Source organism: Zavarzinella formosa DSM 19928 (genome assembly GCF_000255705.1).
GTDB classification, from domain to species: domain Bacteria; phylum Planctomycetota; class Planctomycetia; order Gemmatales; family Gemmataceae; genus Zavarzinella; species Zavarzinella formosa.
The window spans coordinates 367,344-425,014 of sequence record NZ_JH636441.1 but is presented as its reverse complement, the minus strand read 5'-3'; the positions used below and the strand labels follow the sequence as shown (position 1 = coordinate 425,014).

Here is a 57,671-nt window from a genome sequence, read left to right as displayed (position 1 = left end):
TGTGGGAGATCCGGGTGGCGGAGACATCCGGGCCGATGACCACGTTCACCCGATAATTGTTTCCCCACAACGGCATCACGGCCATGCGAAACAAATTCTTCGGATAACCGAGGGATTTGATGACATTCGCCCGGATCATGGCCTCGGGGCTTACCCGCTCGCCGGACGGAGATTCGTCCGACGGCATTTTGGATCGTTTGGCGGCAGGCATCGGTCGTTCCCCCTTGGAGTTTCAAGACGACAGGATATCGTCGGCGAAAATCCCCGGTCTTGATTACCACAGTATAGGGCGGGGCGAAAGCCGAAGTGATCCCCTTTGCCGGATTGAGTGTCGTTTTCGTGATTGAATGAAAATTTTTCAGGCCCGCAACGCAATCGCCGTGGCGGTGGCGACGTGACGGGTGAAGGCCGTCGTCAGCAACACTTGGCCGATGCCGACGGTCGTGAGATGATCCTTGACCGTGCCCCGTGGAATCACCTTGGGGACGCCTTGTTTGAATTCCACTTCCACTTGCGTCCAGATGGCTCCGGGCCGGCCGTGCAGGCCAACCGCCTTGAACACTGCTTCCTTGGCGGCCCATAACGCCGCGAATTGTTCCGTCGAATTTTTCCGGGACTGGCACCAGCGAATCTCGGCGGACGTGTACACACGGGTGAGGAATCGCTCCCCGTGCTGTTCGATCAGCGTCCGCACGCGGGCGCATTCGACAATTTCGGTACCCAAGGCGACAATGGACATCTGCTCCTCGTGTCTCTCGACTGGCGTTGGAGCGACTGCTTTTTGGAAGGATGAAGGATGAAGGATGAAGGATGAAAGGAAAACCGCTCACCTGATTGAAAGCACCTGATTGAAACAAGTCCGGGCTTTGTTCTGAAATCTTCGGGTGCGGTTAAATGGTTTTCCCTTCATCCTTCATCCTTCATCCTTCATCCTTTCAACTAACACATCCCCCGCGACACCATAAACTGTCAGTTGCTCATGGTATCCGAAACCCAAGGACGCGGGCATGTCGCAGGGTAAGCCGTTCGATCTGTTGGATGGTCTCACATGGCCGCAACAGGAAGCCGTCACCCACAAGGACGGGCCGTTGCTCATCCTCGCCGCCGCCGGGTCCGGGAAGACGCGCGTCATCACCCGGCGGGTGGCTTGGCTGCTCAACAACGGCGTCCGGGCGAGCAATATTCTCGCGATCACATTCACCAACAAGGCCGCCAAGGAGATGAAGAGCCGGGTGGACACGCTCGTTCCCGAGCATCGCGTTCTTATCAGCACGTTCCACGCCCTCGGGGCCAGATTGTTGCGGTTCTACGGGGATCGCATCGGGTTGGACAAAAATTTCACCATCTACGACACGGACGACCGTAACAAGATTGTGAAAATGGCCCTCGACATCGCCGGGCTGGACAACAAGAACTTCACCCCGGAGCGAATCGGTTCGGCCATCAGCAAGGCCAAGAACCAACTCCAGACGCCGGAGAAATACGCCGCCACCAGCGGGGATTTCTTCACGCAAACGGTGTCAACGGTCTACGGGATTTATCAACGGAAGTTGCGTGAAGCCAATGCGATGGACTTCGACGATCTGTTGTACATCCCCGCCCTGATGATGAAACATCACGAAGAATTACGGGCCGAACTGGATGCCCGGTACAAGTATGTGATGGTCGATGAGTATCAGGACACCAACAGCGCGCAATACGAAATTGCCCGCAATATGTGCAAGGATTTTCGGAACCTGTGCGTTGTCGGCGATCCCGATCAGGCGATCTACCGCTGGCGGGGATCGGACATCCGGAACATTCTCGATTTCGAGCGGGATTTTCCGGATGCCCGCGTCATCACCTTGGAAAAGAATTACCGCAGCACCCCCGCGATTTTGCGGGCGGCGGCCGCGTTGATCGAGAACAACAAACTCCGCAAAAAGAAACCCCTGACGACGGACAACGCCGAGGGGGAACCGGTGCGGATTCTGACGTTCGACAACGGGCTAGACGAGGCCAATCTGATCGTCGCCCAGATCAAACAACATGTCGCACAGAAAAGATACGCCTACAAGGATGTGGCCATTTTCGTGCGGATGAACGCCCTCACGCGGTCCTTGGAAGCAGCCTTCGTGAAACACGCGGTCCCGTTCCAGATCGTGAAAGGGCTGGCGTTCTTCGACCGGAAAGAAAACAAGGACGTGCTGGCCTATCTGCGATTGTTGGTCAATCCGCAGGACAATCTCTCATTCCTGCGGGCCGTCAATGAACCCGCTCGAGGCATCGGCAAAGTCTCCCTCGACCGTCTTCAAATGTTCGCGGACGAGCATGAAATCAACCTCATGGAAGCGGCCGGGAAGATTCATCAGATCACCGAAATCAAGGGAAAAGCCCGCGACGGCATCCGACAATTCCACACGTTGATTCACACGTTGCGGGAGCAACTGGAACAACCGCCGGAGGAGTTGATCCGCGAAGTGCTGGACAAGTCCGGCTATCGCAAAATGCTGCAAGATGGCGGGACCGACGAGGATGAGGAACGACTGGCGAACATTGAGGAACTCATCACATCCGCGAAACAATTCAACGGCGAAGAGGGGACCCGCAGCACCCGTGATTTTCTGGAGCAAATCACGCTGGCGAGCGACGTGGATTCCTTCGATGAAACCCAAGACCGCGTGTCCGTGATGACGCTTCACGCCTCAAAAGGCCTGGAATTCCCCATTGTGTACATCGTGGCGATGGAGCAGGGAATTTTGCCGGGGGAGCGCAGCCTGGCCCCGGACAAAAAGGAAGACTTGGAAGAAGAACGCCGGGTGGCCTTCGTCGGCATCACGCGGGCGATGCGAGAAGTGTATCTTTGCCATTCCCGCCTGCGGGATTTCCGGGGGCAAACGCTCTACGCCATCCCGAGCATGTTCTTGGAAGAACTCCCCGACGAGGTGCAAACCATCGACATGCGGGCGCACGGCGGCCGAGTTCCCGGCCACGACCAATGGCGGGGGGGCACTAAGGCGGCCGCCGCCGCGTGGGAGGAAACCGGCGTGCGGGCGCCGATTCCCCCGGCCGGGCAATACGGTGTGGAGATCAAAGGCGACGGCGATGGCTACGAAAAGGGACAACTCGTCCAGCACGAACAATACGGCATCGGCACCGTGACGGACGTGAGCGGCTACGGAGCCTTGCGTAAAATCCGCATCCGCTTCGCCACCGCCGGGGAAAAGACCTTTATCGCGGACAAAGTGAAGCTAAAGGTGGTCAAGAAGAAGTAAGCAGGAGAAATCATCTCATGGCCTACACGGACTTCTCGTTTGATCGAATTGAAGAAGAACTGGGCGTGCGTGTTCATTCGGCCGACTTGTTCCCCGGCCTCGCGGGCGCCGTCCCGCCCGGCTGGCTTGCGGACACACTTCAACGGGGACTCGGCTTCTCTCTTCTGACAGAGAAAGCCCGAAGCGAATTTATCGTCGCCCCGATCCTGCTGGCCCTGCGGGAACTGACCGGGAATCGGCTTTCCATTCTGTCCGGTCCCCGGTTGGATGTTGATGCAGATCGTCGGCTGACAGGCGAGTGCGATTTTCTGCTGTCGTTTGCGGAAAACGTCCCGCGCGTTCGCGGACCGCTGTTTGCGGTTGTGGAAGCCAAGCGGAATGACATTGAAGGAGGGTTGGGCCAGTGCATCGCCCAGATGGTCGGCGCCCGGCTCTTCAACGAACGCAACGGCCATCCGACACCGGAGGTGGCGGGTTGTGTGACCACCGGTGAAAGCTGGCAGTTTCTGCGTCTCACGGGGGATGAAGCGAGCCTGCATACCCGTCGCTTTTTCATCAACGGTGTGGAAATGATTCTGGCCGCGTTTCTGAACCTGTTAAGCCGGGCGGCCCCTGTTTGAGACGCATGGGAAAGAGCAGTCGTCTCCAAGAGCCCCTTTTCGTGAACACGTTACAGGCTCCTGACTTTTACGATTTTCAAACCGGTCAAAATCCGACCCAAAAGTGACCTGAAAAGGTGAAAAACAGCCGTCCGGCGACCATTTTTGGACAGTTTCACACCCCAAAAGTGGTCAAAAACAGTGGGCCAACTGAACACTATTTTTCAAAACCCCCGGGAAAACGGAGGGGTCGCCTGATGATTTTGGGCAAATGCGCAGCGATTTTGAGCCTTTGAAAATGGCCCATTATGGTGAAGCCTGATGTCGGCTTGTGGGCGGCGAGAGGAACGATCCAATGTCACACCCACAACATCAGCAAATGTTCCAACGCGGCCGCCCAGGCTTCCACCGGGTCTTCCGAGGGAGGCATTTCAACCGTTTTGGTTTCCGTCCACAACACGGGGCGGGGTTCGCTCACGGTCATTTGCGTCGTCAGGGCGTGTTGGGTTGATTCCGGGCCGCCTTCCATGCTGACGACCAACAGATGGCACATGCTTCGGGCGGCTCGTTCGTCCGCGAACTGGCAGGGGTTGCCGTTTAGGTGGGTGATCGACGCGAGGCCGTTGGCGATTTCCTCCCGGAAAAGCGTCTCGCACAGTTCGCTCTCGTGGCCGAGTGTTTTCCCTTCCTTTTCCTCCACAAACACGATCTCGAACTTCAACGCCTCGGAACTCAGCCAGTCGGCGATGCGGCGAACCAGCGTGACGAGCGACGCCAGCACCAGCACAATTCGCTGGGCCGGAAGTTCCGGGTCTTTGAACCGGCTTTTCACCAAGTCCGGCATCAAGGCGAACACAAACGTGCGGCGACGGCGCAAAAACTGGTTCTCGTCCCGCGAGTAATAGTAAAGTTCGTCCCGCACATATTTGACATCGAAGAGATCGGGCCTCATCGCCGGGTCCGGCTCGATGTAAGCCAGTTGTGAATGCAACAGGCTTTCCACTGTTCCTTTGTTCGAGATCGACGTGAACCCGCCCACCGGATACGTGTCCTCGTCGAGCACGCGGGTGGGCACTTCCCGGCGATTCGGCAGCGGCTTTACCTTTCGGCGGGGAAGCAATTCCTCCAATCGGTGGGCAAGTTGGACGACCTGCCGATGGGCGACGTACTGCCCCATCTCCGCAAGGGCGGTCCGCTTTTCCAAGGCGTCAATATCGGCAGGCGACAGCACTTCGGCCATGCGGCGACTGGCGGCGATAGTTTGTTCGTACAGCGCCACCAGTTCCGGCAACGGTCCCTTGGTATTCAGCGATTCCCATCCCCGGCGAAGCAGTTCCTCGGGGCTTCCTTCGAGCATCGTTCGCACGAGGCCGGGGGAAAGTTCGATGCCACCAATCCCGGCTCGTTCGCGGAATTGTTTGATGAAATAGGCCAGCCCCCTGGCCCGGTCGCGCCCTTGAAAGCGGCGCATGGCGTCCGAGGCCCGCTCAACGGTCCAGTCCGCGTAGAACTTGCCAAGAACGTGGTCTTCGTAAGTTCGCAAAAGCCCCGGAGCCACGCCGGGGACCGCGACCGCGTCCTTTTGGTATTTGAACTCGGTTTGGGAGCCATAGGCAATGTGGCCAAGGTCCGCGATCATGCCGGTGGGAAGCAACGGCTGTCCCCCGGCGGCGATTTCCAGCGTCCACTCCAGCACGGTCCGGATCGCCGATCCGTGCGGCGGCATGGCCCGTTGAAACCAAAGCCCCTGCAACAGAAAATCGGTCGCCGTTTCGGCCTCACGAAGCAGAACAACGCTCATTCCGAGGCCCCTCATCCCGGCGGTTCACACAAGACACGCATTCTAGCAGAGCGGCGGGGGCGTTTCCCGGTTCACCGGGCGGCCGCACGATCAAATTTTTCGGCACAACCGGTAAAGTTTGACATTCCGCCGGCCGATAACTTTTGAGGACGCGGTTCGGCGCGTCGCAGTTGGAACACCACGGACGAAGAGGGGCCCATGAGCCGATTTAAGAAGTTCCTGGCCGCGGCAGGCGGAGTGATGCTGGCGGCGTCGGTGGCCCCGGCTCAATCGCCGGTGTTCGGGGAACCTTCGCTTGGCTTCCCGAATGGCAAGGTGGTGAGCGCCGGCCCCTCGTTGGGCGGCAACCCGCCCGCCGCTCTGACACCTCCGGTGTCGGCCACCACCCTGCCGGTGATGAGCGCGATGCCGGTTCCCGGCCAGCCGACTTACACAACCGGGCCGACTCCCGGAACAGCGATGATGTCCGGGCCGATCAGCGAGTCGCAATTGACGGTTCCCCCCTCGACGACGGGACTCGTTCCGGGGGCGGTGCCAGGCACATGGGTGCAAAGCCCGTTGATGGCCAATGCGACGGATTGTTGCGGGCCGGTCGGCGCCCACGGACCGATTGGCTGGGAAACCTACATCCGCAGCGGGCCGAGCATTCCGTTTGGCCGGGGCTTGCTGGCGGATGCCATGAACACCGGCTGGATGACCAGCATTGGCTCGAAGTCGTTGTTCTTTGACCGGGACGGCACGGCCGCCTGGGTGCTCGATCCGCATCTCACGATGACCTACAACAATGGCGGACCGGACAAGCTTGGTTTCCTCCGTCGGGTCGGCACTTCGGGTCGAAACGGAGTCGAGGATATCGTGACCGTGCGGAATGTGCTCCGGTACTCGGTCGGCTTGGGCGGGGGCCGGGATTGGTATTCCAATCTCCCCGGCTTTGTCGGCGGCCGATGGGATGCCTTTTACAGCTATGGGGTGGATGGCGGCGGCCGCTGGGGAACCGGGCACGTGGATTATCAACCCATCACCGACCCGGATGGATATCGCCGGGTGCATGATGTCTTCGGCCAGACTTATGTGGGGGCGCACTACAACCTCAACATTCCCATGGGCGGCTGGACATTCGTGACCGGCGGCCGGGTTGAAGTGGGCTATACCTTCTCCGACCTGTACCCGACGGGGGGAAGTTTCTGGGAAGTCAACTTCTTGTTCAACGTCGGCGTGCGTTACTGAAAAATGGGGTGACCCGCCCCGCTGTATCTGTTATCGTGAACCGTGGAAGCACACAAACTCTCCACGGGCGACACGCGACATGTGGGAATTTCTCAAGCAACAAACCCGCCGGCAATTCTTTGGCCGCTCGGCCGCCGGCATCGGCACGACGGCCCTGGCCTCCCTGCTGAACGATCAACTCTTCGCCGCAGAGCCCAACCCCGGTGCGTTGCCGAATCTCCACTTTGCCCCCAAGGCGAAGCGGGTGATTTATCTCGTCATGTCCGGCGGACCAAGTCATCTCGACTTGCTTGACCACAAACCCAAGCTTAAAGACCATTTCGGGGAAGATCTCCCCGCGACCATCCGCATGGGTCAGCGCATCACCGGGATGACCAGCGGGCAGAAGACGCTTCCCGTGGCGCCCTCCATGTTCAAGTTCACCCGGCAGGGCAAGGCCGGAACATGGATGAGCGAACTGTTGCCAAACATCGCCACGGTGGCCGACGACATCGCCGTCGTGAACTCCCTGCACACGGAGGCCATCAATCACGACCCGGCGATCACCTTCGTCCAGACCGGCAGCCAACAACCCGGCCGGCCGAGCCTCGGGGGCTGGCTTTCCTACGGTATCGGCAGCATGAACAAAAACCTGCCGGCCTTCATCGTGATGATCTCGCAGGGAAGCGGCAACAAGACGGACCAGCCGATCTTCTCCCGCCTGTGGGGCAGCGGTTTCCTGCCGAGCCAGCATCAGGGGGTGCGGTTCCGCTCCGGCAAAGACCCGGTTCTGTATCTCTCCAACCCGGACGGTGTGGATGCCGAATCGCGGCGGGACATGCTGGACGCCGTCGGCGAATTGAACCGGATGGCGAAGGAAAACTTTGGCGATCCCGAGATCAACACCCGCATCGAACAATATGAAATGGCCTTCCGGATGCAGACAAGCGTGCCGGAACTCACCGATTTGTCGAAGGAACCGAAGAAGGTCATTGAGGAATATGGCATCGACGAAAAAGGCGAGGACGGTGGTTTCGCCCGCAATTGTCTGCTCGCCCGCCGGATGGTGGAGCGAGGCGTCCGCTTTGTGCAACTGATGCACCGGGGTTGGGACCAGCACGGCGGCTTGCCGGGCCAGATTCGCGGCCAGTGCAAGGACGTGGACCGCCCGTCGGCCGCTTTGGTGAAGGATCTGAAACGCCTCGGAATGCTGGACGACACGCTTGTGATCTGGGGCGGCGAATTCGGCCGGACGGTCTACAGTCAGGGGGCGTTGACCGCCACCAATTACGGCCGGGACCATCACGGCCGCTGCTTCAGCATGTGGATGGCCGGCGGCGGCGTGAAGCCGGGCATCACCTACGGCGAGACGGACGATTACGGTTACAACGTCATCAAAGACCCGGTCCACATCCACGACTGGAACGCCACCATCCTGCGCCTCCTCGGCATCGACCACACCCGGCTGACATTCAAGTTCCAAGGCCGCGACTTCCGGCTGACCGATGTTCACGGCGAAGTGGTGAAGGGGTTGTTGGCTTAAACGGAGGCGGCAAATGAGCCTGGCCATCGGTCCGGTGTCGTGGGAAAGGATGGTCGGCGCCGTGGAAAAAGTCCGGGACCGGCTGACACGGACAACGGCGGCTCTTGACCGGCAAACGGTTCCCTATGCCGTGATCGGAGAAAATGCGGTTGCGGCGTGGGTGTCCCGTGTTGATGAGACCGCCGTGCGAAACACGCAGGATGTGGATATCCTAATCCGACGAGTTGACCTTCCCGCCGCCACCGTCGCGATGACTGCCGCCGGGTTCCGGCATCAGGAAGTGGCTGGCGCGGATATGTTCTTCGATGGGGAAACTGCCGGTCCGCGAGATGCTGTCCATGTGGTGTTCGCCGGTGAATTTGTTCAGACCAATTACCTTCATCCGACGCCGCAAGTGACGGAAAGCGAAGACGGCGGCCCCTTTCGCGTTCTCTCCCTTGACGCCCTTGTGAGGATGAAACTCACCTCATACCGCCGCAAAGATCAGATGCACTTGCTCGATTTGATGGCCGTGGGGTTGATCGACACCGACTGGCCTGCCCGCCTCCCCACCGATTTGGCCGTCCGGTTGCAAGAGCTGTTGGAAGACCCGAATGGGTGAGACTGGTTGGCTGGGAAAAGCGGCCGGGTTTCTGTCCAGACCGGCGTGCTGATGAGTTGTGGTTCGCCATTCGCCAATCAGGAGGGCAGGCGAGTTTGGTCGTTCGGCAAACAGAGGGCGAGGCGAACAGATGAGCGTGCTTGAAAACCTGCTGGGTTCCGCAGGGCTGGGACTGCTCCAAGCAGCCTTGGGTGCCTATTGCCTGTTTTTCGGGCTTGGGTTCTTTGGCAAGCCTCCCCGTCCAGGCGCAAGGCGGGAACCCGTCCGGGTGCGGCCATTGATGGTTGTCGGAGGAGTTTTCCTGATCGCGTTCGGGCTATGGCTGGCGATGCGTGAACCCGCCCGATAAGCTAGCTCGCGAGTAAATGCCTGACAAAGCAACCTGAGTGCGGTTCGTAAAAAATCAGAGCCCCGTGGAAAACCACGGGGCTCTTGCTGTTTCACCAATTCATCTCAACCGATCAGTGGTTCAGCATGAACTCGCTGGTGTTGAGCAGCGACCAGAAGACGTCTTCAAAGAACGCCTTGTAGTGGGCCGGGGTGGCCCCGCTCTTCTTCATTTCGACCAGCTTGGCTTGCAGGAAGGCCGTTTCGCTCATGCGGCTTTGAACCACCGGCTTGCCCTTGGCGTCCACGACATCTTTGCCCGTCTTGGCGTTCTTGACATAGGTTTCGATGGTCGGGGTCGTGCCCGGCTTGCGGGTCAGGGTCATCAGGTAGAGTTCGTTGAGGACGCCCATTTCGTTGTAAGAGCTGCCGTTCTTGTACTTGTTCATGGCCTTGTCCACGGCGCTTGTGCCGTCCTTGCGGCTCACTTCAAAGTTGAGTTCGTCGCCGTTCATCATCAACAGGGCCTGGATGATCGTCCCGTTGAAGTTCACTTCGTTTCCTTCGTCGTCGCCGAAGCTGTTCACAAGCTTGTTGATCCACTGGTCCTTCTTGGTCTTCTTGGTCGCCTCGTCCTTGATCGAATCGATCCGGGTGGCGGTTTCCAAGGACTCAAACAGGACTTCCGGAGACATGGACTTCAAGGCCATCCGCGTGAAGTACGGGGCGGCTTCGTCCTTGGCGTTGCCACCCTTGCCGTCGGCGAGGCCGTTGGTTTGGTAGCTGAGGGCGTAGGCGTCCGAATTGCAGATCCACTCGATCAGCTTCTTCGTGTCGTAGCCGTATTTGACAAATTCTTCGCCCAGTTTGTTGAGCATGTCAACGTGGACGACCTTGTTGTGGCCGCCGAAGTCATCGGCGGCGGGGAGTTCGTTCATCCCGCGGCCAAAGAAGTGGGCCCACATCCGGTTCACGTAAGCCTTGGCGAAGTTGTCGTGAGCCAGCACGTATTCAGCCAAGTGTTCCCGGCGGCTCTTCGGGCTGCCCGAGGAAATGCTCTTCCGGGGGGGCGTGCCTTCTTTTTCGAGGTCGGCGAGGTTCGGCAGGAAGTTCGGCTTGGTGGCGAACATGATGCCGGTGCGGCGTTCAAAGAAAATCCGGCCGGTGCTGTTGATGCTCGGGTCGTCGGTCAGGGTGACCGGCAGGGCGTCCCGCTTCTTCTTGCCTGTGTTCTGTTCCTTCGTGACCGGCGTGCCTTCCCGAACGGTCTGCCGGAGGAAGGCGTTCACGCCCCAGAAGTTGTCCTGCTTCCACTCCGGGTTGAACGGGTGGTCGTGGCATTGCAGGCAGTTGGTCTGCACGCCGAGGAACATCTTGGTGATCCGCGAGGTGAGCGGAATCATGTCAAAGTTGCCGTCTTCCTTCCGCTTTTCCGGCGGGTTGACCGCTTCGCCGAAGTGGGACACCATGAAGGCACTGGCGCCGTTTTCGTTCGTCTTGCCCTTGGCCGTCAACAGTTCGCGGACGATTTCGTTCCACGGCCGGTTCTTGGTGAATTGCTCTTCGAGCCACACTTCGAGATTTTCGTGGTAAGCCTCGGCGACGCCGCCGCGGGTCATCAGCCACACGCCCCAGATGTTCTTAAAGTTCTGGGCATATTCGAGGGCGTAATCGTTCGACTTGTTTTCCTTGGCGGAACCGCTCTTCGGCTTGTAATCCTTGGCGTACAGGAGCCGGCGAACCAGTTCGGCCTTCTTGTTCGGCCGGGTGTCGACTTCGGCGTAATCACGGGCTTCTTCGGCCGAGGGAATCCGGCCGACGATGTCAATGAACACCCGTCGGACAAACTCGTAGTCACTGGCTTTTTTGGAGGGCTTCAACTCGGCGGCGGCCCAAGCCTTGCCGAGTTCCTCGTTGATGATCGTGGTTTGCGGCTGGACGGCCGCCGGGCCGGGGGGAAGGTCGGCGGCCTTGATCTGGCCGCTCCCCGCCAAGGCGATGGCAAAAGCCGCCGCCGCACCGAGGAACCGCCAGGTTCCCCTGAATCGGAAAGTCATCATTCGGTTCTCCCGAGGCAACATAAAGATTGTCTTATCGTTCTATGGAACAGCCCGGCGTTGCAAGTGTCACGCCCGGCCCCTGATTCTGGCCTGCGATTCTCGTTGGGCGGGAGAAATCTTATTTCATTCTCAATGCCCGGTCGGGCGTTGTCAATTCGTTTCGACGGGCATACGTTTCGACGAGCCAACCAAGAGGGTGGATGTTCTTAGGACGAATTTCCGGTTCGGAGAGTTCCCGTCCGATCAGAAACCCCGAAAATGACCGTCTGCACTGGAAGCCCAAGCGAGTGAGTTTGTGATGGAATTCGACCCGGACCGCGTGCGGGACAACATTCGTCGGGCTGAAACGTCCGACCTGCTGGACCGGGTGACGGTCTACCGGGCCGATCTCGAACCCGAAGCGTTAACGCTGATGATGGAAGAACTTCGGGCGAGAAAGATCACCCCGGAGCAGATCGTTCTGCACGAACAATCCCGTCAGGAGGCACTGACGGACGATTCGGGCTTGGTGCGGGCCTGCTCGTTTTGCCGGAACCCCGCCATCGCCGAGGGAAAAGGCTGGTTCCGACTGTTTCGACTGGTTCCGTTGGTTCCCCGCACCCTGTATTTCTGTTCCGAACACGTCCCGGCGGAAAAGACCTGAAAGCGACTGCCTGCTACTCTCTGGCCAACATCGTCCGCACGTATTGTTCCTCGCCAATCATGGCATAAAGTTTGTTCCCGGCGAAAATCAGCTTGGTCACCTGACCGCTGCCGGGACTGGTGATTAGTCCGCACGGCCGTCCCGTGGGGTCAAACACCATGATCCCGGCCTTGTATGCGGCGTAAACCCGATTCGAGCCGTCCACGCACAGGGCCGACACTTCGCTTTCCGTCTCCCCCGGCCGCAACCGCAACGGGCAATACTTTTCCCCGCCGCTAAGTGTCCCTTCCTTGTCGATCCGGAACGTCCACACGTGCTTGCCCCCGGCATCGCCCACCAACAGCGAAGCGCCATTGTGCCAGACAGTCGTGCAACTCGGTTTGGCCAATGGAATTTGAATGATCCGGCTTTCGCCCTTGGCCGGGTCCGTCGGGCCTTTCACTGCCTTTTCCGTCGGCATCGCTTCATAAAGGGCTTTAGGTCCTTCGGGTTCTTTGCCTGCCGACTTCCACGTTTCCCCCGCCTTGATAATCTCATGCAGCGGCATGTCTTGGGCGGTGGCCAACACTGGCAGGGCCAGCAGGGCGAACGCCATCAGAAGTTTGTTCATTTTTGGCTCCCGGTCGTCGCCGTCGTGGCGGTCGTCAGAGCCGGGGGAGTGTCCTGCCACAGCCATTTCAGGGAGGCGGGCATCTCGGCGCCGCCGTGTCGGCCGCCGTGGGGGCCGTCGCCGAATTCAAAGCGATAGTCGTATTTCATGAACTTCAACGCGGCCGCCATTTGCAGGTTGGCGAGCGGCCAGTGGCCATGCAGATTGTCGAGGTCGTTCGAGCCGTCTTGCAGCCACACTTTGATCGGCTTCCGCTCCGTCTTGCGGATGATCCCCGGATAAACGTCCCCGCCGCGAATGTTGGTGAAACTTCCCACATGGCTCAGCACTTTGCTGAACAGATCCGGCCGTTCCCAAGCGGCCGCGAAGGCGCAGATGCCGCCGGAACTGATGCCGCCGATGCCCCGGCCGGCCGCGTCTGTCCGCAGGTTGTAGGACTTGGCGACTTGCGGGAGGATTTCTTTCTCCAAGAACGTCGCGTATTGCGGGGATGGCGTGTCATATTCAAAGCTTCGGTTGGATCGGCCACCCTTGCCATCGGGATTCGGGACGGTGCCCGGATCGATGAAGATGCCGATCATCACCGGGATGGCTTTTTGATGGATGAGGTTGTCCATCACGATGGTCGCGCGAAACGCCTGGGTTTCGCTGGCGTAGCCGCTGCCGTCTTGAAAAATCATCACGCAGGCGGGGGTTTTGCCGTCATACTGGGCCGGGACATACACGGAATAATTCCGCACGGTGTCCGGGAAGACTTTGCTGGTCCAGGTGTCCTTGATGACCTTGCCAACCGGCACGCCTTCGTGGCGAATCGAATCCGGTCCGAACTTGTAATCATCGGCGGCCTGACCGCCCGCTGTCAACCCGAGGCCGAGGCCCAGAGCCAGTAGAAACCCGCGCATGGAGAGTTGTCCTTTGTGATGCTTTTTCGGAGGGAAGATCACGGTAACAGACGTGAACGCGCGAGGCAAGAATTGTTTCGGCCGGATGACAGAAATGAAACGTCGACATGGGAACCACCACGGGGGTATCCGTGGTGGTTGAAAGCGATTAAGAAGCGACGGCCTCTTCTTGGGGCTGTTCCATTTCCATGCGTCGCTTGGGTTTGACGACATTCGAGGCCAGCCCTACCATTTGAAACAGTCGGATGCTCGTATAAGTGTGGTCAAACTCCCACCAACGCTGGCCGTGCGAGGCGGCTCGCGGCTCGGCATGGTGGTTGTTGTGCCAGCCTTCCCCGCCGCTGACCAAGGCCACCACCCAGTTGTTCCGGCTCTGGTCTCGGGTGACGTAATTTCGATAACCCCAAATGTGGGTGATCGAATTCACCGACCAAGTGACGTGCCACACGGTGACCGTCCGGAGAATCACGCCCCAAACGAGGAAGCTGAGCGACATCTGCAAAATGCCCTCGGCACTGCCGTCGGTCAGCAGGCCGACCAAGGCACCCAAGACCAGATAAACAAGCCATTGAATGATGTAAATCCGGCGGCTCGCCCACGGTTTTTCCATCCGCTTGTAGAAGCGGTCTTGGAACAAATCGCGGATGTATCGTTCGTAAGTGGAAACCTTGTAAAGATTTGGGTTCAAAAACATGAACCAACCCATGTGGCTCCAGAGGAAGCCCTTGAGCCGCGGGCTGTGGGGGTCGGCCACTTGGTCCGAATGTTGATGGTGCATGCGATGGACGGCCACCCAGCTCATGGGTGTTCCCTCCAGGCAGCAGACTCCCAGCACGGCCAAGGCATGCTCAAACCAACGGGGGCAGGTAAACCCGCGATGGGTGAGCAACCGGTGATAGCCCATCGTCATGCCGAGGGTGCCGTACAGGTAGTGGCCGCCGAGCCACAGCCCGACCCCCCACCAACTGAACAGCCACGGGATGCAGGCCAGCAGAGCCAGTGAGTGAAATAAAAACACCAACACGATCATTCGTTGATTGGCAACCAAGGGGCTTTCCCGATCGAGTATGCCGATCCGTCGGCACATACGATCGGTGAAGTTTGCAGAAGGTTTGATCATTAGGGAGCCTTGTGGTTGCCGTCCGAACCGTCCTGGTTTGTTATCGGCACGATGAATTTATATTGTTCAGTCACCGACTCAAAGGATGAAATTCACTGTTTCAGCCGGGAGGCGCATGCGGATTATCCGAAGGAGTTCCCGAAGATACCAACAAGGATTAATCAATTGTTGAAATATTTGCAATCCTGATCGGCCGAGCGCGACAATCAGAGATTCTACTTTTGCAGTCAATATTGCCGTCAATGGCTTTCAGGCAATGAATCGAAATTAAAACCGCGATTTGTCCCTTGGGGTAACCACGCCACCAAACGGGGTTGTTTGCCGCAGAGAAGGCCTGAACTGTCTGACATTTTAACGATTATTACTTCAGATAACCAGCATCCAACCAGTGATCTGGCCACTTTCAAGTAGGTAATCCCGTCCGTTCTGGCTGGAAAACCGGCCTTTCCCTGCCCGGTTTGAGACCGGGAAACTGCCTTGAAGTGGGGGCAAAAACATCTTTCTGCTCACGCCGGGACCGCTACTTTAATCGGTTGCTCATTTGCTCTTGAATCTTACGAAACAGACAGATTTATTAATCACTGTCGGATTTTGGTGTCCGCGCGGCGCCACCAATGACAGGCTCTCTCTCCCTCGATTCGGAGCATTCTTCCATGTTTCTCTCCATTCACCGGCGGGGCCATCCCCGCCGAGGTTTTACCCTCATTGAGTTGCTGGTGGTGATTGCGATCATCGCCATTCTGATCGGCCTGCTCTTGCCCGCCGTGCAGAAGATCCGCGAAGCCGCGAATCGCATGAAGTGTTCCAACAACCTCAAGCAACTCGGGCTGGCTTGCCACGGCTATCACGATGTCGCGGGGTATCTCCCGTCCGGGGCGGTGGGGACCAACAAGTATGGATGGGGCGTGTATCTCCTGCCCTACATCGAACAAGGCTCGCTGTACGCCAAGATCAATCCGGGCGACAGCTACGACACCGCCCAGACCGACATGCCAGCCGCGACCGCCAACGGCAATTTGCTTCAGACGAAAATCTCCACCTATCTTTGTCCGTCCGATCCGCAGGATAACAGCCCCAACGCCAATTTCAGCAACTATGGCAAAACCAATTACGTCGCCAGTGTCGGCGTGATGGACGGGGTCGGCAGCGGCCGGGACCGGACGAAGATTGCCTCCATCATGGACGGCAGCAGCAACACGATGCTCTTCGGCGAGCGCGACAGCCTCCTTGGCCTGGCCGGCATTTGGCCGGGCAACTCATCCCAGACGGGCGGGTCTAATCGCTTCATCGCCAACTGGCGGCCAAACACCAAGTATCTGGGCACCAGAGGCTCCGGTTGCTGCAACGAAGCCGGGACCACCTCCCAGATGCCGGGTGAAATCGCCGGACGCGATCCGTGTCTTCGGCTTGGCTCGTCGAGCGGCCACACCGGCGGGATGAACATCGGCTTGTGCGACGGTTCGGTTCGGTTCCTGAAAAACACCGTCGAAACCTCGCCGACCGCCAAGGGCCAGCCGGCCCTCGACGCCGCCTCCACCGGGGCCACCGGCTGTCTGCCGGGCAAGACCAACTTTGTGTTCCAGAAACTCATGTTCCCGGACGACGGCCTGCCGTTGGGCGACTTCTAATCCGCATCCCGTTCGGAAGGGGAATCACATGAGAAAGACATCAATGGCCGGCCTGGCCGTGGCGCTGGCGATGCTGGCGGGTTGCGGCGATCAGGCGACCGATTTGGAGGGGACGGTCACCTATGACGGAAAACCCGTCGACGCGGGCGCCATCTCTTTGGTGGCCACAGGCGAAGGGGGCCGAAGCGGCGGAGGGAGCATCGTGGACGGCAAGATCGTGTTGAACCCGGAGAACCGCCCGCCGCCGGGCAAGTATCGCGTCGAGATTCGCTGGTCGAAACTGACCGGCAAAAAATTCAAGACCGACTCCGGCGAACTGCTGGACGACCGGGCCGAGGGTTTGCCGGAGAAGTATCACTCCAAGTCCGAACTGACGGCCGAGCTAAAACCCGGCAAAAACGTCATCAACTTTGACCTGAAAAAGTAAGCTCTCCGACAACAACAAACAAACGCCTGGACCGTTGCCGGTTCGGGCGTTTTTGTTTGATCCATGCGATTCGGCATCAGCCACGAAGGATGTTTGACACCCGCTTATCGGTGTGCAACCAAGATGACGGCTCCGTTTCGATCTGGGTGATCTGGCTTGTTGGGTCTGGCCGGTTCTTCCGGTCGAATGACCTGTCCCGCTTTTTTTCTTCCCAAGTGATGCGGAACGTCGTCCACTGATCGCCGGAAAGAAAGTCGTACTCCCAATGTTCCGACGTGCGATGAATCTCCCCTTCCTGACGCCATACGGATTGGATGTGGTCCGGTGATCCGAGCAATTGCAGGACTTGTTCTGCCGTCATCTCCGGCCGGACTTGGGCTGTCTTGGCTTGCCGGTTAGGAACATGTTCCGGCATTGGGAATCGGCGCTCAAAGTCCGGGGTGAAGTGATAGGTCGCGTAGCCAAGGGGTTCTTGTCCGAGCAGACGCAGTGAATGATGAAGGATCGGGCGAAAGCATTGCACTTCCAGCCACCAGCTTCCGGGCATGGCGTCCGAACCCGTGCACCTGCTTCGGCAATCAATTTCTTCCCATTTCCGCAAGAGCGGGATCGCACTTGTCAGGCGATGAACCCCCGCCAGATGAAAGGCGGCGGTCAGGAATCGGACTTGCGGGTCCATTTCTTCCCGGCCGGTATTTTCACTGGTTCCCCGTCGGAACCAGTTGCGGACTTCATTCATTCTTTCCGTGAAGGATGACAGCAGATCGATTACCCCCTGCTTTTCACCCTCAATCATGGCTTGCGACAGAGGATCGGATGAATCGGGGGTTGGCAGGAGGGTGGATGCCGAGAGATTGAGCAGGAGGCACTGTCCGCAAGAGGTTCGCCAAGCGAAATAGAAACTTCCCTGATGCGGAAAAAAGAATCGCCAGGAATGCTCCGTCCAATACAGCCCGGCCGACGAGAATTCCAGATAATCTGGACTCCATGAATAGACGGGAATGCTTCCTGATCGAATCGCATGTTCCGATCCGGCGCCATCGATTCTCACCCGCAGCGTGTCTTCGCCGACGGGGGAAACCGCGATGAGTTCGGGCCGAAAGCCGTGAGTCCTCAGAATCGACCAGCCATCATCCGAAACCACCAACTCATGCGGCGAGTCCTCGTCGTCCTCTTGCCATCGCTCCCAAACAATAAAACCGCCATCGCTCCCGTTCATCTGTCCGGAAGACGGTTGCCGGGTGTTGTCAATGAGCCGGTAGCGGAAGTTGCTTTGATGTTCACGATACTTGAACCCGAACTCATTTTCTGCCGGCGGCTGCCCGTCCCGATGGTTGATCGTCCCGTTATGAGGGGAGCGGGCTTCCAAGGTGAACTTGCCCTTGGGAGACGTGGCCTTGCAATCCGAATAGAAGATGGCGGTCATGGATTTTTCTCCGGTGACATCTCGCCTTGATCAAATTGGCACGAGCCCGGCCAGTCAAGCTATTCTTTGAGGCAATCTGGCTCACCGGTCAATCTCCCCCATCACAATGTCAATGCTTCCGATGATGGCCGGGACATCGGCGATCAGGCAGCCTTTGCAGAGTTCGTTGGCCACGCTCAGGTTACAGAAACTTGATGATCTGGCCCGCACGCGCAGGGGGACGTTTTCCTTGCTCGGGCGGCCGACGACGTAGAAGCCCATCTGGCCTCGGGGGCATTCGGTTTCCACGTAGCATTCGCCGGGGGGCAAGGCCCGAGGGGGTTCCACCCGGTGCGAACCGGCAGCGGTTGGGTATCGTTCGACCGCTTGTTCGATGATCTTCAGGCTTTCGACCACTTCCAGCATGCGCACGTAGAATCGGTGCCAGCAGTCGCCGATGACCGTGCCGGGCGGGGCTTTGTCGAACGGGGGAAGCGGCACGTCAAACTGATAGGTTTCATAGCCGGAATAGGGTTCGATTTTGCGGAGATCCCAATCGGGATCGCCCTTGGATCGGTCAAGCGAAGCCCGCAACATCGGGCCGGTGCATCCATAGGCCAGGGCACGGTCTTTGGACAATACGCCGATGTTGGCGGTGCGTTTCACGAAGATGTGATTGTTCGTCAGCATCGCGTGATATTCGGCGATGCGAGGTCGGAAGTAGGCGATGAAGTTTTTCACCCGGTCGAGGAAGCCCGGCGGGAGGTCGTCGTGGGCGCCGCCGATGGTGAGGTAGCTGTAGGTGAGTCTGGCGCCGCAGACTTCCTCGAAGAGATCGAGAATGTGTTCGCGTTCGCGGAAGGCATACAGGAACGGGCTGAACGAGCCGAGGTCAAGACCGTAGGCCCCCATGCCGACAAGATGGCTGGCGACCCGGTTTAACTCCCCGATCAACACGCGAATGACTTGGGCTTTCTCGGGGATCTTCAGCCCGGCGAGTTTTTCAATCGCCAGCGAGTAGCCGAGATTCATGTTCATCCCGGCCAGATAATCCATCCGGTCCGTGTACGGGATGTACTGAATCGGGGTGACGTTCTCGCCGACCTTTTCGGCACAGCGGTGCAGATAACCCAAGTGAGGGACGACTTCAGAGATGATTTCGCCGTCCGTGCGGAGAACGAGCCGCAAAACCCCGTGGGTGCTGGGGTGCTGCGGCCCCATGTTGACAAGCATTTCGTCCGTGCGAACATCGAACTCAATGATCGTCTGGTCCGCGATTTCGACCGGCATAGTGACCCGCCCCGGCCGGGGAAGCGGCCGTCAGCCCAAGAGTTTCTTGTCGATGTAAATTGTATTGGCGGGGGCGGGGGATCATCTTCTTGAAAAGAACATCCCGTCAAACGAGTCCATGGCATCAGCGGAAATGCGGTCCAAAGCGGCTCTAATTTTGCGGAGTGGACACGAAAAGCCCGATCACGAATCGGATCAAGAAGAAGAGAACAATCACCTTGGTGATTTCAAACGCCACCGCACCGGCCACGACGGCCGAATCGTCCCCCTGAAGGGTGGCCAGGGAAGGAGGGCAAAAAAGGAGGGTGAAACCCAAGGCGATGACGGCAGAAAAAATGGTCCGAATCATGGCAGCCCTCGACCGCTTTTGTTGGACTGCTCATGTATTTGAAGAGGACATGACGACCCGATTGGCTCGAATTCAGCCCAAGAGTTTCTTGTCGATGTAAATTGTATTGGCGAGAGTCATGCCCCGGACGACGTAATCCTTGGAGGCCAGGAATTCCGTGATGGCGGGAATCATGCGGATGCCTTCATCTCCCATCGTTTCGGCACAGATCAACTTTGGCCGGTGTTTGGCGTAGTCCATTGTTTTGAGGATGATCAGGTCAAGGCCCTCGGTGTCGATCGACAGAAAATCTGGGGAGCCTTCGGGAAAATGCTCGACGATGACTTTGTTGATGTTCACCAACGGCATCTTCACGATCTGCTTGATGACCGTCTTGCCGCCGGAGTCTCGTTCCCGGCGCTTGGCCTCGTCGGCGTCGAAGGTGTTGAGTTGGGGATAGTTCATCACGTAGTAATCGGTTTCCGGCGTGTCATCGAGGCCGATGCCGATGTTCAACACGGTGTCCCCCGGCCGCTTTCCCTTCAAATCGGGGATCATGTCCACGTTTGGTTCGATCAACACGCCGCGCCCGCCGAGGCGGTACATGAGATAGGTGTTGCTGCCGATGGTCGGGTGGAATGCCCCGACATCCATGTAGCTGGGCTTTTCGATCTTCAGGTACTTGAGCAAACCGAGAACCACCATGTCCTCGCCGGCTTGGGAGAAGGAAAGTTGCGCTCCCTCGGGCATCGTCTTGAGTTTCCATTCCAACGGCGCCAAATACTCCCCGGCGGCGCTGCCGACCACCCCGGCCAATGTCCCCACAAGGAAATCGCGGCGAAACAATTGAAAGCCTGGCCGGACAGGTGTCGGCGTGTCCATATGGAAGTCCTTCAACGGGCGAGACTTAAGCGGGAACGGGCGGTCAAACGAATGTAGAACAAGAAAATTGAGGCCGGGAAAAAACGAGAGATGATTTTCGACACGAACATTTCCATTGGAATGTTTCGCGGTTTGAGGATAAACTGACGGTGGGTTTGGGAATGCGCCGATTTGAATTCCCGACCTCCCGCCGACCATAACCTTCTCGCCTGACAGGTTCCCGCCAGATGACATCTTCCCACACGCACCGGATTGGGCTGAATCGCCGCGAAGTGATGCAGGTTGGCTATTCGATGTTGCTGGGGGCGTCGGCCGCCGGAATCACGCGGGCCGCTTCCACCACGACAGCTTCGGGATCACCCCGCAAGCCGAAGTCGATGATCTTGGTGTTCCTCACCGGAGCGGCGAGCCACATTGACACATTTGACCCCAAGCCGGATGCCCCGGTCGAGATTCGCGGCGAGTTCAAGACCATCCCCACGGCCGTGCCGGGATTGCAGTTTAGCGAACACGTTCCGATGCTGGCGGCTCGGGCCAAACAGTTCGCCGTGGTGCGTTCATTCGCCCACAAGGACAACAACCACACGGCGGCCACCCACCATGTGACCACGGGATCTTTGCAACCGGGCGTGCGGTTCGACAAAATCCTGTCCCGCGATGACTGGCCCGTCTACGCGGCCGGCGTCAGCTATCACCGGCCCCCGGCGGCGGGCGTTCCGGCGGGCGTCAACCTGCCGTTCTTTCTGAGCGAAGGCCCGCTTCTCTGGCCGGGTCAACATGCCGGGTTCCTCGGGCCGAAGTATGACCCGTGGCAGTTGAACCAAGACCCGAACGGGAAGAACTTCAAAGTCGAAAACATGAGCATCCCCGCCGGGTTCGATGTTGATTCGCTCGGGGACCGCCAGGCTCTGTTGCGGGAGATGAACAAAGGCCAGAACCAGTTGGCGGCCATCGCCGAGAGCCGCCGACTGACCGAACAACAGGAAAAAGCATTCGCCATGCTCACGTCCGGCAAGGTCGGGCAGGCGTTTGACCTGAGCCGGGAATCGAACGAAACCCGCGACCGGTACGGCCGTCATATGTTTGGCCAATCGTTGTTGCTCGCCCGGCGTTTGGTGCAGGCGGGCGTTCCGGTGGTGCAAGCCAACATGGGCAAGGTGCAAAACTGGGATTCGCACAGCAACAACTTCAACCGCTTAAAGAAGGACTTGCTCCCGCCGACGGACAAGGGCGTTTCCGCTCTGCTCGACGATCTGACCACGATGGGGATGCTGGACGACACGCTGGTGGTGGTGATTGGTGAATTCGGCCGGACGCCGAAGATCAGCATGAAAGATGGCGGCCGCGATCACTGGGCCGCGTGCTTTAGCGGCCTGTTCGCCGGGGCCGGTGTTCGCGGGGGCCAAGTCATCGGCAAATCGGACAAGACCGGTGCCTACCCGACGACAACCCCGTTCAGCCCGGATGACCTCGGCGCCACCGTGTACGACACGCTGGGCATCGAACCCGGCATCGAAATCCGCGACCGGCTGAACCGGCCGGTTCAACTGAACCGGGGTTCGGTCATCAAGAGCCTGTTCACCGGGGTGTGATTCTCAAGAACGGTTCAACCGGCATTGGCTCATCGCAAGCGGGACGGCCTGTCAGGCCGCCCCGCTTTTTTGTCTTTCTTGGTTACCGGCCAATCTCTTCCCGGCAATGTGTATCATAACTAGGTATCGCCCCTGCCAGCCTTTCCCGGACGTGACCGACGACCATGAGCATGCTTCAAGACCGGATCGCCCAATTTCGGAACATGACCGAAGCGGAACCCGAGGACGAACTCGGGCACTTCCGGCTTGGCCAACTCCTTGCCGAAGACAACCAGCACGCGGAGGCCGCCAAGAGCTTCCAGCGGGCCATCGTCATCGAGCCGAATTTTTCCAAAGTGTACCAACTGCTCGGCCTCTCCCAAAAGCAACTGGGACGGGTGGCCGAGGCGGTGGAAACTTGGACAACCGGCTGGCGGGTAGCCGAGGGACGGGGCGACCGCATCCCGCGCGACGAGATGGCCAAACTGTTGAAGGAACACGGCGCCGCGATTCCCGAGGCTCCCAAGTCCACGGAAGATCTCGGCCCGGAAACCGGCTTCAAGTGCCATCGCTCGATGTGCGCCGCCGGCCGTCATGCGGTGCAACTTCCCGCCCCGCCGATGCCGGATCCGATTTACGAACGTATCTACAACGAAATCTGCTCTGCCTGTTGGAAAGACTGGCTGAACAATTTCAGCTTCAAAGTCATCAACGAACTGCGTCTCGACCTGAGTTCCGAATTCGGCCAGGAAGAATACGACAAGCACATGTACGAGTTCTTTGACTTTGAGCCGCCAGTGAAGGCGTAAGGCGAAAAGCAAGCAGCAACATGCTCAAATGATTCCAAGAGCCCCACTGCGTCAGCGGTGGGGGTTGCTTCCCGAGTGTGACGGCCACCCCCACCGCTGACACAGTGGGGCTCTTGGGAATCTCACACAAAAAGCCTGTTTAATTGGCCCGATCGTTTCCCCTCTTGCGGATTCTCATGGACTATCTGGTTTCGCATGGCTTGGGCGGTTTCGTCGGACGGTTTGCCGCCTCCGGCGAATCGGCATACCGGCGGGGGGATGCCGTCGTCGTCCGCACCGTGCGCGGGCTGGAGGCGGGCGAGGTATTGGATGCCGCCTTGGCTGATTCGCTGAACCATGCCCGGCCCGGCGAGTTGATGCGGGCAATGACCGCCGAGGATCGGGTTGTGTTGACGGAACGCCGGGAGATGGCCGGGCGGTTGCTCGCGGAAGCTCAAACAAGGGCCGAGGCGAGTGGATTGCCCATCATGTTTCTCGATGGCGAAACACTGCTTGATGGCACACAGGCCGTCATGCAAGCCGTCCATTGGGATGAGTGCGATGTTTCGGAAATGTTTGAAGAACTTTCACGCGAATTTGGCCTGTTGGTGACGCTCCAAGACCTGACATCCCCCAACAAACCCGTTCAAGAGAAAAGCGGCTGTTCGTCCTGCGGATCTTCCGGCGGCGGTTGTTCCACCGGGGGATGCTCCACCGGCGGCGGGTGTTCGACGGGGAGTTGTTCCAAGGGCAAAGTCAAATCGGCCGAGGAACTGACGACGTATTTCTCCGGCCTTCGCCGCCAAATGGAGGCCCAGTCGGCACGCATCTCGCTTCAGTGATCTGTTTCAAGTACACTTTCCCAAGCCCCGCCCGCCGCACTTCAGGAGGTTGTCGCACTCATGCGCTGGCTCATCACTCTTAGTTTGTTCACGGCCGCAAACATCGCCGTCGCCGAGGACGCCCAAAAACTCCTCAAAGAAATCAAAGCCGTCACCCGCGAAGGGGCGGGCAATCCGGAGGCTCAGGCGGCGTGGAAACTGCTTGTCTCCCAAGGGGGCGAATCGCTGTTCCCGACGCTGGCCGCGATGGATGACGCGACCCCGCTCACCAGCAACTGGTTGCGGTCAGCCGTCAATGCCATCGCCGAAAAGGAGAAGGCGTCCGGCAAAATGATTCCCGCCAAACAACTCGAAGAATTTGTGCTGGACACCAAGCACGGCCCGGTCGGTCGACGGCTTGCTTATGAGCTTCTCACGGAAGCCGATCCGAAGGCCCCCGACCGCCTGTTGCCCGGTTTCATCAACGATCCCAGCGGCGACCTGCGCCGGGATGCCATTGCCGCCGTGTTGCCGAAGGCAGAGGCCGACGCGAAGAAAGACCCGAAGGCTGCCCTGCCGGTTTATGAAAAGCTGTTCGAGGCGAGCCGCGACCAAGATCAGGCCGAGAAGATTGCCAAAACCCTCAAGGAACTCGGCGGCAAGCCGGACCTGACCACTCACTTCGGCGTGGTGAACAAATGGTTTATCGTCGGCCCCTTTGACAGCGCCAAGGGAACCGGCTTCGACAAGGTTTATGAGCCGGAAAAAGGGGTGGATCTCAAGGCCGCTTACAAGGGCAAAGACAGCGCGGAGGTGAAGTGGCAGCCTTTGGCCTCCGAAGACACCTATGGTTTGGTGAACTTCAACAAATCCATCGCCAAACACATGGACGCGGCCGCTTATGCTTACACCGTGGTCGAGAGCGACGCCGACCGTCCGGTGGAACTGCGGTTCGGCAGTTACTGTGCCGTCAAGATTTTCCTCAACGGCAAGCCGATCTATGCCCGCGAAGAATACCACCACGGCGAACGCTTCGATCAATACCTTGCCCTTGGCACCTTGAAAAAAGGCAAGAACGAATTGCTGGTGAAAGTGTGCCAGAACAATCAGAAAGATTCTTGGGCGCAGAACTGGCAATTCATGTTCCGCATCTGTGACGCCACCGGCGGCGCGGTGCCAGTGAAGGTGGTTTCGGGAGAGAAATAAGGCATTAACCACAAAGACGCAAAGATCACACAAAGTTTCACAGAGAAGACCAAAACAATGTGAAAATAAAGACAACAAGCGAAGTGAAGAAGAAAGAACACGGAGCAAAATCAACAAGCATTGTTTCTTCGCTTATGCTCTGTGATCTTTCTTCTTCACTTCGCTTTTGTTTTGGTCTTCTCTGTGAAACTTTGTGTGATCTTTGTGCCTTTGTGGTTAGTCTTCTCTTGAATGTTTTCTCTTGAATGTTTTCTCTTGAGTCTCTTTTCTTGGGGGCGTCGTCAATGAACTTGTTCATCGCCGTCGGGCATGATGGCCTTCGCATGGCCTCGGCCGATGGGGTTGCCTGGACCGACAAGCAGACCGGCAAGGAAGGCGAGACCTATCGGGCCGTGAGCTTTGGGAACGGGCATGCCGTCGCGGTGGGCAGTTACGGCGGCGGGAACATCTTTGCCAGCACGGCCGACGGCAAAACGTGGAAGACGCAATTCATTGACGCGAAGTATGTCAAATACGCCCGCGGCCTCGGTTTTGGCAAGGAACAATTCGTCGCCCTCGGCGGCGACCCCGGCAGCGTCGGATCGTCCCGGCCGTTCGTGTTGTTCACCAAAACCGGTGAAACGTGGACCGAACCGCTTGACATCCCCGGCAAGCACATCCTCCGGCGGCTGGCTTTCGGGAACAACCTCTATGTGGCCGTGGGCGACCGGGGCCGACGGGCGGCGTCAACCGACGGCAAGGAATGGAAGGAAGCCCCCGAGACCAAGGCCATCGACACACTGGTGGACGTGGCTTACGGCAACGGTGTGTTCGTCGGCGTTGGCTTGCACGGCTTGCGGATGACGACCAAGGACGGCATCACCTGGACCGACCGGCAGATCGGCGACGAAGGGGAACACATGAACTCCATCGTTTGGGCAAAAGATCGTTTCGTGGCCGTGGGGGCCGGGGCGACGTATTTCTCGGCTGACGGCAAGATGTGGGAACGCAAACCCAACAAAAACGCCCCGCAATTCGCCACCCACGGCAACGGCCTTTTCGTCGGGGTTGCGTGGAAGGGCCGCCTCTTCACGTCAAAAGACGCGATCACTTGGACGGAGACGTTCAAAAGCGACAAACACATCGAAGGACTGACGTTCGCGGCATTTGAAAAGTAGAAGAATCTTCGGGCGTTCAGATTGCGCGGGATCATGACTCCCCGCCGGGTTCCGACACTTCCTAGAATGTCCCTTTGAACGAAACCAGAAGGGACTCGAATCATGTTGGCGGAGTTGGCCCGGCACGGCATCACGGCGAAGACGATCCACGCGAATCTTTCCCCGGCGATCCTTGTTGAAATGGCCCTGTCGCGTGGCGAGGGAAAACTCGCGGCCAACGGTGCCTTGGTCGCCTACACTGGCGAACGCACCGCTCGTTCCCCCAAGGACAAGTTCACCGTCCGCGAACCAAGCACCGAAGGCAAGATCGACTGGGCGGCCAATCAACCCATGTCGCCGGAGTTGTTCGACAACCTCGTGTTGCAGGCGCGCGGATACGCCTCCTTGCAAGAATTGTTTGTTATTGATGCCGTTGCCTGCGCCGAACCGGGACATTCGATCAACGTGCGGGTGATCGCCGAGCAGGCGTGGCAGGCCCTGTTCGCGCAAGACCTCTTTCGGCGGGTTCCCCCCGCCGGGTTGGAATCATTCGAGCCGGACTGGATCGTGTATTCCCTGCCAAACCTCCGGTTTGACCCCGTCCCCGCCGGGTTGAATTCGCCGGTGGTGATCGCGGCCAGCTTTGACCGCAAGACAGTTCTGATCGCCGGAACGCATTACGCGGGGGAGATCAAAAAATCGATCTTCACCATCCTCAACGGGCTGTTGCCGTGGAAGGGCGTCCTCTCCATGCACTGCTCCGCGAACATCGGGGCAGAGGGGGACACGGCCCTCTTTTTCGGCCTCTCCGGCACCGGCAAAACGACCCTCTCGGCCGACCCGGAACGCCGGTTGATCGGGGACGACGAACACGGCTGGTCCGACGCCGGGGTGTTTAACGTCGAGGGGGGATGCTATGCGAAGACCATCGACCTCTCGGAGAAGAAAGAACCACAAATCTTCCGGGCCGTGCGGTTTGGCAGCGTGCTGGAGAATGTCCCGCTTGATCCGACGACCCGCGAACCGGATTACACGAGCCAGCGGATCACCGAAAACACACGGGCGGCCTACCCCCTTGACTTCATTCCGAACGCCGAACCCTCGGGGTGTGGTCCGCATCCGACGAATGTCTTCTTCCTCACCTGCGATGCCTTCGGAGTGTTGCCGCCGATTAGCCGACTAAATTCCACGCAGGCGATGGAGCATTTCCTCTGCGGCTACACGGCGAAAGTCGCTGGCACGGAAGTGGGGGTCACCAAACCGCAGGCGACGTTCAGCACTTGCTTCGCCTCTCCTTTTTTGCCGTTGCCCCCGAAAGTGTACGCGGAACTGCTTCGCCAAAAACTGGACGCCCACACGGCCCCCGTCTGGCTGATCAACACGGGATGGTCCGGCGGCGGTCCCGGTGTCGGCAAACGCATCAGCTTGGAACACACGCGGGCCATGCTCCGGGCCGCGCTCACCGGCGAACTGGCAAGAATGCCTTTTGAAACGGAACCGTTTTTCGGGTTGAGCATCCCGACCGAGTGCCCCGGCATCCCTTCGGAAATCCTCAACCCCAAACGGGTCTGGGGTGATCCGGCCGCTTATGATTCATCAGCGAAGCATCTCGCCGCACGAATTGAAGAAACTTGGAAAAAATATCAGTGAGCATCGTTGGAGGACTTGGCCCGTCCGAGATCCGGGGCGATTCAAAAAATAGGGGTGTCGCCCGGCGGGCCGGCAGGTACCTTATGATGAACCCACCTCCGTGTATCGATCCCCCAAATGTCCAAGTGACAATGACTGTCACCCCGGACAGCCGGTTTTTCCAAAAGACGGAACCCCGCCAGTGATTGACGTGACCACCCCGCCCAAACTCCCCCCGCGCAATCCGGACTCTCACAAGGGGGATTTCGGCCGGGTGTTGGTGATTGCCGGTTCCCGTGGCATGTCCGGGGCGGCCGTGCTGACCGGATCGGCGACGTTGCGGGCCGGAGCCGGTTTGGTGCAAGTCGCCGTGCCGATGGAAATCCAACCCATCGTCGCCCAAGCCAATCCTTGTTACATGACGGCCGCGCTGCCCCAAGATTTGCGCGGCCGGTTCGCGGCGGCCGCCACGGACGACCTGGCGACCCTCTCCAATTGGTCCACGGTGACGGCGGTCGGGCCGGGGCTGGGCCAGTCTGAGTCCATGCCTGAAATGCTGGGTGGTTTGCTGGAGCGGGTGGAATGCCCGTTGGTGATCGACGCGGACGGCCTGAACGCTCTGGCGAAATTGCCCGCCACCCGGCTGAAAGATCGCACAAAACCAACCCTCATCACGCCGCATCCCGGTGAATTTGCCCGGTTAATCAATTCCAGCATCGAAACTGTCCAGGCGCACCGCGAGAATCTGGCCTTCGAGTTTGCCCGCACTCGCGGCGTTATTCTCGTCCTCAAGGGGCACGCCACGCTGGTGACAGACGGAACCCGGATGTATCGCAACACCACCGGAAACCCCGGCATGGCCACCGGCGGATCGGGGGACGTGTTGACGGGCGTGATCGCCGCTTTGATCGGCCAGGGGATGGAACCGTTCGACGCGGCCGTGTCGGGCGTCCATATTCACGGGCTGGCCGGGGATATCGCCGCCGAAAGCCGGGGACCGGTTTCCCTGATCGCCACGGACATCATCGACCATCTCGGCGACGCCTTTCGTCGGACGTGACACCTCCGGCCGGACCTTCTCCAATTCTTCACCCGGCGCCGAAGATTGCCGACTTGTTCGCCAATAAACTGGGGAGGGAAGCATTCCCTTCATTCAGTCAAATAGCGGAGATTCGTCATGCGTCGGTTGTTCGCGGCTGTTGCGTGTGTTCTCATGTCCGTCGCCATGTCCGGGGCCGAGGATGCCCCCAAGCCGCTCACGATTGAGGAAGCGGCCAAAAAGATCGATCAAAAGGTGACTGTCGAACTGGAGGTCAAATCGGCCTCCGTGCGGAACGGCAACGGTTACCTGAACTCCCACATCGATTTCAAAGACCCCAAGAATTTCACCGTGTTCGTCACCAAGGACGGCGTGGAAAGCTTCAAAAAGGCGAAGATTGAAGATATCGCCGATCACTTCAAGGGGAAGAAGATTCTGGTCACCGGCACGGTGATGAACTTCAAGGAAAAGCCGCAAATCAAGGTGACTGAGGCCGATCAAATCAAACTGACGGTGGTCGAGAAGAAATGACTGGATCGCGGATGTTGATCAGACGTCCAGCGGAACCCATTCGACGACATCAAATCTCGCATGAGGGGAGGCGGCCGGGCGGTTGACTCGTTCTTCGTAGGCTTCCCGGCAATAATGCAGCGTCTCGCGGACATCCGCGAGTTTCAGCATCACTTCGCGGACAAACACGATTTCATTGGAGCGGGAAGACCGCAACAGCGTCACGCGCCGGGGATCAAGCCCGAGGCTGATCGCCACCTGTTCCCCGGCGGCCGTCTCGGGAACAACAAGATACGCCCGCTCGTTTTCCGTGTGGCCGGTCACTGTGGGGGTCGCGCGGTCGCGGGCTTTCTTCAACCGCTGGTCCCAATCCCGCGAGAGATATTTGGCGAACTCGGCCACGTCATTGACGGGCAACAGCGTTCCGAGATAGGCGGCCGTCTGGTCGATCAGCGGCTCGGCCAATTCCTGGATATATTCGCCGGATTTCTGACACACCGCAAACAAGCCGCCTCGGGGTTCCAGCACCAGCGACTGGAGGGTCTGATCCAGCGCCTCGACATGGACGGGCTTCACCACCTCGACAAATCGCTTGGCGGCCCATTCGATTTCCTCGCCGCCGTCGGGCAGGAGGATTTGCACGATGGGGGATTCCCCGTAACAGGACGCCCCGCCGGTTTCCGGGATTTCCAAGGCTTGCTTCAAGTTGCTCAGGCGTTGACGACAAATCGACAGATCCCGTTGCTTGTCCTCAAGGCCGGCTTTCACCTTGCGGAAGAAGCGAATCACCCCCGCGTGTGTTTCCTCCTGAGTGCGCTGCTGGGCGTAATTGGAAAGAGCCGCCAGCAATGCCCGCATGTTCTTTTGATCGCGATTGCCAAAGAGGCTGAACCCGCCGCCGACATAACACACCTCGGCGGCGGCGCGGGCGACGGCAAACGCCTGTTCGCTGCGGCGGGTGAACTCGGCCGAGCCGCGCAGAATGTCGTTCTCGGTCCGTTCGCAATACTCGGCCAGACGGCCAAGCGCCCCCTCGGCGGCGGCCACCCGGCGGCCCGGTTTCTCGATCAGCCCCACGGCCTCCCGAGCCACCACTTTCAGCCAGCGGTCGCCGAGGTTGTTCACGGCCGTCACATAGGCCTTGGTCAGCTTCCCCGTTCGCACAGCGTCGGCGGGATCGCGAGATCCTTTCACGCCGACCAGATTCATCACGGCGTCGAACGCCTCGCGGGCCCACACCCCCGTCGCCCCGCCGACATCGATTTTTTGCTCCAGGTTTCCGAGCAATCCGGTCACCTGATCCCCCGGCACGGCCTCGACCGTGCGGATCGCCTCTTCAATCTGGACGCTGACTCGCTCGGGTTTCAAATTCGGGTCGCTAATGACCCGATGGCAAAACTCGGCCACCGCCGGAGAGACCGCCGACGCCTGTGATTGCCAGATCTGAATCATGCGCTCGCCCACCATGCGGGAAGCCGCCCGGAGGAGCAAGCCGCGCGGATACCAGAGGCCGCCGGTGCCGAAACTACGGAAGACTTCCCCGGAGTTGATGGCCCGCGAGCGATCCAGATCCGCGCCCATCGGCGTGGTGAGGTCCAGCGTCAGATAGGAAGCCAGTCGTTCGGCGCATTCGGAAACGGCCGTCGGGCCGCGGGCCCCGCGTTGGATCAGGTAGATTGAGGAAAACGGCCGGTCCTGTGATTCCACCTGCGGCCCGTCCGGCCCGCCATAGCGGGATTGGAAGGTGATCGTCTCGTCCGCATAGTGATTCAGTTCGCTCAGCGTGGCGTAGACATTCGCACACTCGTCCGGCGGGGTGGTCGGATCGGCCGGAGAGCCGAGAAAGAGCATCGCGTGAACGGCGACCGGCAATTTCAACTGGCCAAACAACTTGGCGATGGAATACCCGATGTCCGGGAGCGCTCCGGAGGAGGCCCCGCCAGCCGCGCACAGGACAAATATCCGGGGACGATGATCCCGCACGGGCAACCCGGAATGATCGCCAGATAATGTCAGCGATTCCGGATGGGTGGCCAGTTCGATTTCCCGGCGCAACCGGGTGACGAACCGCAGGTAGTTTTCCGTGAACGCCAGTCGCCCCAGCGCCCGCGAACCTTGGGGATTCATCGTGCGCGGAATCGCATGCAGCTTTTCACGCGGCATCCACTCGGAAAGAAGCTCCAAGGCCCCTTTGCGGTAACGGGTGATCGGTTGCAGCGGCGTCGGGAAAATCTGATCGGCCGCCAGGGCGCGGTCGGGGGAACCGGCCATTCCGACGGTCTTCGCATCCGGGTCCGCGTCCGCATACATGAAGCGGAACATGGGAATTTGCCGAAGATCCCCGAGGCGGTCGGTCAGCCGACTCCGAAGTTCCCTCAGGCATGCCAATCCGAAACTTCCGTAGCCAATGATGATGGTGGGGCGAAGCACGTCCCCGGCGACCGGAAAATCAAAATTGACCTGCTGGCTGTATTCGACCTTGCTCGGTTCGATCGGCTCAATGGCCGGAAGGGATTTAATCGATTCCAATCGCGGCTTCGCCGGTTCCGCCTTGGTCTTCACCGGCTCAATGACGGGCTTGGGCGGGCTGACCGGGTCCAGAACGGGCTTGGGGGGCTTTTCCCCGGCCGGGGGCAGGTGCAGCGTCGCCCGGAGTTCCTCGGGATCGACGCTGGCATCGATGCCCCCGAACTTGGTCGCGGGAAGCACCGCCGATTCCGGGTCGAGTTCTTTGGACGACACATCCTCGGCGATCGCATAAACGGGAAGGCCGCCGCCGGACATGCCGCTGAGGGCTTCGATGAATTGCCGGGAATTGGGAAACCGCTTGAACGGGTCTTTGGAAAGCGCCCGATAAACCGCCCGCCGGTCCCGCTCCGGCAATGGGGAGAGGTCAGGCTCCACGTTCATGTGCTGAAGGGCCAGTTCGCGGATCGTCTTCCCGTTGAAGGGGCGCCGGCCGGTCAGCATCTCCATGTAAACGATGGCGACGCTGTATTGATCGCTGTGCTTGGTGATCCGGGAGGTAAACGTCTCCGGGGCGGCATACTGCGGCGAAATGCCGGCGAGGATGCCGGAGGAACTCTGGCGCTCCAGATGCCGGGCCAGGCCAAAATCCGCCACCTTGACGTGATCCCCGATGAGGAACAGGTTTCGGGGCTTCACATCCATGTGCATGACGTTGTGCGCTTCGCTGAGGTAATCCAACCCCTCGGCGGTGTCAGCCATGTATTTGAGGAGTTTGTCCCTCGGAATGCCCGGCTGTCCGGCGGTGCGGGCTTCCTGAAGCACGTCGTGCAGGCTCTTCTCGGCCAGCTCCATCACCATCACCACTTCGCCATCGAGGATGTCAATCCGCTCGATGGAGAGGACGAAGGGGTGGCGAACCTCCTTCACTCGCTGAATGGCGTGGAATTCCTGTCGAGCCCGGCCGTCTCCGGTCGCGGAGGCGTCCAGACTGCCGAACACGAATTTGATGGCCTTCATGATCTGGCCGGGCGCTTCGCACAGCCATACCTCCCCAAAGCCTCCGGATCCCAACGGGCGGATCAGGCGGTAACCGGGGATTGGCTCCTCGTCGGCTTCGCGGATGAAACTCATTGACTTGGCGCAGCCTGACTCTCGGCCGTGTGAGTGGTCCGGGGGTGACGAACGCGGGCGTGTGACGCTAATTAGATGCTAACCCATGATCGGCCGCTTGTCCAACCTTCCGGCCAGGAACACGGATTCCGGGCGGTCCTAATTGATGAATACAACATAACTTTCGGGTCGTGCCGCTTGTCAAACCTCGCGAAAGACTGACTTTCGTGAAGTTGACGAATGTTCTAATGATCGGGCCGCCCGGCACTCTCCGGAGATTTTCATGCGTCACATTTTGGCGCTCGACGAAGGCACCACTAGCGCGCGGGCGATCATTTTCGACGCGGAAGGGGGCGTCCGGGCGATTGCTCAGAAGGAATTTACCCAACAATTCCCAAAACCCGGCTGGGTTGAACACGATGCGGACGAAATTTGGTCCGCCCAGATCGGCGTGGCGATCGAGGCGATGAGCCGGGCGAGAATCGAGGCGAAAGACTTGGCGGCCGTCGGCATCACCAATCAGCGGGAAACCACCGTCGTCTGGGACCGCGAGACCGGCATCCCGGTCGGCCCCGCCATTGTCTGGCAGGATCGCCGCACGGCCGTCTATTGCGACCGCCTTCGGGAGGAAGGCCACGCCGGACTCATCCAATCACGCACCGGCTTGTTGATCGATGCCTATTTCTCGGCCAGCAAAATCGCCTGGATTCTGGAGCATGTGCCCGATGCCCGCCGGAAGGCCGAGACCGGGCGGCTTGCCTTTGGAACCATCGACACCTGGCTGGCTTGGAAGTTGACGGGCGGCCGGTTGCACATCACCGACGCCGGCAACGCCTCCCGGACCATGCTGTTCAACATTCACACGGGACGGTGGGATGATGAACTGTTGAAACTGTTCGATGTCCCCGAATCGATGCTCCCCGAAGTGCGGGCTTCCAGCGAGGTCTATGGTGACATTCAATCAGTGGGCTTGAAGGGTGTTCCGCTCGCGGGAATCGCCGGGGACCAACAGGCGGCGTTGTTTGGCCAAAGATGCTTTGCCCCCGGACTGACGAAAAACACCTACGGAACCGGGTGTTTCATGTTGCAGAACACCGGTGAAACGCCCTCCGTCTCCCGCAATCAATTACTGACCACGGTGGCTTGGAAGATCGACGACCGGACCACCTACGCCCTCGAAGGCTCGGTTTTTGTGGCCGGAGCCGTTATCCAATGGCTTCGCGACGGGTTGAAAATCATCCGAACATCCGAGGAAGTAAACACTCTGGCGACCACCGTCCCCGACAATGGCGGTGTGTATCTGGTCCCCGCGTTCACCGGATTGGGCGCGCCCCATTGGAACCCGCACGCCCGAGGTTCGCTGTTTGGCGTCACCCGAGGAACAACAGGCGGCCACATCGCGAGGGCGGCGCTGGAATCAATCGCGTTTCAATCGGCCGAACTGCTGGAAGCCATGCGAGCCGATGCCGGACAACCGCCGACGGAACTCCGGGTGGACGGCGGGGCCTCCAAAAGCGACTTGCTCATGCAATTCCAAGCCGACCTGCTCGGCATCCCGGTCGCCCGGCCCGCCGTGACGGAGACAACCGCCCTCGGCGCCGCCTGTCTGGCGGGTCTGGCCACCGGTTTTTGGAAAACAACGGACGAACTGGCCTCGCAATACCGCGTGGAACGCCGGTTTGAACCACGAATGCCAGCGGACCAAGTGCGGGAATTGCAAGCAAATTGGAAGCGAGCCATCACCCGGACAATCGGTTGGGCCGCCGGTTGATTGCCGACTGTTCTCTCATGAGTTCATGGAAGCGGCCCCGTCCGTTCACACTTCGATCAACCGCATGTTGCCGTAGAAGCCGAGGCTCAGATTGTCATTGTGTGCCCCCGTGGTCAGTCCGAGGGATTGACCGGCGATCTTCATCGCGACGATATTCTGGGCCGAGATCAGATAGGTAGCGGCCGTCGTGTCGCCGATCATCTGGCCGCCGACGGTGATGAGGCTGACTTTGGACAAGGCAGTTTGGTTGTCGCGGTTTGCGATGGCCAGTCCCGTCGTGTCCACGCCGACGAGGAGGTTGCTTTGATACCAGTCTCCCCCCAGGCTGAGGGTGCCGATTTGGGCGCTGCCGTTCGCCGCGTTTCCGTTCCAGTCGTAACCGGCCAAAATGTTGGCATTCTCAAGGTTGCCGCGGATCGACAGGGTGCCGATGGCCAAGTCCGTCAGAAGCGTTTTGCCTGTCGGAACCAGTTGCTTTTGAGCGGAAATCACCGCCGGGACCGAGCGGCCGATCACATCCCCTTTGATGGTCAGGGTGGTGATATCCGTGTTGCTTTCAATCGAACCGGTCCCCGTGAGATTGGCGTTTGTGTAACCGTTATAGGCCCCGGAGATCAGCGAACCGCCCACGGTCATCGTGCCCAAGTGGCCTCCGACGGCGACCGATCCGCTGTTGCTGACGTTCTGGCTCGCCGCCGTTGCCGATCCGCCGATGATGTCCCGCCCGACGGTCAATGTCGTCAGGTTGCCGGAAATTTTGATCGCCCCGGCCAGGCTGACGCCATCGCCACCGATGATGCTGCCGCCGATGGAGATGGTGGTCACGTTTCCGAGCGACTGGATGGTTCCATGCTGGTTCTGGCCGCTGAGGGAACCGGTGACGTGAAGAGTGGTGATGCTGTCCGAGGCGAACACATTCCCCTTGAGATCGCCCAAGATATTCGCCGTTCCCAGTTTGCCGGTCAGGGACAGGCTGCCGTTCAAGTTCCCGCTTACCATGAGCGTGGTGATGTTGCCGTCAGTGCCGGTGCCCCCGCTGATGTTCAGAGATGCACCGGAGGCGATATCAGTTTTGACGGTCAGGGTCTTCAACGCCCCGGTGACGGCGCTGGAAAGATCGCCCCCGGCGGCCTGCGAGTCAGTCCCGTAGCGGCCGAGGGAGGCGACGCTCAGGGCACCGATGCCAGCCGTCTGGGTGGTGACGTCCCCCGCCAGAATCTTCCCGAGATCGCCGACAATCGAGACGGTTCCGAGATCGATGCCCGTGGCGTCGATGGCGCCGATGGTTGCCAGTCCGTCCGAATTTACGAATGTTCGTTTGGTGGTGACAGTGATGTTTGTCCCGGCGGCCGCCGCCAGGTTATTGAGATTGATCTCTTGGAGTTGATAGCCCGTTCCGACTTTGGCGGTCTCAAAAATGGAGGAGACGTTGGCCAGTGTCAGGATGGGTTTGGTGAATGTCACGGTGACTTTGTCCCCGTCCGGCTCAATGTAACTGGCCGTCTTGGAGTTCACGAATGTCGCATCGGCGGACAAGGGCTGGGCGTTGTCATTGAGCGCGAAGATCAGCGGACTCCCGGTGGGAGAGCCTCGCCCGGTGGTGAGGTCATAGCCCGTTCCGGCGGTAAAGTGACCGGCCGATCCCAAGGTGATATCGTTGAAATTGGCGGCGGGCATGGAGTAAAGTTTTGGCAGCGTGTCAGCCCGTCCGTTGAGAGGCGCTTTGCCGCTGATCGCCCTGACTTCATTGGCAATGGCAATCGTCGCCGCCCAGGAGGGTGCGGAAAAGCTGGTGCCGCCGAATTGATACCACGGCGTCGCGCCTCCGTTAAATGAATCGCACACGGCGACACCCGTGTCGGGATCGGCGTCAAAGGCCACGTCCGGGACCGTTCGCTTTGTTGCGCTGGGAGTCGTGACACTGTGTTGATAGCTTGGCTTGGCTTCATATTGGCTGACACCCCCGCCAGTTCCTTCAACATCACTTGGAATGGAGTAGACTCCCCAAGTGGCTTCGGAATCGTAATCGTCGGTTCCGGTGAGGTAGAGGCTGGTGCCGCCGACCGCCAGCACATTCGGGGACACCGAGGGTTGCTCCACGATCCCGCCCGTGTCCCCCGTCGATGCGATAAAGGTGACCGGATGGTTGGCCAGCGACGTGTAAACGCTGTCGTATGAGCTTTCCGTGCTGAACTCGTTCCCGCCATAACTCATGGAAACGACCGAAACGCCGGATACGCTCCTGGCATATTTGACCGCCGCCTGGAGATTGACATTCTGATTGTTGGTCGCCTCGACCAGCATGATCTTCGCCTGGGGGGCAATGGCGTGAACCCATTCAACGTCCAGACAGATTTCGCCCGCCCATCCGGCGTCGGTTGCCAGGCCCGTCGTTGATCCCCCTGTTTGGCTCACCTTCACAAAGTTGGAAGCGGTCGGGGCCGGAAGGTTGTATTGGGCGCTAAAGGTCGTCAAGTCGGCGAGAATGTTCGGGTCGTCGTAGGCATCGACAATCGCAACCGTCTGGCCGGCGCCGTCAGCCGTGATGCCGCCAAAGACGATGTTGCCAAGCCCGTAGGCTTTGATGATTTGAGAAGGTGTTTTGGAAGTGGCGACCGGCGAAACCGATCCGGCCGGGGTGACGGTTTCGCCCATCTGAACCACATCGCCCGTCGCCGGGGCCGAACTGCCGAACACTTGGTAGTCCGGATGAACCAACATGGTGTCCCCGCTGGTCAGGACGGCGGGAACGGTGCGATCTTCCAGTGATTCGATCATCAACCGAGACTGATGCTTTTTTGCGTTTCCCCGCATGTTCTGAACATGATTCCGGGTTGAGGAAAGAACTCTCGTGCGTTTCATGGTGTGCCGGCTCGTGATGGAGAGAATCAATCTCAAAACAAAGCGCCGGGTGGTTGGCGGCTTGCTTTTCAAATGATTGGACATTTTTTCAAAATGTGCCGCATGGAAATGCGAACGAAAAATGATGATTGCTGGTTTCATGCGGCAATCGATCACTGATCGACGGCTGTTTCATCACCTGCAAATGGCCGGGGCGTCTGGACGGAAGGTTTTATTGGCCAGGCCCGAGATCATTCAGGCGATCACGGCATCTTTAAGAAAAAGACGAGACGCCGGATATGGCTTGCGCCCGTCACAATTCAATCACTTTCATATTGCCGTAAAAGCCGATGCTCAGATTGTCGTTGTGCTCCCCCTTGAGCAACCCCAAGGATTGACCAGCGATCTTCATGGCGACAATGCTTTGGGCCGTGATGCCGTAGGACACACTGGCCGAGGTGTCGCCGATCATCTGGCCGCCAATGGTGATGAGGCTGACTTTGGAGAGGGCGTTTGCGTTGGCACGGTTTACGATGGCCTGTCTCGTCATGTCCGTGCCGGCGAGGAGGCTGCTTTGGCGCCAGTCTCCGCGCAGGTTGACCGTCCCGATTTGGGCGCTGCCGTTGGTTGCGATTCCGTTCCAGTCATAACCGGCTTTGATGTAGGAATTCTCAATGTTCCCCCAGATCGACAGGGTACCGATGGCCAAGTCCGTCAAAAGTGTCTTGCCCGCCGGAACCAGTTGTTTTTGGGCGGAGATCACGGCCCCGACCGAGCGGCCGATCACATCCCCCTTGATGGTCAGGGAGCCGATGTCGGTGTTGCTTTCAATCGAACCGGTTCCCGTCAGGGTGTCGGACGTGTAGCCGTTTGAAGACCCGGCAATGAGCGATCCGCCCACGGTCACCGTGCCCAAGTGGCCCCCGACGGCGACTGATCCGCTGTTGCTGACGTTCTGGCTCGCCGCCGTTGCCGAGCCGCCGATGATGTCCCGCCCGACGGTCAGGGTCGTCAGGTTTCCGGAGACTTTGATCGCCCCGGCGAAGCTAACCCCGGAGCCGCCGATGATGCTGCCGCCGATGGAGATGGTGGTCGCGTTTCCAAGAACCTGAATCGAGCCGAAGTTGTTCTGGCCGTTGAGGGAACCGGCGACATGAAGAGTGGTGACGCTGTCCGAAGTGAACACGCTTCCCTTGAGGTCTCCCAGGATATTCGCCGTTCCCAGTTTGCCGCTCAGGGTCAGGCTGCCGTTCAGGTTCCCGCTTACCGTGAGTGTGGTGAGATAGCCGTCGGCGCTGGTGGCTCCGCTGACATTCAGAGAAGCTCCGGTGGCGATATCGGTTTTGACGGTCAGGGTCTTCAGCGCCCCGGTGACGGCGCTGGAAAGATTACCCCCGGCGGCCTGCGAGTTGGTTCCGATGCGGCCGAGGGAGGCGACGCTCAGAGCGCCGATGCCGGCCGTTTTGGTGGTGGTGTCGCCCGCCAGAATCTTCCCGAGATCTCCGCCGACCGTCACCGTTCCGAGGTCGATTCCGGATGCGTCAATGAGGCCAACGGTCGCCAGCCCGTCCGAATTCGCGAGCGTTCGTTTGGCGGCGACGGTGATGTTCGTTCCGGCGGCGGCGGTCAGGCCGGAAAGATTGATCGCCTGTAACTGGTATCCGCTCGTCCCAACCTTGGCGGCCGACACGATGGTGCCGACGTTCGCGGCGGTCAGGATGGGTTTGGTGAATGTCACGGTGACTTTGTCCCCGTCCGGCTCGATGTAAGAGGCCGTCTTGGAGTTCACGAAGACGACATTGGAAGGGGGCGGCGGCGTGTCGCCATCATTGAGGGCCGAAACGATCAAACTGGCGCGGGGAGAACCGCGTCCGGTGGTCAGGTCATACCCGGCCGCGGCGTTGAACGACCCGGCGGACCCGGTGGTGACGTCGTGGAAGTTGGCGGCGGACATGGTATACAGTTTCGGAAGCGTGTCGGCCCGGCCGTTGAGCGGAGTCTTGCCGCTCAAGACCCGGCCCTCGTTGGCGATGGCAATCATCGCCGCCCACGAGGGAGCCGAGAAACTGGTGCCGCCGAACTGATACCACGGACTGGAGCCTCCGTTGAATGAATCGCACACGGCGACGCCTGTGTTGGGGTCGGCGTCGAAGGACACATCGGGGACCGTCCGCATGCTCGAACTTGGGGTCGTGACGCTGTTTTGAAAGCTCGGTTTGGCTTCATACGCGCTGATCCCGCCCCCGGTGCCGTCCCAAGCCGATTCCGAACTGTAAACACCGGCGGAACTGGCGAAGAGACTGGTCCCGCCGACGGCCAGCACGTTCGGGGAAACCGACGGCTGTTCGACAATCCCGCCGACATCTCCGGTGGATGCGATAAAAGTGACCGGGTGGTTCGAGAGCGATGTGAACGTCGAGTCGGCCGAGTTCTCGCCGTCATACTCGTCCCCGCCGTAACTCATGGAAACGACTGATACCCCGGCCACGCTTTTGGCGTAATTGACAGCCACGTTCAGGCTACTGCTAAAGCTGTCATTGGCCTCGACCAGCAGAATCTTCGCCTGGGGGGCGATGGCGTGAACCCATTCGACATCGAGGCAGATTTCACCCGCCCATCCGGAGTTGGTCGCCATGCCCGCCGTGGATCCGCCGCTCTGGTTTACCTTGGAGAAATTCGCGGCCGTCGGCGACGGCAGGCCGTATTGGGCGCTAAAGGTGGTCAGGTCGGCGAGGATGTTCGGATCGTCATAGGCGTCAACGATCGCGACCGTCTGGCCGGCGCCGTCTCCGGTGACGCCGCCAAACAAGATGGTGTCGAGTCCGTAGGCTTTGCGGATTTGAACGGGTGTTTTGGCGCTGGTCGGTGGTGAAGAAGCCCCCGCCGGGGTGTCGGCCTCGCCCATCTGGACCACGTCGCCCGTCACCGAACCGGAAGCCGCGTACACGCGATAGTTAGGATAATCGATCACCGTACTCGGATCGGCCAGCCCGGCAGGGACGGTGCGGTCTTCCAGCGTGTCAATCATCAACCGGGAACGATGATTGTTCCGGTTTTTCCTCTTCGCGGAGGCATCGTGGTTCAGGACAGGCGAGAGAGTGTCAGTCAACTTCATGTTCTGATTGCCTGCAATGGAGCAAGAAAGCGGGAATTCAGTAAAAGGCGGTCAATTGTCTGAAGGTGTCATGGAGCGAGTACGACAACTTCCCCGATAATGTATCACCGAACCAGAGGGCGAGGAATCTCATTCTCACGTTTTCGCGGCACACGCCGGGAGTTTAGACGACGTTTTTAGTTGAGAATTGGCGGAGAAATTGAGGCGGCGAAAGAATGCCCGCCCGGGGCAGGCGCACACCAAGCATATGGCCGGAATTGGTTATTAACTTTTGACCGGAATCGTGTCATGCCGGGTATCGTGCCTTTTCCGAGCGTGAAGCGTCAGTGACGCTTCACGCTCGGAAAAGGCACGGCACACAAAGGTGAGTTCTAACTCGGGAAGTAACAAGCATTTTCAGCCAGAGCCGTGTTGGGGTGCGAACCGGCGATTTTGGCCGCATGACGCCCCCGCCCGCACCCGCTAAATCATCTCTGGGTTCCCGTCACGCGCAATTGAAAGCACGCCATGTTGCGAACATCCCTCGTTACTGTTTGTTTGCTCGCCCTGCCCGGCCTCGGCCGCTGTGAGCCGACCAAGCTGGTTGTGCCGCCGGACCCGCCGAAGGAATTATTGACCGCGTGGAAAGACGCCGGTTTCAACTTTACATGGATCGTCAAGGACGGCTCCGGTGTCTGGTTCCCGGCGTACAAGGCGTCGCCGGGGGCCATGTGGTCGTTCTCGGGGGAAGGCCTCGCGGGGGAGCGCCTGGCCAAGTTGCCGGCGCCGCAACAGCCTTTCGGCCTGAACTTCGCGAAGGCCGAAGTCACGGCGGACAATTTGAAACTGGCGGCCGCCTTTCCGATGCTGACATACCTCAATCTGGCGAATGAACACGTCGGCGACGCCGAACTGAAAGGCCTCGCCGGCCACAAGCGGCTCGCGGGCATCGACCTCACGCAGTCGAAGGTCACTGACGCCGGGCTGGCTCATCTGGCCGACCTGCCGGCCCTCGCCACGCTGGACGTGGCGGCGACGGGGGTGACGGATGACGGCCTGAAAGTCATCGCCCGCATGGAAAGTCTTACGACGCTGGTGCTGAACGGGACGCTGTTCACCGACACCGGGTTGAAACACCTCGCCCCCCTCAAGAAACTGACGGCTCTCCACCTGACCTTTTCCCGCCTGTCGGACACCGGACTCGCCCATTTGAGCCAGTTCCCGAAACTCGCCTGGCTGGACCTCGGCTCGACGCGGGTGACGGCGGCCGGGCTGAAGCACCTGGCCGAACTGCCGGAACTGACCGGGCTTCTGATGGCCCGCAACCAACTGACCGCCGCCGAGTTTAAAGAGGTGGCCCGGTGCAAGAAACTGACCGAACTCAACCTGATGTTCGCGCGGATGGACGACGCCGGACTGAAAGAATTGGCGGCCCTCAAGTCGTTGGAAGCCCTCACGCTGGTCCAGGCGGCGATCTCGGACGACGGCCTGAAGCACCTGGCCGGACTGGACAAGCTCAACACCCTCAACATCTTTTTGACCGAAATCACCGACGACGGCCTCGCGCACCTCGCCGGCCTGACGGCGCTCGAGTCCCTAAACGTCGGTCACACCAAAATCACGGACACCAGCCTCAAGACCATCGCCGGCTTCAAAAAATTGATCGATCTGGATATCGGCCATACCAAAATCACGGACGACGGCCTCAAGACGCTCGCCGGTCTGGCGGAACTAAAAGCCTTGAGCATCGTGTTCACGCCAATCTCCGACGACGCCATCCCCGACCTCGCCGCCTTCAAAAAATTGGAAACACTCTCCCTGATTGGCTCGGATATTTCACGGAAAGGGTTCGACATGCTCCAAAAAGCTCTGCCGAAGACCCTGTTCGACCGGTGACGCCGACCGGCCGAGTGCCTCAACTACTTCCCGCAGTCTGGCTTCCAGCCGCCACAGAAACTTGAACTTAGCCATAACCGCTGTGACGAATCACTTCAGACCATTGCCTTTTGTTTCGGTCCATCGCACTCATTCCCAAAGCGCAAAGCTGTTTGTTGCCGGTCCGTGCCCGGCCGGCAATTGATTTCCCTTTCATGCGCCCGGACTTTCCGAAAATGCCGGAACTGCCTGCGATCATGTCGATTCAGGATCGGCACGGGACGGGCCACGGCTGTTCCAGCTTGGCGGGTCGCTTGCCGGGAAGGAATCCTCGGAAGCCTCGGCCACTTCGTCGATATGGCCGTCTTCGTCGAGTTCCCGGCCGTCGCCAGCCGGCACGGCGGTTGTTTGAATGGATTTGGGGTCGTTGATCGGATTCGGGCGAGGATTCGGATCGCTCATGTCATGACTCCCGTCGAGGGTTGTTTGATTTGGAAAGGAAGCAAGCCGCGTGCCCGCGACGGCACGAAATATTTTTCCGATTGGCGGTCACAGATCCAAAAGTCGCGCGTCCGGGGTGGGGAAGAGTTCGACGTTCACGGCAAAGTGCCTGAAAAATCGAACCCAACAACCCCTGCCACGATTTTTGGAGATTCCGATGCTTTTCTTCCCCCGGACCCGTTCGCAAGCCTCCCGCAACCGCAAGACCACCCTCGGAGTTGAGCAATTCGGCGAACGGATCGTCCCGGCCGGGTTGGTCGATGTCACCTTCATGAACGGGACGCTGAAGATCATGGGGGACGCGGCCGACAACACCCTGACCGTCACCCAGACGGCCGACAACCGCCTGACGCTCACGACGGACATCGGCACCGGCCTGCGGGTCAACGGGACGAACGTGTCCGGCTTCATGGGGCACACGCTGACCACGCCAGTGACCGGCGGCGTGACCGTCAACATGGGAGCGGGCATCGACTCGCTGACCTTCAACGGCGCGACCGAGGACATCGATCTGCCATCGTTTCTGAACATCAACGGCGGGGACGGCAACAATCTTTTGACTTTCCAACAAGGTGTCACAGTCGGCGGCGATGTGACAATCACCAACGGCCTCGGCCTCGACACCATCCACTTGAATGATGAATTGAACTTTCTCGGGAAGACGACCATCAACAACGGCAAAGGCGGGAGCCTGATTGACAGCAACGCCACAACTGATTTGCGGGTGGGAGGCGTGTTCAGCGTCACCAACGGGGCGGGGTTTGACAAACTCGACTGGAAGACCGCCCAGAATGTGAAACTTGGCGGTTATGTGCAATCGACCGGTGCGGATACGGACGGCAGTGAGTTTGATCTCAGCCCGGTCAAGTCTCTGACGATCAACGGGGCGGTGAAGGTGACGAACGGGGCCGGCAGCGATTTGCTGGACCTCGGCGACCCCACATTGGTGACCAAGATCACGGGGGCGCTGACCGTCGCCAACGGGGCCGGGTTCAACCATACCGACGTGATCGGCGCCGACAGTCTGTTCGTCGGCGGGCCGATCAATTTCACCGGCGGGGCGAATGACGACCTCGTTCATCTCGGGTTGAACAGCAACCTCGTCTCGTTTGGCGCCATCACGATCACCGGCGGCGCCGGGTCTAACAGCTCCATTGTCGCCGGGACGGAACTAAATGTCGTCGGTAATGTGTCCGTCATTGGCGGAGCCGGCTCGGACTCACTCCAATTCGTCACAACTAACGACAGCCTGATTACCGGAGCGGTGAGCCTGACACTTGGGGCGGGCGCAAACTCCCTGACGGCCGACTCTGGCAACGGCACCGCCCTGAGCATTGGCAAGACACTCAATTTCTTGAGCACGAGCGCCGCCCCGAACTCAAACACGGTTGAATTGCGTGCCGTGAGGATTCAAGGGGCGGCCACTATCACAACCGGGGGCGGAAACGACCTCATCCTCATCGACGACGTCACATTTGCCGGAAAGTTCACTCTGAACACGTCCGGCGGGACGGACACCGTGAACATCGAGCAACTGGCCGGGTGGACGGGGCACACCAACTTCCTCGGGGCCGTGGTGATCCAGACCGGGGTCGGAGACGACACAGTGAAGGTGTCCGACGTGCTGGCCAAACCGGAGCAAAAGGCGATCTTCGCCTCCAGTGTCAAGTTCGACGGCGGGTTGGGGACTGACACGCTTCAATTGTCAGATTTTGGCGCCAACCTCTTCTACGGTTCCCCGGCGGTCAAAATTAGTTTCTGATCCTGCTCCGGTCAATGGAAAGCAAAACGCCCGGCGGGTAGCCGGGCGTGACGCAAGTTTGGCAATTCGTCCAGAAGAAACCCCTGCTTACTTCATCAACGGATCACCCGTGAAGGTCTCCCGGATGTTGGCCGGAGTGGGCAGGTCGGATTTGGGTTTCGGCACCGGCGGCAGGAACATCGAGTCGTCGTTCGGCGGCAGATAATCCAACCGGATGCTGCCGCGGAATGCGGGGACTTCCCTGGGCAGCGAACCCGGCGGGGTCGTCCGCCAGAGGTCTTTGCTCTTCGCGCGGGATCGCCCTTCCTCGAACAGACGGCTCATCGCCTCCGGGTTGAACTCCGTGCTGTCAATCTTGCACTCCACGTCCTCCGGGACGGACGAAAGCTTGAAGTTCATGCCCGTCAGGGCGCTGGCAAAATACAGTTTGAACAGTTCGTCTCGCGCTTGGGTGTACAGCAGCGTGGAAACAGACGACCCAAGGACGGCCAGCGACCGGGAGCGGACTTCCTCCTGATCCGCATAGAGCTTGCCCGCCACCATCACATACATGTTGGACCCGTAGAGACCCGACTTGGTGGGATCACGGCGTTGTTCCGGGGGCAGCCACGGCGGCCGCACGAACAACGCCGATGTCACCCCGCCATCGACATGGCGTTCCACAAACTTTTCACCGTTGATCGTCACCGGGATGCGAACCGGCGGGAAGAATCCGGGGATCGAGGCGGAGGCCAGCATCACCATGCGAAACAGGTCGCGGGCTCCCTCGGTGTCGTCGCAGGCGATCGCCCCCATGTCCCAGATGACCGGGCGCCGGGCGTCGAGATCGGTCGTGCCGATGTAGAGCCGCCGACCCTTGCGATGTTCGGCGGCCACTTTGGCGATGACCTCCGGCGTGGTTGTTTCGGCGATTTTGTCCCGCATGGGTGTGGAATCGGCCAGCGACTCTGACAACAGACCCCGCAGGATGCTCTTCATCTTGTAAACGTCTTTGTTGGTCACGCTGGTGTAGTATTGCCGCAGCAAGGGATCGTATTCCGGTCCCGCGAAGGCGAACACGGCAATCAAGGCCCCGGTGCTGATGCCGGTCACCACATCGAAATTCGGCCGGGTGCCTGCCTCGGTCCAGCCCACCAACAGACCGGCCGGATAAGCCCCGAAAGCCCCGCCGCCGGAAATCACCAGCACGTTCTTTTGCGGCGGCAACACCTTGGGCTTGTGGTCTTCCTTGATTTTGTCCGCGATAACGGTCAGGTCATCCCAGTTTAACAACGTGTTCGCGTCACACTGGGCAACGGGATCGATCAAACGGGCCGGGCTGAACCCGGCCTTCACGGGCGTTCGGTCTTGGGATGTGCCGCTGCAACCGGCCGGCCCGATCATCAGCAGGGCCAGACCCAGATGAACATACGGCCGACAGACCGACCACTTTTTCATGACATGACCACCCGGAAAGAGCAACCGCCAACCGGAGGGAACCCGGCCGACGGTGCATCATAGGACTCCATACCAAACAGGGATGGCAATCAGCAAGGCGAGTTCGGCCGTCAAGGTCTTGTTGGCTTGCCCCGCTTACCGAACCTTCCATTCCCGACGGGATTTCCCCGTTTGATCGACGGCGACCAGATCACTTTCGCCAATCCGCACCACCCGATAGGAATACACCTGTCCGCGAAGTTCTTTCGTGGTGGACGTGGAAACTTTGGCGACAATCACGCCGTCATCGAGTTTCCATTCCCCGCTGGTGCGAATGTCATCCTTGAAAACCGATTTGATGGACCGCTTCCATGTGGTGGACATGCTGAACGAACCATCCGCATTCAGGGTGATATACGTCACGGTTTCGTCCGTTTGATGGCCCCAGGTGCCGACGAGCATCTTCTTGAACTTGCCGCCATCATCCACCGGGGCGACCGGAGGGGGGATCGGAGAAAATACCGGGGCCTTCACCTGATAGGGGGCGACGAGCGGGTCGGCCGCCGGAATTTTCTCCTCCACCGCCGTCGGCGCCGGGCGATGCGGAACGGGAACGTCCTTTTCGTCGTCCTTGATTCGCTTGAATGTCATCAGAATGCGGCCGGAGTTTTTCGGGGTGCCGAATTCCTTCGGGGCCTCTTTCTCGCCCAATCCGGCGACGCACACCATCAAGCTGTCCCCCGAGTGCATGAAGATGCCCTTCGTGCCTACCTTGGTTGCACCGACGAGAGAGATTTGTTTCGGCTCTGTTGTCTTGTCAACGACGAAAGCGACCGATTTTTTCTCGAACGCCCCCGGAGGAAGGAAGCTGATGACCGGGCCGTCGATGGAGATTTTGCCTTCCGCGAAGAGTTCGCTGGCGATTTCCTTTTCCGAGAGGGCGGCTCCCTCTTCAAAGATGGCGACAACCTTCCAATTGCCGGCAAGGGCCTTGAGATCATCCCCCTCGGCGGCGGGCAACATCGATAATGCGAGCAACAGGGTGGCAACGGACATTCCGTGTCTCCGAGAACATGACAATTTGGGGGGATCATGACCGGAACGGCAAAATAGGTCAAGATCAGGACTGGCATGGAGAAGAGAAGAATTTTTTAGCCACGGATGGAACACGGATGAAACACGGATTCGGACAAAAACCAAAACCAGATAAAACCAAAACACGATAGAAGAACTGACAAGACAAACCAAACTTCGTCTCTTATCTGATTTTCTTTTCTGTCTTTTGTCCGAATCCGTGTTTCATCCGTGTTCGATCCGTGGCTAAAAAAATGCCTTTGGTTTTATCAAATGATCTCGCGGATTGGCGCTCCGTGGTCGATGTCCAGCCGTTTGCGGCCGGGGACTTCCAAGCGGCGGGAATCCAAGCCGAGTTGTTGCAGGATGGTGGCGTGAATGTCGGTCACGTAATGACGTTTCTCGACGGCATGGAAGCCGATCTCGTCGGTCGCTCCGTGGACGATTCCCCCCTTGATGCCGCCACCGGCCATCCAGACGGAGAAGCCGTAAATGTGGTGGTCGCGCCCGTCGGCCCCTTGGGTGCCGGGCGTGCGGCCGAACTCGCTGGCGAACAGCACGATGGTAGAGTCCAGCAGGCCGCGACGCTTGAGGTCTTTGAGCAATCCGGCGATGGGTTTGTCCACCGCTTTGAAGTTCTTTTCGTGATTCGCTTTCAGCCCGCCGTGGGCATCCCACACCCCGGCCCCGCCGGCCCCGTGTTGCACTTGGATGAAGCGGACGCCCTTTTCGATGAATCGGCGCACGGCCAGCATTTGCATCCCGAAATCACGGGTGGCCGGGTCGTCGATGCCGTAGAGCTTTTGCGTTTCTTCTGTTTCGGTCTTCAAGGCGAGAACTTCGGGAACCGATTTTTGCATCCGAAAAGCGAGTTCATACGCTTTGATCCGGGCCATCAGCGCCGGATCGTCTGGGTATTCGACTGATTTGAGCCGGTTGAGTTTTCCCACCAAGTCGAAGCCGATTTGCTGTTCGTCGGCTCCTATTCCATTGGACGGTTTGCCGAAGTCGAGCGGGTTGGCGGGGTCGACGCGGATGGGAATGGCATCATGCGCCGGCCCGAGGTAGTGGGCGTCCTTTTTGTTCCAATACTCGCGGTTCCCCATTGAGATGAACTGCGGCAGGTTGTCGTTGAGCGTGCCGAGGCCGTAATGCACCCAGGCGCCGAGCGTCGGGAATTCGCCGTCGAGCATGTGACGACCTGAGTGAAACTGAGTTTGCGCCCCGTGATTGTCGTCGGTGGTCCACATGGAGCGGATGATCGCCATGTCATCGACGCAACTTCCCATGTGCGGAACCCAATCGCTGAGTTCGATGCCCGACTTGCCATATTTGCGGAAACCGACTTGTAGCGGATAGAGTTTGTTGCGCTGCTGGCCGTTGGCGTCGTTGACCACGGTGACACGGGCAAGTTTCAGCTTCTCCGGGTTTTGAACATCTTTGAAAGGCGTTTCACCGATTGACTTCCCGGCGTATTTCGTCAGTTCCGGCTTGGGGTCGAAGCTCTCCATGTGTGAGACGCCGCCGTTCATGAACAGCCAGACGACGCTCTTCGCCTTCGGCGCATGATGCGGCTTCCCGTTCGGCGGTTGCCAGGCCGCCGGGGTTTCGGCCCGGAGGATGCCGTCTTTCGCCAGCATCGCCCCCAGTGCCAAGCCGGTGAAGCCCATGCCGACATCGGCCAGAAACGCCCGACGATGACCATGACGTGTCATGGGGAACTCCTAACGGATAGTGACGAAATCGTTGTGATTGAGCAGGGCTTGAATCAAACTGGTGCGGGCACGGGCTTCCGGATTCGGGCGGTTGTTCTTCTTGGCTGATTCGACGAGAAGCTTTAATCCCTCGGCAGCCGCTGTCTGTTCGGCTTCGGTGGGCTCAAGGCAAAGCACCGTCAAAAATGCTTCCCGGATGAACTCGTGGTCGGCCATCGCCGTGATGCGCCGGGATATCTTCTCGGCCATCGTCGCAGCAAGTTGGCTGTTTTCGAGGGCGAGGGCCTGCTGCGGGACGATGCTCTCGGCCCGGCGGTAGCAGTCCAGCACGCTGGCATCATCGAAGACGGAGAGAAACGTCTGGTGTTCGTTGTGCGAATGCACGAAATACAAACTCCGGCGGCGTGAAGCCTCGTCTCCCGCCGGGATGGACGGGCCGCCTCGGGTGAGGTCGAGTTCGCCGGCCAGATGAAGCAGGCTGTCCCGCAACACTTGGGACTCCATGCGGACGGGATTCGCCCGCCAGTAATATCGGTTGTCCGGGTCTTTGGCGATCATCTCCGGCGCGGCCCCGGCACTCGATGACGTCATCTGATAAGCCTGTGAAGTGACCATCAGGCGGTGAAGATGCTTCATGCTCCAGTGGTGTTCGACAAGTTCGACGGCTAGCCAGTCGAGCAGTTCAGGATGAGTCGGCGGTGTCCCCTTACGCCCGAAATCGAAAACGGTCGGAACCAACGGCTTGCCGAAATGCCTCGTCCAAATGTGATTCACGGCTACGCGGGCGGGAAGCGGGTTTTTCGCATCGGTCAGCCATTTGGCAAACGCCGTCCGTCGGCCGGTGCTGGTCGTCGGGAACGGTTTGCTTCGTGACGCCTCGGTTTCGAGATTATTCTCCAGAGTCTTCATCGCCCCGATCAACGGCGTGAAATTCTCGGCCGTGGTTTCAACAAGCTTGCGGGCCGCAGTCAGGTTTTTCTCCGCTTCCGCTTTCTTGTTCGGGGCTGCGGTTGCAACATCCGATTCGGCTTTCATCACCGCGATCAATCGTTCCAATCGGACGGCTTCTCTCGCCAATACCGCCGCATTTTCGGCCGGTGGTTGCCGATACTTCGCATGCTCGGCGGCGGCTCTCGCCCGAATCGCGGCGGGTTGGGCCTCGGCCATCGCAAGGGTTTTCTCAGCCACGGTGACGGCTTGCAAAGCTTGTTCGCGGTTCAACGGTTCGGCAGCGGGTTTCGCCGGAGCTTTGGCTTCGACGAGCGGAAACTCGGCGGGCAATTCCTTCAACTCGAAGCCGGTGAACTCGGCTTTGGCGTCAAAAGTAATGAGTTGCAATTCGCCCTTTCGACGGGCGACGGGCAAACGATACGCGACCGATAGCTGGCCGTTGATGAGCAAGTTGACCAATGAGCCGCGAACCCGCAGCGTCATTTCGTATGGCTTGTTCAGTTCGATTTTCCGGTTCTCCAACCCGTCGGCCGGATAGACATGACCGCCGCCGGTGTTGTAAGAAATTTGCGTCTTCGACCCTCCGGCGTAAGCACTAGCATAGGCGAGCGACTCCGCCGGATCGGCCGAATCGAAAACGATGCCGACGGACTTCCACATCTCGCCGCCGATGGTCTGAAACTTCAGCGTCGCCTCGAAGTTCTCCGGGGGTTGTTGCTTCAATTTCAATGCGGCCCGCGTGGTTCCCGCTTGCGATTGGATGAGTTTGCCCCCGGCGTATGCCCACTTGCCGCCGACTTGCGTCCACAGGTCGGGCTTGTCGGCCGCGAAGGTGTCTTTGACCAGAGACAGCCCGGCTTTTGTGTCGGGTGTCTTGGCAATCGCCGGTCCCGCGTCTTTTGCCTCCGAGAGTCTTTTCCGGGCAACGACCAAAGCCGCTTTCGCCTCACCGATTTTTTGTTCGGCGGCTTTTATGTGTGTTTCAACAATGAATGGCCGCAAGCCGGGTTGATAGGCTTCCGGCGGCAGGGAAACTGTTTCGACCTTCCACCCGGCGCCCGAGAGAAACCCCGGCACGATAGGCTCGATCACGCGGTTCTTGTCCGGGTTGCGGTCGTCGCCCCGGATGTGGAGAAAGGTTTTGGCGTCGAGGTTGCAATCAAACGCCCGTGGAAGGCCGTCTTTTTCGATGTCGGTCAACCCCGGCAAGAGATCGGTGCGGACTTGATACGGCTCGAAGATGGCCCGCATCCGGTAGTAATCCATCTGGCTGATCGGGTCATATTTGTGGTCGTGGCATTTGCAGCAATTGACCGTCAGCCCGAGCATCGCCTTGGAGGTGTGTTCAATGGTTTCATCCAGCCAGCTTGTCCGGTTGAATTTGAAGTATTGTCGGGCGAGGAACCCGGAGGCTCGCAATTTGTCGAGATCGTTGGGGTAGAGTTCATCGGCTGCGAGCATCTCGCGGAGCATTTGGTCGTAGCCTTTGTCTGCATTCAGCGATTCGATGATCCAATCCCGCCAATGCCAGATGTGTTTCTGTGAATTGCGAACCTCGGCCCCCAAACCCCACCAATCGCTGTAACGCCAGATGTCCATCCAGTGCCGGCCCCAGCGTTCGCCATATTGCGGGCTTTCCAACAATCGGTCAACCACCTTCTCCATCGCTTGTGGCGACGTGTCGGCGAGGAAGGCATCAATCTCCGCTCTTGTCGGCGGCAACCCGATCAGATCAAGATAAACCCGCCGCAACCAGACTCGCTTGTCGGCCATCGGCTGATGTTTGAGGCCAAGGCTTTGCTGCTTCGCGGCCAAGAAGGCGTCGATGGAATTTCGGTTCCACGCGGCCTCGGCGGCTTTCGGCACGGCCGGACGAACGGGCGTTTTGAACGCCCAGTGGTCGCGCGGGTCTCGCTCCGGTTGTTCGTCCGGCGGGCCTTTCGCCCCTTGGGCGATCCACATGTTGAGCAATTTAACTTGGGCGGCCGTCAGTGGTTCTCCCTCGGGGGGCATTCGTTCTGTTTCGTCTTTAGATGTCACCCGCTGAACGAGCAAACTCCCGGCGGGGTTTTTCAAATCGATGCCCGGACCTTCCCGCCCCCCTTTGACAATGGCGGCGACCGTGTCGAGCCGCAAATCGCTCTTCTGTTTCAGGACGCCATGACAGGCAAAGCAACGTTCTTGAAGGACGGGTTTGATTTGCTTCAGGTAGTCGACCGGCTCATCGGCCTGAAGCGGATTCGCCGACAGCATCGTCACCGCCGACAGCCACGCGAACAGGCGTTTCGGGTTCGTCATTCCGCTTTCCTTGTCAGGACACGTCACGATGAGTCACGGGGAAGGAGCAATCCGGCGGGAGAGTCAACAACCCGATTATCACTCGTTGCGATGAGTGACACAAGAGGGTAGTTCGGAGAAGCAAGATTGGGCTAAAAATCGAACTTCCGAAGTTGGAATTCAACTTCCGCCACCCCATATAAATCCCTCTCATGTGCCTTCTGTCCCCTCGCCTTATCCGAAAAACAACATGATCCTCGACGCCATTCGGACTGCCACCAGACCCATCCATGATCGATTGGAAGGGTCGGCCGACATCATCGGGCAACTTCATTCCCGGGATGCCTACCGGCGATTGCTTCAACGCTTTCTGGGTTTCTACGAGCCACTGGAACAGCGGTTGGCGGCAATCACCGGGTATGAAACGGTCCATTTTGATCCGGCTCCGCGCCTCAAAGCCCACAAAATCCATGCCGACTTGCTGTGGTTGGGAATGACCGGCGAAGAGATCGCCGCCTTGCCACGTTGCGAGCGGTTGCCGACGACGGACTCTCTGCCAAACGCGATGGGATGTTGGTACGTGCTGGAGGGCGCAACCTTGGGAGGCCAGATGATCCGGCGGCAGCTCGAATCCACGCTGGGACTGAACGTAAACACCGGCGTGGCCTTCTTTTCCAGCTATGGCTCAGAAATTGGTAAAATGTGGAACGCGTTTTGCATATCACTCGGTCAATCAGCCTCCACCACCTCGGATGAATCCAAGGCCATCTCTTCGGCCGTGGAGACGTTCGGGTTGTTCGCCAGCTGGCTGAGGGAACAGGCGTCATGAATTCGACTGACACGACCGAACCGCCGGACCTGATGTCCTGCGACCGGGAACCGATTCACATTCCCGGCCGTATTCAGCCGCAGGGTGTTTTATTGGCCGTGGATTTCAAGGATTTCACCGTGCGACAGGCCAGCGAAAACCTGCACACCATCACGGGAAGCCCGACGGCTGACCTGTTGGGTGGCCCGTTGGCTGGAGTAATCGGCGAGGAAGGGGTTCGCCATCTGTCCGGCCGGTTGCGCCGGTTGGTTTCGGGAGAACGGCCAGAGTGCTTGGAAACGGTCCGGCTCGGACCATCCGGACAGGAGAAAAAATACGACCTGATCGCCCATCGGAACAATGGCAAGATCATTCTGGAATTTGAATCCATTGTCACGGAGGAATTCCCGGAAACACATTCCGCGCTGGAAAGTTTGTTGGGGCAATTGGAGACGGCCAAAACGCTGGCGGAACTGTCCAACCAAACGGCCGCCGAGGCGCGCCGACTGACTGGTTTCGACCGGATCTTGGTTTATCTGTTCGACGAGGAAGGCAACGGCACCGTCTTGGGGGAGGATAGGAATGAGAATCTTCCTTCCTATCTGGGTCTGCGGTTTCCCGCCTCGGATATTCCCCGGCAGGCGAGAGAACTGTATCGGGTCAGCCATGTGCGGATCATTCCGGATGTTGATTATCAAGCGGTTGGCGTGTTGGCCGAGCGGCCGTTCACCGAGCCGTTGGATCTCACCCATGCGATCCTCCGCAGCGTGTCGCCGGTGCATTTGGAATACATGCGGAACATGCGGACGATTGCCAGCATGTCCGTTTCCATTTTGCGGGACGGACAGTTGTGGGGCCTGATCTCCGGGCATCATGCGACGCCCCGGCGAATTCCCTTCACGATTCGCCGGTCGTGCGACCTGTTTGCCAAGGCGTTCGCGTTGCGGCTGTCCGCACTTGAACGGACGCAAGAACTGGAGCGTCGGGTCGAGGTGCGGGCCTTGTTCTCCAAACTCCTGGCCGTGATGGCCGGGCGCGGGGACTACGTTCGCGGATTGCTGGAAAATGCCCATGAATTGTTGAGTTTCGTCGATGCCGGCGGGGCCGCCGTGGTTTCCGAATCGTTTTGCGAAGTGGTGGGGGAAACGCCGACGAAAGAGCAAATCCGCGAACTGGCGAACTGGTTGTTTGCCGGCGGACACACGGAAGTGTTTCACTCCGAGTCGCTGGCGACGGTGTTTCCGCCGGCCGGGGAGTTCGGCAGTACCGCCAGCGGATTGCTGGCGATTGGCGTCTCGAAACTGCATGCGGGCTATGTGATGTGGTTCCGGCCCGAGGTGGTCCGCACGGTGAATTGGGCCGGCGACCCCGCCAAATCCATGACGCCCGCGCCAGGCGGCGAACGCATTAGCCCGCGACAATCCTTCGAGATGTGGAAGGAAACCGTGCGCGGCAAATCGCTTTCTTGGCGGGAGGCCGAGGTTGAGGCGGCCATCGAACTGCGAAACGCCATCGTCGGTGTCGTGCTTCGGAAGGCCGAGGAAATGGCCGATCTGACGGCTGAACTCACCCGCAGTAACTCGGAATTGGAATCGTTTTCGTATTCCGTCTCCCACGATTTGCGCGCGCCGTTGCGCCATGTCGTGGGCTACGCGGAGATGCTGAAGGATTCGGTTTCAGACCGGCTGACGGAGACCGATCAGCGGTATATCCGCACCATCATCGAGTCCAGCGAGTTCGCGGGCATGCTGGTGGACAAACTGCTGGCCTTCTCCCGAATGGGGCGGATGGAAGTTGTCCGCACCAAAGTGGACCTGAACAAACTCGTCGAGGAAATTCGCCGCCAGTTGATTGCGCCGGACTCCGAGCGGCGAATCACTTGGAAGATCGAGCCGTTGCCACCTGTTCGAGGCGATCAAACGATGCTTCGGATGGCGATGCAAAATCTGATGGAAAACGCCGTCAAATATTCGCGAGACCGGGAAGAAGCGATCATCGAAATCACCGGCCACGAGGAAGGCAAGGAGACTATTATCGCCGTCCGGGACAACGGGATCGGCTTTGACATGCGATATGTGGACAAGCTCTTCGGCATCTTCCAACGCTTGCACCGCGTTGAGGAATACGAAGGAACCGGCATCGGCCTGGCCAACGTGCGGCGGGTGATTTCCCGGCACGGCGGCCGCACCTGGGCGGAGGCGATTGTGGGCCAAGGGGCCGTTTTTTACTTTTCGTTGCCAAGGACAACGACCTGACGTGGGAGAAATATCATGTTGAAACCAATCTTGCTTGCGGAAGACAATCCCAAGGATTTGGAACTGACTCTGGTGGCTCTGGCCAAGAGCAATCTGGCAAATGAAGTGGTCGTCGTTCGGGATGGCGAGGAAGCGCTCGATTACCTCTTCCGTCGCGGCCCTTACGAAAACCGGGAGCATGGGCACCCCGCCGTGATTCTCTTGGATTTGAAGATGCCGAAAGTGGACGGCCTGCAAGTGCTGGAGCAGGTGCGCGCGGACAAAGAATTGAGATCCGTGCCCGTGGTCATGCTCACGTCTTCACGAGAAGAGCCGGACTTGAGAAAGAGTTACGACATGGGGGTGAATGCCTATGTGGTCAAACCGGTGGCTTTTCGAGAGTTTATCTCGGCCATTCAAGATCTCGGCGTGTTCTGGGCGGTTTTGAACGAACCGCCGGTGGGCAGCGTGAAACCTGTCATCAAGAAGTAACTCGTCGTGCCGCCCCGTAACCTTTGGACTGATGTTGTTCCCATGAATTCCGTTGAATCAGCCCGGATTATCTACCTGGAGGACAGCGAACTGGACGCGGAGATTGTCCGCGTCCGGCTCGCCAAGTCTTCGGTGTCGCACTCGTTGCTCGTCGTGACCAACCGCGACGACTACGTGGCCGCGCTCGCACGGGAAGAGTTCGATCTGATTCTGTGCGATTATCAGCTTCCCACCATCACCGGGCCGGATGCGCTGAAGATCGCCCAGGAGTTGCGTCCGGAGACACCGTTCATTTTCGTGTCCGGCGTCGTCGGCGAAGAAAACGCCATCGAAACGCTCAAGAGCGGGGCGACGGATTATGTGTTGAAACAACGGCTCAACCGGCTGATTCCGGCCGTGGAGCGGGCTTTGTTGGAGGCTCACATCCGCCGCGAACAAGCCCGCACGGCCGAGGCGTTGCAGGCCGCCCAAGACCGGCTGCGCGAAAGCGAAGTGCGATTCCGCCATATGGCGGACCATTCTCCCGTGATGGTGTGGGTGACGGACGAGGAGGGGAGTTGTACCTATCTGAACCGAAACTGGTATGACTTCACCGGACAATCGACCGAAGAGGCCCTCAAATTCGGCTGGCTGCAAGCCACCCATCCAGACGACAAACGACTGGCCGCCGAGAGCTACATGGCCGCCCACGCCCGGCGAGAGGGCTTCCGCATGGAATATCGCCTACGGCGAAGCGACGGGACTTACCGTTGGATGATCGACGCCGGCGCTCCGCGATTCTCCGAGTCGGGGGAGTTTCTTGGCTACGTCGGCTCGGTGATTGACATTCACGACCGTCGGCAGGCCGAGGACGACCTGCGGGACGCCCGCTCCCGGCTGGACTCAGCCTTGGAAGCCGGGGCGATCGCCACTTGGGTCTGGGACATCCCGAACAATCGGGTCTTCGCCGACGCCAATCTGGCCAGACTTTTCGGCGTAAGCGACGAAGAAGCTCAAGGGGGCGAACTCGGCGTTTTTCTCAAAGCCATTCACCCGGATGACATTGACCGGGTTTCGGAGGTAATTAATCTGTCCGTGAGGACCGGAGGGCGTTTTGAATCGGACTACCGGCTAAAAACGGCAACAGGACATACGGTATGGGTGATTGCCCGCGGCCGGGTGGAAAAGGATTATCGGGGCGTGCCCGTTCGTTTGTCCGGCGTGGTGCAGGACGTGACGGAACGGCGGCTGGCCGAGGCCGAACGGACTCGCCTTGGTGTGCAGATTGAACATGAGCGCCGGCGCCTCAGAACGGTGCTGGATACCGCCCCCGTCGGCGTGATCGTGGCCGAGGCTCCCTCCGGCAAGATTACCTTTGTGAATCCGATGGCCGAGGAAATCCTTGGTTATGCCCCGAAAGCGACTCGCTTGGAGGAGTATCGCGAATTGGTCGCCTATCACGGTGACGGCCGGCGGCTGGAATACTCCGAATACTCCCTAGCCCGCGCCTTGAAGGGTGAGATTGTTCGCAACGCGGAATATCAGTTTCAACGATCCGACGGCCGTCGGTGCTGGATTCGCGTGAGCGGTAGCCCGATCCGGGACGGCAATCCGGACCCGGTTGGCGCGGTGATTGTCTTCGGCAATGTGGACCGCGAAAAACGGGCTTTGGAGGAACTTGAAGAGACAGACCGGCGCAAGAACGAGTTTCTGGCGATGCTGGCCCACGAATTGCGAAACCCGCTGGCTCCGGTGTCCAATTCTTTGCAAATCCTTCGGAAAGGAAACAATCCCGACTATCTCGCCACGGCCTGCGAAATGATGGAGCGCCAGGTAAGACATTTGGGGCGATTGATCGACGACCTACTGGATGTCTCTCGCATTGGCCGGGGCAAGATCACCCTGCGGACGGAGTTTCTCGATCTCCGCGCCGTCATCGCCGAAGCCGTTGAATCCGTCCGTCCGCAAGCCGAGGC

At 59.4% G+C, this 57,671-nt stretch carries 43 protein-coding genes (2 of these 43 cut by a window edge); 24 read left to right on the top strand and 19 right to left on the bottom strand.

Features of this window, described 5'->3' with window-relative positions; genetic code table 11:
- Both BGIM_RS0118175 and BGIM_RS0118170 read right to left on the bottom strand, forming a co-directional pair.
- A protein-coding gene (locus BGIM_RS0118175) for a hypothetical protein (protein WP_020471167.1) crosses the window boundary here: on the bottom strand, positions 1 to 211 show its 5' portion. It extends 71 nt beyond the left edge of the window; 211 of the gene's 282 nt are visible here — the first part of the coding sequence; its start codon is at positions 209 to 211; the stop codon falls past the left edge of the window.
- Between the two features lie 147 nt (positions 212 to 358).
- A complete protein-coding gene (locus tag BGIM_RS0118170; RefSeq protein WP_020471166.1) occupies positions 359 to 739 on the bottom strand; it encodes a holo-ACP synthase in 381 nt (126 codons plus the stop codon).
- Between the two features lie 268 nt (positions 740 to 1,007).
- Between BGIM_RS0118170 and BGIM_RS0118165 the strand changes: the two genes are divergently transcribed.
- Positions 1,008 to 3,254, top strand: a complete 2,247-nt coding sequence (locus BGIM_RS0118165) for an ATP-dependent helicase (protein WP_020471165.1) — start codon at positions 1,008 to 1,010, stop codon at positions 3,252 to 3,254.
- 17 nt (positions 3,255 to 3,271) lie between these two features.
- Positions 3,272 to 3,874, top strand: a complete 603-nt coding sequence (locus BGIM_RS0118160) for a hypothetical protein (RefSeq protein ID WP_020471164.1) — start codon at positions 3,272 to 3,274, stop codon at positions 3,872 to 3,874.
- A gap of 337 nt (positions 3,875 to 4,211) precedes the next feature.
- On the opposite strand, the gene BGIM_RS57775 is transcribed toward BGIM_RS0118160, so the two are convergent.
- A complete protein-coding gene (locus BGIM_RS57775; protein ID WP_020471163.1) occupies positions 4,212 to 5,654 on the bottom strand; it encodes a hypothetical protein in 1,443 nt (480 codons plus the stop codon).
- Between the two features lie 198 nt (positions 5,655 to 5,852).
- On the opposite strand from BGIM_RS57775, the gene BGIM_RS0118145 reads away from it, so the two are divergent.
- The 4 genes from BGIM_RS0118145 (at position 5,853) to BGIM_RS0118130 (ending at position 9,353) form a co-directional block, all read left to right on the top strand.
- Positions 5,853 to 6,881 (top strand): hypothetical protein, encoded by a 1,029-nt coding sequence (locus tag BGIM_RS0118145; RefSeq protein ID WP_020471161.1) that lies wholly within the window; start codon positions 5,853 to 5,855, stop codon positions 6,879 to 6,881.
- Between the two features lie 79 nt (positions 6,882 to 6,960).
- Positions 6,961 to 8,403 carry a DUF1501 domain-containing protein gene (locus tag BGIM_RS0118140; RefSeq protein ID WP_020471160.1) on the top strand — a complete coding sequence of 481 codons (1,443 nt, stop codon included), beginning with the start codon at positions 6,961 to 6,963 and terminating at the stop codon, positions 8,401 to 8,403.
- A 13-nt stretch (positions 8,404 to 8,416) separates the two neighbouring features.
- The gene (locus BGIM_RS0118135; protein ID WP_020471159.1) at positions 8,417 to 9,004 is read left to right on the top strand and encodes a hypothetical protein; all 588 of its coding nucleotides are present in this window, start codon (positions 8,417 to 8,419) and stop codon (positions 9,002 to 9,004) included.
- A gap of 130 nt (positions 9,005 to 9,134) precedes the next feature.
- Positions 9,135 to 9,353 carry a hypothetical protein gene (locus BGIM_RS0118130; RefSeq protein ID WP_020471158.1) on the top strand — a complete coding sequence of 73 codons (219 nt, stop codon included), beginning with the start codon at positions 9,135 to 9,137 and terminating at the stop codon, positions 9,351 to 9,353.
- 112 nt (positions 9,354 to 9,465) lie between these two features.
- On the opposite strand, the gene BGIM_RS0118125 is transcribed toward BGIM_RS0118130, so the two are convergent.
- The gene (locus tag BGIM_RS0118125; RefSeq protein ID WP_020471157.1) at positions 9,466 to 11,391 is read right to left on the bottom strand and encodes a DUF1549 domain-containing protein; all 1,926 of its coding nucleotides are present in this window, start codon (positions 11,389 to 11,391) and stop codon (positions 9,466 to 9,468) included.
- Positions 11,392 to 11,689: 298 nt separating this feature from the next.
- Here BGIM_RS0118125 and BGIM_RS0118120 point away from each other — a divergent pair, with 298 nt between their 5' ends.
- Positions 11,690 to 12,034 (top strand): hypothetical protein, encoded by a 345-nt coding sequence (locus BGIM_RS0118120; protein WP_020471156.1) that lies wholly within the window; start codon positions 11,690 to 11,692, stop codon positions 12,032 to 12,034.
- Between the two features lie 13 nt (positions 12,035 to 12,047).
- On the opposite strand, the gene BGIM_RS0118115 is transcribed toward BGIM_RS0118120, so the two are convergent.
- From BGIM_RS0118115 to BGIM_RS0118105, 3 genes are all read right to left on the bottom strand, one after another.
- Complete coding sequence (locus BGIM_RS0118115) at positions 12,048 to 12,644, bottom strand: SMP-30/gluconolactonase/LRE family protein (protein ID WP_020471155.1); 597 nt, start codon at positions 12,642 to 12,644, stop codon at positions 12,048 to 12,050.
- Entirely contained in the window at positions 12,641 to 13,546 is a 906-nt protein-coding gene (locus BGIM_RS0118110) for an alpha/beta hydrolase (protein WP_040889662.1), read from the bottom strand. Before BGIM_RS0118110 ends, BGIM_RS0118115 begins: the two co-directional genes overlap by 4 nt.
- Before the next feature lie 148 nt (positions 13,547 to 13,694).
- Positions 13,695 to 14,594 (bottom strand): acyl-CoA desaturase, encoded by a 900-nt coding sequence (locus BGIM_RS0118105; protein ID WP_157369192.1) that lies wholly within the window; start codon positions 14,592 to 14,594, stop codon positions 13,695 to 13,697.
- 725 nt (positions 14,595 to 15,319) lie between these two features.
- Between BGIM_RS0118105 and BGIM_RS0118095 the strand changes: the two genes are divergently transcribed.
- Complete coding sequence (locus BGIM_RS0118095; protein ID WP_020471151.1) at positions 15,320 to 16,294, top strand: DUF1559 domain-containing protein; 975 nt, start codon at positions 15,320 to 15,322, stop codon at positions 16,292 to 16,294.
- 28 nt (positions 16,295 to 16,322) lie between these two features.
- Positions 16,323 to 16,721 (top strand): hypothetical protein, encoded by a 399-nt coding sequence (locus BGIM_RS0118090; RefSeq protein WP_020471150.1) that lies wholly within the window; start codon positions 16,323 to 16,325, stop codon positions 16,719 to 16,721.
- Between the two features lie 76 nt (positions 16,722 to 16,797).
- Here the strand turns inward: BGIM_RS0118090 and BGIM_RS0118085 are convergent, their stop codons facing one another.
- From BGIM_RS0118085 to BGIM_RS0118070, 4 genes are all read right to left on the bottom strand, one after another.
- Positions 16,798 to 18,147 (bottom strand): hypothetical protein, encoded by a 1,350-nt coding sequence (locus BGIM_RS0118085; RefSeq protein ID WP_020471149.1) that lies wholly within the window; start codon positions 18,145 to 18,147, stop codon positions 16,798 to 16,800.
- 81 nt (positions 18,148 to 18,228) lie between these two features.
- A complete protein-coding gene (locus BGIM_RS0118080; protein WP_020471148.1) occupies positions 18,229 to 19,416 on the bottom strand; it encodes an NADH-quinone oxidoreductase subunit D in 1,188 nt (395 codons plus the stop codon).
- A gap of 151 nt (positions 19,417 to 19,567) precedes the next feature.
- Complete coding sequence (locus BGIM_RS0118075; protein ID WP_020471147.1) at positions 19,568 to 19,765, bottom strand: hypothetical protein; 198 nt, start codon at positions 19,763 to 19,765, stop codon at positions 19,568 to 19,570.
- 72 nt (positions 19,766 to 19,837) lie between these two features.
- A complete protein-coding gene (locus tag BGIM_RS0118070; RefSeq protein ID WP_029630153.1) occupies positions 19,838 to 20,626 on the bottom strand; it encodes an FkbM family methyltransferase in 789 nt (262 codons plus the stop codon).
- A gap of 227 nt (positions 20,627 to 20,853) precedes the next feature.
- Here BGIM_RS0118070 and BGIM_RS0118060 point away from each other — a divergent pair, with 227 nt between their 5' ends.
- The 8 genes from BGIM_RS0118060 (at position 20,854) to BGIM_RS0118025 (ending at position 29,347) form a co-directional block, all read left to right on the top strand.
- On the top strand, positions 20,854 to 22,218 hold the full coding sequence (locus BGIM_RS0118060) for a DUF1501 domain-containing protein (protein WP_020471145.1): 1,365 nt from the start codon (positions 20,854 to 20,856) through the stop codon (positions 22,216 to 22,218).
- 164 nt (positions 22,219 to 22,382) lie between these two features.
- Entirely contained in the window at positions 22,383 to 23,006 is a 624-nt protein-coding gene (locus tag BGIM_RS0118055; protein WP_157369190.1) for a Fe(2+)-trafficking protein, read from the top strand.
- 176 nt (positions 23,007 to 23,182) lie between these two features.
- The gene (locus tag BGIM_RS0118050; RefSeq protein WP_029630152.1) at positions 23,183 to 23,827 is read left to right on the top strand and encodes a hypothetical protein; all 645 of its coding nucleotides are present in this window, start codon (positions 23,183 to 23,185) and stop codon (positions 23,825 to 23,827) included.
- A 60-nt stretch (positions 23,828 to 23,887) separates the two neighbouring features.
- On the top strand, positions 23,888 to 25,012 hold the full coding sequence (locus BGIM_RS0118045) for a hypothetical protein (protein WP_020471142.1): 1,125 nt from the start codon (positions 23,888 to 23,890) through the stop codon (positions 25,010 to 25,012).
- Between the two features lie 284 nt (positions 25,013 to 25,296).
- Positions 25,297 to 26,169: a WD40/YVTN/BNR-like repeat-containing protein gene (locus tag BGIM_RS0118040; RefSeq protein ID WP_020471141.1), complete on the top strand. Its 873-nt coding sequence runs from the start codon at positions 25,297 to 25,299 to the stop codon at positions 26,167 to 26,169.
- A 102-nt stretch (positions 26,170 to 26,271) separates the two neighbouring features.
- Positions 26,272 to 27,798 (top strand): phosphoenolpyruvate carboxykinase (ATP), encoded by a 1,527-nt coding sequence (pckA, locus tag BGIM_RS51085; RefSeq protein WP_020471140.1) that lies wholly within the window; start codon positions 26,272 to 26,274, stop codon positions 27,796 to 27,798.
- Positions 27,799 to 27,979: 181 nt separating this feature from the next.
- Positions 27,980 to 28,837 (top strand): NAD(P)H-hydrate dehydratase, encoded by an 858-nt coding sequence (locus BGIM_RS0118030; RefSeq protein WP_020471139.1) that lies wholly within the window; start codon positions 27,980 to 27,982, stop codon positions 28,835 to 28,837.
- Positions 28,838 to 28,954: 117 nt separating this feature from the next.
- The gene (locus tag BGIM_RS0118025) at positions 28,955 to 29,347 is read left to right on the top strand and encodes a hypothetical protein (protein WP_020471138.1); all 393 of its coding nucleotides are present in this window, start codon (positions 28,955 to 28,957) and stop codon (positions 29,345 to 29,347) included.
- 18 nt (positions 29,348 to 29,365) lie between these two features.
- On the opposite strand, the gene BGIM_RS0118020 is transcribed toward BGIM_RS0118025, so the two are convergent.
- Positions 29,366 to 32,926, bottom strand: a complete 3,561-nt coding sequence (locus tag BGIM_RS0118020) for a protein kinase domain-containing protein (RefSeq protein ID WP_029630151.1) — start codon at positions 32,924 to 32,926, stop codon at positions 29,366 to 29,368.
- Between the two features lie 262 nt (positions 32,927 to 33,188).
- Between BGIM_RS0118020 and glpK the strand changes: the two genes are divergently transcribed.
- Positions 33,189 to 34,676, top strand: coding sequence for a glycerol kinase GlpK (gene glpK / locus BGIM_RS0118015; protein ID WP_020471137.1), 1,488 nt, complete (start codon positions 33,189 to 33,191; stop codon positions 34,674 to 34,676).
- Positions 34,677 to 34,721: 45 nt separating this feature from the next.
- On the opposite strand, the gene BGIM_RS57770 is transcribed toward glpK, so the two are convergent.
- Positions 34,722 to 37,538, bottom strand: a complete 2,817-nt coding sequence (locus tag BGIM_RS57770; RefSeq protein WP_238537671.1) for a S53 family peptidase — start codon at positions 37,536 to 37,538, stop codon at positions 34,722 to 34,724.
- A gap of 292 nt (positions 37,539 to 37,830) precedes the next feature.
- A complete protein-coding gene (locus BGIM_RS57765; protein ID WP_020471135.1) occupies positions 37,831 to 40,632 on the bottom strand; it encodes a S53 family peptidase in 2,802 nt (933 codons plus the stop codon).
- 507 nt (positions 40,633 to 41,139) lie between these two features.
- Here BGIM_RS57765 and BGIM_RS0118000 point away from each other — a divergent pair.
- Positions 41,140 to 42,507, top strand: a complete 1,368-nt coding sequence (locus BGIM_RS0118000; RefSeq protein ID WP_020471134.1) for a hypothetical protein — start codon at positions 41,140 to 41,142, stop codon at positions 42,505 to 42,507.
- A 234-nt stretch (positions 42,508 to 42,741) separates the two neighbouring features.
- Here the strand turns inward: BGIM_RS0118000 and BGIM_RS0117990 are convergent, their stop codons facing one another.
- The gene (locus BGIM_RS0117990) at positions 42,742 to 42,948 is read right to left on the bottom strand and encodes a hypothetical protein (RefSeq protein ID WP_020471132.1); all 207 of its coding nucleotides are present in this window, start codon (positions 42,946 to 42,948) and stop codon (positions 42,742 to 42,744) included.
- A gap of 196 nt (positions 42,949 to 43,144) precedes the next feature.
- Between BGIM_RS0117990 and BGIM_RS0117985 the strand changes: the two genes are divergently transcribed.
- Positions 43,145 to 44,749: a beta strand repeat-containing protein gene (locus BGIM_RS0117985; protein WP_157369188.1), complete on the top strand. Its 1,605-nt coding sequence runs from the start codon at positions 43,145 to 43,147 to the stop codon at positions 44,747 to 44,749.
- 87 nt (positions 44,750 to 44,836) lie between these two features.
- Here the strand turns inward: BGIM_RS0117985 and BGIM_RS51070 are convergent, their stop codons facing one another.
- The 4 genes from BGIM_RS51070 to BGIM_RS0117965 all read right to left on the bottom strand — a co-directional run bounded on the left by BGIM_RS51070 (position 44,837) and on the right by BGIM_RS0117965 (position 52,203).
- A complete protein-coding gene (locus tag BGIM_RS51070) occupies positions 44,837 to 46,186 on the bottom strand; it encodes a patatin-like phospholipase family protein (RefSeq protein ID WP_020471130.1) in 1,350 nt (449 codons plus the stop codon).
- A 135-nt stretch (positions 46,187 to 46,321) separates the two neighbouring features.
- Positions 46,322 to 47,221, bottom strand: coding sequence for a TIGR03067 domain-containing protein (locus tag BGIM_RS0117975; protein ID WP_020471129.1), 900 nt, complete (start codon positions 47,219 to 47,221; stop codon positions 46,322 to 46,324).
- A gap of 287 nt (positions 47,222 to 47,508) precedes the next feature.
- Entirely contained in the window at positions 47,509 to 48,954 is a 1,446-nt protein-coding gene (locus BGIM_RS0117970) for a DUF1501 domain-containing protein (RefSeq protein ID WP_020471128.1), read from the bottom strand.
- 9 nt (positions 48,955 to 48,963) lie between these two features.
- The gene (locus tag BGIM_RS0117965) at positions 48,964 to 52,203 is read right to left on the bottom strand and encodes a PSD1 and planctomycete cytochrome C domain-containing protein (protein ID WP_020471127.1); all 3,240 of its coding nucleotides are present in this window, start codon (positions 52,201 to 52,203) and stop codon (positions 48,964 to 48,966) included.
- A gap of 229 nt (positions 52,204 to 52,432) precedes the next feature.
- On the opposite strand from BGIM_RS0117965, the gene BGIM_RS51065 reads away from it, so the two are divergent.
- The 4 genes in view from BGIM_RS51065 to BGIM_RS57760 are tightly spaced (at most 42 nt apart) and all read left to right on the top strand, a layout consistent with a single transcriptional unit that may run on beyond the window.
- Entirely contained in the window at positions 52,433 to 53,011 is a 579-nt protein-coding gene (locus tag BGIM_RS51065; protein ID WP_020471126.1) for a biliverdin-producing heme oxygenase, read from the top strand.
- Positions 53,008 to 55,245 carry an ATP-binding protein gene (locus BGIM_RS0117955; protein ID WP_020471125.1) on the top strand — a complete coding sequence of 746 codons (2,238 nt, stop codon included), beginning with the start codon at positions 53,008 to 53,010 and terminating at the stop codon, positions 55,243 to 55,245. The genes BGIM_RS51065 and BGIM_RS0117955 overlap by 4 nt, the downstream gene beginning before the upstream one ends.
- A gap of 15 nt (positions 55,246 to 55,260) precedes the next feature.
- A complete protein-coding gene (locus tag BGIM_RS0117950; protein ID WP_020471124.1) occupies positions 55,261 to 55,716 on the top strand; it encodes a response regulator in 456 nt (151 codons plus the stop codon).
- Positions 55,717 to 55,758: 42 nt separating this feature from the next.
- Positions 55,759 to 57,671, top strand: partial view of a PAS domain S-box protein gene (locus BGIM_RS57760; protein ID WP_020471123.1) — the 5' portion only. It continues 811 nt past the right edge of the window; only the first 1,913 of its 2,724 coding nucleotides appear in the window; the start codon lies at positions 55,759 to 55,761; the stop codon falls past the right edge of the window.

Bases quoted from the DNA above. Each gene is read 5' to 3' on its own strand.
- BGIM_RS0118125 (WP_020471157.1), bottom strand. From the start codon at position 11,391: ATGATGACTTTCCGATTCAGGGGAACCTGGCGGTTCCTCGGTGCGGCG.
- BGIM_RS0118110 (WP_040889662.1), bottom strand. From the start codon at position 13,546: ATGCGCGGGTTTCTACTGGCTCTGGGCCTCGGCCTCGGGTTGACAGCG.
- BGIM_RS0118060 (WP_020471145.1), top strand. From the start codon at position 20,854: ATGACATCTTCCCACACGCACCGGATTGGGCTGAATCGCCGCGAAGTG.
- BGIM_RS0118070 (WP_029630153.1), bottom strand. From the start codon at position 20,626: ATGGACACGCCGACACCTGTCCGGCCAGGCTTTCAATTGTTTCGCCGC.
- BGIM_RS0118120 (WP_020471156.1), top strand. From the start codon at position 11,690: ATGGAATTCGACCCGGACCGCGTGCGGGACAACATTCGTCGGGCTGAA.
- BGIM_RS0118025 (WP_020471138.1), top strand. From the start codon at position 28,955: ATGCGTCGGTTGTTCGCGGCTGTTGCGTGTGTTCTCATGTCCGTCGCC.
- BGIM_RS0118055 (WP_157369190.1), top strand. From the start codon at position 22,383: ATGAGCATGCTTCAAGACCGGATCGCCCAATTTCGGAACATGACCGAA.
- BGIM_RS0118090 (WP_020471150.1), top strand. From the start codon at position 16,323: ATGAGAAAGACATCAATGGCCGGCCTGGCCGTGGCGCTGGCGATGCTG.
- BGIM_RS0118045 (WP_020471142.1), top strand. From the start codon at position 23,888: ATGCGCTGGCTCATCACTCTTAGTTTGTTCACGGCCGCAAACATCGCC.
- glpK (WP_020471137.1), top strand. From the start codon at position 33,189: ATGCGTCACATTTTGGCGCTCGACGAAGGCACCACTAGCGCGCGGGCG.
- BGIM_RS0117950 (WP_020471124.1), top strand. From the start codon at position 55,261: ATGTTGAAACCAATCTTGCTTGCGGAAGACAATCCCAAGGATTTGGAA.
- BGIM_RS57770 (WP_238537671.1), bottom strand. From the start codon at position 37,538: ATGAAACGCACGAGAGTTCTTTCCTCAACCCGGAATCATGTTCAGAAC.
- BGIM_RS0118085 (WP_020471149.1), bottom strand. From the start codon at position 18,147: ATGACCGCCATCTTCTATTCGGATTGCAAGGCCACGTCTCCCAAGGGC.
- BGIM_RS0118130 (WP_020471158.1), top strand. From the start codon at position 9,135: ATGAGCGTGCTTGAAAACCTGCTGGGTTCCGCAGGGCTGGGACTGCTC.
- BGIM_RS57775 (WP_020471163.1), bottom strand. From the start codon at position 5,654: ATGAGCGTTGTTCTGCTTCGTGAGGCCGAAACGGCGACCGATTTTCTG.
- BGIM_RS0118140 (WP_020471160.1), top strand. From the start codon at position 6,961: ATGTGGGAATTTCTCAAGCAACAAACCCGCCGGCAATTCTTTGGCCGC.
- BGIM_RS0118160 (WP_020471164.1), top strand. From the start codon at position 3,272: ATGGCCTACACGGACTTCTCGTTTGATCGAATTGAAGAAGAACTGGGC.
- BGIM_RS0118075 (WP_020471147.1), bottom strand. From the start codon at position 19,765: ATGATTCGGACCATTTTTTCTGCCGTCATCGCCTTGGGTTTCACCCTC.
- BGIM_RS0118095 (WP_020471151.1), top strand. From the start codon at position 15,320: ATGTTTCTCTCCATTCACCGGCGGGGCCATCCCCGCCGAGGTTTTACC.
- BGIM_RS0118080 (WP_020471148.1), bottom strand. From the start codon at position 19,416: ATGCCGGTCGAAATCGCGGACCAGACGATCATTGAGTTCGATGTTCGC.
- BGIM_RS0118115 (WP_020471155.1), bottom strand. From the start codon at position 12,644: ATGAACAAACTTCTGATGGCGTTCGCCCTGCTGGCCCTGCCAGTGTTG.
- BGIM_RS51070 (WP_020471130.1), bottom strand. From the start codon at position 46,186: ATGAAAAAGTGGTCGGTCTGTCGGCCGTATGTTCATCTGGGTCTGGCC.
- BGIM_RS0118145 (WP_020471161.1), top strand. From the start codon at position 5,853: ATGAGCCGATTTAAGAAGTTCCTGGCCGCGGCAGGCGGAGTGATGCTG.
- BGIM_RS51065 (WP_020471126.1), top strand. From the start codon at position 52,433: ATGATCCTCGACGCCATTCGGACTGCCACCAGACCCATCCATGATCGA.
- BGIM_RS57765 (WP_020471135.1), bottom strand. From the start codon at position 40,632: ATGAAGTTGACTGACACTCTCTCGCCTGTCCTGAACCACGATGCCTCC.
- BGIM_RS0118135 (WP_020471159.1), top strand. From the start codon at position 8,417: ATGAGCCTGGCCATCGGTCCGGTGTCGTGGGAAAGGATGGTCGGCGCC.
- pckA (WP_020471140.1), top strand. From the start codon at position 26,272: ATGTTGGCGGAGTTGGCCCGGCACGGCATCACGGCGAAGACGATCCAC.
- BGIM_RS0117970 (WP_020471128.1), bottom strand. From the start codon at position 48,954: ATGACACGTCATGGTCATCGTCGGGCGTTTCTGGCCGATGTCGGCATG.
- BGIM_RS0117990 (WP_020471132.1), bottom strand. From the start codon at position 42,948: ATGAGCGATCCGAATCCTCGCCCGAATCCGATCAACGACCCCAAATCC.
- BGIM_RS0118170 (WP_020471166.1), bottom strand. From the start codon at position 739: ATGTCCATTGTCGCCTTGGGTACCGAAATTGTCGAATGCGCCCGCGTG.
- BGIM_RS0118165 (WP_020471165.1), top strand. From the start codon at position 1,008: ATGTCGCAGGGTAAGCCGTTCGATCTGTTGGATGGTCTCACATGGCCG.
- BGIM_RS0118020 (WP_029630151.1), bottom strand. From the start codon at position 32,926: ATGAGTTTCATCCGCGAAGCCGACGAGGAGCCAATCCCCGGTTACCGC.
- BGIM_RS0118040 (WP_020471141.1), top strand. From the start codon at position 25,297: ATGAACTTGTTCATCGCCGTCGGGCATGATGGCCTTCGCATGGCCTCG.
- BGIM_RS0117955 (WP_020471125.1), top strand. From the start codon at position 53,008: ATGAATTCGACTGACACGACCGAACCGCCGGACCTGATGTCCTGCGAC.
- BGIM_RS0117965 (WP_020471127.1), bottom strand. From the start codon at position 52,203: ATGACGAACCCGAAACGCCTGTTCGCGTGGCTGTCGGCGGTGACGATG.
- BGIM_RS0118050 (WP_029630152.1), top strand. From the start codon at position 23,183: ATGGACTATCTGGTTTCGCATGGCTTGGGCGGTTTCGTCGGACGGTTT.
- BGIM_RS0117975 (WP_020471129.1), bottom strand. From the start codon at position 47,221: ATGTCCGTTGCCACCCTGTTGCTCGCATTATCGATGTTGCCCGCCGCC.
- BGIM_RS0118000 (WP_020471134.1), top strand. From the start codon at position 41,140: ATGTTGCGAACATCCCTCGTTACTGTTTGTTTGCTCGCCCTGCCCGGC.
- BGIM_RS0117985 (WP_157369188.1), top strand. From the start codon at position 43,145: ATGCTTTTCTTCCCCCGGACCCGTTCGCAAGCCTCCCGCAACCGCAAG.